52 protein-coding genes (2 of these 52 cut by a window edge) are annotated in these 57,671 nt (G+C 35.3%); 19 read left to right on the forward strand and 33 right to left on the reverse strand.

The genetic code is table 11. From position 1 onward, the window contains the following. Both GR162_RS21235 and GR162_RS21240 read right to left on the reverse strand, forming a co-directional pair. Window positions 1–593: the 5' portion of a glycosyltransferase family 4 protein gene (locus GR162_RS21235; RefSeq protein ID WP_160783764.1), read on the reverse strand. Its footprint begins 484 nt before the window's first position; the window shows 593 of its 1,077 coding nt (coding positions 1–593); the start codon lies at window positions 591–593; its stop codon lies beyond the left edge, outside the window. Between the two features lie 35 nt (window positions 594–628). Beyond that, window positions 629–1,444: a DUF6492 family protein gene (locus tag GR162_RS21240; protein WP_160783765.1), complete on the reverse strand. Its 816-nt coding sequence runs from the start codon at window positions 1,442–1,444 to the stop codon at window positions 629–631. A gap of 134 nt (window positions 1,445–1,578) precedes the next feature. Between GR162_RS21240 and GR162_RS21245 the strand changes: the two genes are divergently transcribed. Next, entirely contained in the window at window positions 1,579–2,751 is a 1,173-nt protein-coding gene (locus GR162_RS21245; RefSeq protein WP_160783766.1) for a lycopene cyclase family protein, read from the forward strand. 129 nt (window positions 2,752–2,880) lie between these two features. Then, window positions 2,881–3,291: a BrxA/BrxB family bacilliredoxin gene (locus tag GR162_RS21250; RefSeq protein WP_111368202.1), complete on the forward strand. Its 411-nt coding sequence runs from the start codon at window positions 2,881–2,883 to the stop codon at window positions 3,289–3,291. Between the two features lie 135 nt (window positions 3,292–3,426). On the opposite strand, the gene GR162_RS21255 is transcribed toward GR162_RS21250, so the two are convergent. From GR162_RS21255 to GR162_RS21265, 3 genes are read right to left on the reverse strand one after another with little or no spacing between them, the layout of a single operon-like run. Then, a complete protein-coding gene (locus GR162_RS21255; RefSeq protein WP_160783767.1) occupies window positions 3,427–4,794 on the reverse strand; it encodes an efflux transporter outer membrane subunit in 1,368 nt (455 codons plus the stop codon). Then, window positions 4,787–7,960, reverse strand: coding sequence for an efflux RND transporter permease subunit (locus GR162_RS21260; RefSeq protein ID WP_160783768.1), 3,174 nt, complete (start codon window positions 7,958–7,960; stop codon window positions 4,787–4,789). The genes GR162_RS21255 and GR162_RS21260 overlap by 8 nt, the downstream gene beginning before the upstream one ends. Before the next feature lie 18 nt (window positions 7,961–7,978). Continuing rightward, the gene (locus tag GR162_RS21265) at window positions 7,979–9,124 is read right to left on the reverse strand and encodes an efflux RND transporter periplasmic adaptor subunit (RefSeq protein WP_160783769.1); all 1,146 of its coding nucleotides are present in this window, start codon (window positions 9,122–9,124) and stop codon (window positions 7,979–7,981) included. Between the two features lie 248 nt (window positions 9,125–9,372). On the opposite strand from GR162_RS21265, the gene GR162_RS21270 reads away from it, so the two are divergent. The 5 genes from GR162_RS21270 (at window position 9,373) to GR162_RS21290 (ending at window position 14,300) form a co-directional block, all read left to right on the forward strand. Then, the gene (locus GR162_RS21270) at window positions 9,373–10,335 is read left to right on the forward strand and encodes a polyphosphate kinase 2 family protein (RefSeq protein WP_202393982.1); all 963 of its coding nucleotides are present in this window, start codon (window positions 9,373–9,375) and stop codon (window positions 10,333–10,335) included. A gap of 192 nt (window positions 10,336–10,527) precedes the next feature. Next, entirely contained in the window at window positions 10,528–11,886 is a 1,359-nt protein-coding gene (locus GR162_RS21275; RefSeq protein WP_008465633.1) for a rhodanese-related sulfurtransferase, read from the forward strand. Window positions 11,887–11,911: 25 nt separating this feature from the next. Beyond that, window positions 11,912–12,346, forward strand: coding sequence for an IS200/IS605 family transposase (tnpA, locus tag GR162_RS21280; RefSeq protein ID WP_160783770.1), 435 nt, complete (start codon window positions 11,912–11,914; stop codon window positions 12,344–12,346). Window positions 12,347–12,828: 482 nt separating this feature from the next. After that, complete coding sequence (locus GR162_RS21285) at window positions 12,829–14,070, forward strand: peptidase U32 family protein (RefSeq protein ID WP_160783771.1); 1,242 nt, start codon at window positions 12,829–12,831, stop codon at window positions 14,068–14,070. Next, a complete protein-coding gene (locus GR162_RS21290; RefSeq protein ID WP_008465601.1) occupies window positions 14,070–14,300 on the forward strand; it encodes a ferredoxin in 231 nt (76 codons plus the stop codon). The genes GR162_RS21285 and GR162_RS21290 overlap by 1 nt, the downstream gene beginning before the upstream one ends. Window positions 14,301–14,352: 52 nt before the next feature. Here GR162_RS21290 and GR162_RS21295 read toward each other — a convergent pair whose 3' ends face one another. The 4 genes from GR162_RS21295 to GR162_RS21310 all read right to left on the reverse strand — a co-directional run bounded on the left by GR162_RS21295 (window position 14,353) and on the right by GR162_RS21310 (window position 18,326). Continuing rightward, on the reverse strand, window positions 14,353–15,105 hold the full coding sequence (locus GR162_RS21295; protein WP_160783772.1) for a hypothetical protein: 753 nt from the start codon (window positions 15,103–15,105) through the stop codon (window positions 14,353–14,355). A 96-nt stretch (window positions 15,106–15,201) separates the two neighbouring features. Beyond that, on the reverse strand, window positions 15,202–15,744 hold the full coding sequence (locus GR162_RS21300) for a hypothetical protein (protein WP_160783773.1): 543 nt from the start codon (window positions 15,742–15,744) through the stop codon (window positions 15,202–15,204). Window positions 15,745–15,762: 18 nt separating this feature from the next. Then, a complete protein-coding gene (locus GR162_RS21305; protein WP_160783774.1) occupies window positions 15,763–17,115 on the reverse strand; it encodes an ankyrin repeat domain-containing protein in 1,353 nt (450 codons plus the stop codon). Window positions 17,116–17,144: 29 nt separating this feature from the next. Then, window positions 17,145–18,326 carry an ankyrin repeat domain-containing protein gene (locus GR162_RS21310; RefSeq protein WP_160783775.1) on the reverse strand — a complete coding sequence of 394 codons (1,182 nt, stop codon included), beginning with the start codon at window positions 18,324–18,326 and terminating at the stop codon, window positions 17,145–17,147. A 350-nt stretch (window positions 18,327–18,676) separates the two neighbouring features. On the opposite strand from GR162_RS21310, the gene GR162_RS21315 reads away from it, so the two are divergent. From GR162_RS21315 to GR162_RS21340, 6 genes are all read left to right on the forward strand, one after another. Beyond that, a complete protein-coding gene (locus GR162_RS21315) occupies window positions 18,677–20,059 on the forward strand; it encodes a regulatory iron-sulfur-containing complex subunit RicT (RefSeq protein ID WP_160783776.1) in 1,383 nt (460 codons plus the stop codon). Further along, a complete protein-coding gene (locus GR162_RS21320) occupies window positions 20,043–20,522 on the forward strand; it encodes a gliding motility lipoprotein GldH (RefSeq protein WP_160783777.1) in 480 nt (159 codons plus the stop codon). The genes GR162_RS21315 and GR162_RS21320 overlap by 17 nt, the downstream gene beginning before the upstream one ends. 9 nt (window positions 20,523–20,531) lie before the next feature. Then, complete coding sequence (locus tag GR162_RS21325) at window positions 20,532–22,832, forward strand: penicillin-binding protein 1A (protein WP_160783778.1); 2,301 nt, start codon at window positions 20,532–20,534, stop codon at window positions 22,830–22,832. A gap of 165 nt (window positions 22,833–22,997) precedes the next feature. Continuing rightward, window positions 22,998–23,699 (forward strand): CoA transferase subunit A, encoded by a 702-nt coding sequence (locus tag GR162_RS21330; protein ID WP_160783779.1) that lies wholly within the window; start codon window positions 22,998–23,000, stop codon window positions 23,697–23,699. 96 nt (window positions 23,700–23,795) lie between these two features. Then, window positions 23,796–24,452, forward strand: coding sequence for a CoA transferase subunit B (locus GR162_RS21335; protein ID WP_160783780.1), 657 nt, complete (start codon window positions 23,796–23,798; stop codon window positions 24,450–24,452). Window positions 24,453–24,822: 370 nt separating this feature from the next. Next, window positions 24,823–27,606: a M4 family metallopeptidase gene (locus GR162_RS21340; RefSeq protein WP_160783781.1), complete on the forward strand. Its 2,784-nt coding sequence runs from the start codon at window positions 24,823–24,825 to the stop codon at window positions 27,604–27,606. A 107-nt stretch (window positions 27,607–27,713) separates the two neighbouring features. Here the strand turns inward: GR162_RS21340 and GR162_RS21345 are convergent, their stop codons facing one another. After that, window positions 27,714–28,241: a DUF6646 family protein gene (locus GR162_RS21345; protein ID WP_008465570.1), complete on the reverse strand. Its 528-nt coding sequence runs from the start codon at window positions 28,239–28,241 to the stop codon at window positions 27,714–27,716. A gap of 49 nt (window positions 28,242–28,290) precedes the next feature. Further along, on the reverse strand, window positions 28,291–29,025 hold the full coding sequence (locus GR162_RS21350) for a metallophosphoesterase family protein (RefSeq protein WP_160783782.1): 735 nt from the start codon (window positions 29,023–29,025) through the stop codon (window positions 28,291–28,293). A 140-nt stretch (window positions 29,026–29,165) separates the two neighbouring features. On the opposite strand from GR162_RS21350, the gene dinB reads away from it, so the two are divergent. Both dinB and GR162_RS21360 read left to right on the forward strand, forming a co-directional pair. Then, window positions 29,166–30,248 carry a DNA polymerase IV gene (gene dinB / locus GR162_RS21355; protein ID WP_160783783.1) on the forward strand — a complete coding sequence of 361 codons (1,083 nt, stop codon included), beginning with the start codon at window positions 29,166–29,168 and terminating at the stop codon, window positions 30,246–30,248. 103 nt (window positions 30,249–30,351) lie between these two features. Beyond that, window positions 30,352–30,852 (forward strand): PAS domain-containing protein, encoded by a 501-nt coding sequence (locus GR162_RS21360; protein WP_160783784.1) that lies wholly within the window; start codon window positions 30,352–30,354, stop codon window positions 30,850–30,852. Window positions 30,853–30,978: 126 nt separating this feature from the next. Here GR162_RS21360 and GR162_RS21365 read toward each other — a convergent pair whose 3' ends face one another. The 10 genes from GR162_RS21365 to GR162_RS21410 all read right to left on the reverse strand — a co-directional run bounded on the left by GR162_RS21365 (window position 30,979) and on the right by GR162_RS21410 (window position 40,937). Beyond that, the gene (locus GR162_RS21365) at window positions 30,979–32,583 is read right to left on the reverse strand and encodes a fumarate hydratase (RefSeq protein ID WP_160783785.1); all 1,605 of its coding nucleotides are present in this window, start codon (window positions 32,581–32,583) and stop codon (window positions 30,979–30,981) included. Between the two features lie 81 nt (window positions 32,584–32,664). After that, on the reverse strand, window positions 32,665–33,408 hold the full coding sequence (locus GR162_RS21370) for a hypothetical protein (RefSeq protein ID WP_160783786.1): 744 nt from the start codon (window positions 33,406–33,408) through the stop codon (window positions 32,665–32,667). A gap of 21 nt (window positions 33,409–33,429) precedes the next feature. Then, window positions 33,430–34,089: a hypothetical protein gene (locus tag GR162_RS21375; RefSeq protein WP_160783787.1), complete on the reverse strand. Its 660-nt coding sequence runs from the start codon at window positions 34,087–34,089 to the stop codon at window positions 33,430–33,432. A 215-nt stretch (window positions 34,090–34,304) separates the two neighbouring features. Beyond that, complete coding sequence (locus GR162_RS21380) at window positions 34,305–35,744, reverse strand: nucleoside recognition domain-containing protein (protein ID WP_008465559.1); 1,440 nt, start codon at window positions 35,742–35,744, stop codon at window positions 34,305–34,307. A gap of 286 nt (window positions 35,745–36,030) precedes the next feature. Further along, complete coding sequence (locus GR162_RS21385; protein ID WP_160783788.1) at window positions 36,031–37,104, reverse strand: winged helix DNA-binding domain-containing protein; 1,074 nt, start codon at window positions 37,102–37,104, stop codon at window positions 36,031–36,033. 90 nt (window positions 37,105–37,194) lie between these two features. Beyond that, the gene (locus GR162_RS21390) at window positions 37,195–37,908 is read right to left on the reverse strand and encodes a 3'-5' exonuclease (RefSeq protein WP_008465557.1); all 714 of its coding nucleotides are present in this window, start codon (window positions 37,906–37,908) and stop codon (window positions 37,195–37,197) included. A 160-nt stretch (window positions 37,909–38,068) separates the two neighbouring features. Continuing rightward, the gene (locus GR162_RS21395; RefSeq protein ID WP_160783789.1) at window positions 38,069–38,545 is read right to left on the reverse strand and encodes a methylated-DNA--[protein]-cysteine S-methyltransferase; all 477 of its coding nucleotides are present in this window, start codon (window positions 38,543–38,545) and stop codon (window positions 38,069–38,071) included. A 127-nt stretch (window positions 38,546–38,672) separates the two neighbouring features. Then, complete coding sequence (locus GR162_RS21400; RefSeq protein WP_160783790.1) at window positions 38,673–39,488, reverse strand: NAD-dependent epimerase/dehydratase family protein; 816 nt, start codon at window positions 39,486–39,488, stop codon at window positions 38,673–38,675. A 112-nt stretch (window positions 39,489–39,600) separates the two neighbouring features. Then, window positions 39,601–40,050 carry a GNAT family N-acetyltransferase gene (locus tag GR162_RS21405; protein WP_160783791.1) on the reverse strand — a complete coding sequence of 150 codons (450 nt, stop codon included), beginning with the start codon at window positions 40,048–40,050 and terminating at the stop codon, window positions 39,601–39,603. Beyond that, window positions 40,035–40,937, reverse strand: coding sequence for a LysR family transcriptional regulator (locus GR162_RS21410; RefSeq protein WP_160783792.1), 903 nt, complete (start codon window positions 40,935–40,937; stop codon window positions 40,035–40,037). The genes GR162_RS21405 and GR162_RS21410 overlap by 16 nt, the downstream gene beginning before the upstream one ends. 147 nt (window positions 40,938–41,084) lie before the next feature. Between GR162_RS21410 and GR162_RS21415 the strand changes: the two genes are divergently transcribed. Next, a complete protein-coding gene (locus GR162_RS21415) occupies window positions 41,085–41,480 on the forward strand; it encodes a rhodanese-like domain-containing protein (RefSeq protein WP_026727436.1) in 396 nt (131 codons plus the stop codon). A 123-nt stretch (window positions 41,481–41,603) separates the two neighbouring features. On the opposite strand, the gene GR162_RS21420 is transcribed toward GR162_RS21415, so the two are convergent. The 4 genes from GR162_RS21420 to GR162_RS21435 are packed head-to-tail and all read right to left on the reverse strand — an operon-like array spanning window position 41,604 to window position 46,326. Further along, complete coding sequence (locus GR162_RS21420; RefSeq protein ID WP_160783793.1) at window positions 41,604–42,023, reverse strand: SRPBCC family protein; 420 nt, start codon at window positions 42,021–42,023, stop codon at window positions 41,604–41,606. Between the two features lie 16 nt (window positions 42,024–42,039). Beyond that, complete coding sequence (locus GR162_RS21425) at window positions 42,040–44,436, reverse strand: M28 family peptidase (protein WP_202393983.1); 2,397 nt, start codon at window positions 44,434–44,436, stop codon at window positions 42,040–42,042. A gap of 16 nt (window positions 44,437–44,452) precedes the next feature. Then, window positions 44,453–44,800 carry a hypothetical protein gene (locus GR162_RS21430; protein WP_008465546.1) on the reverse strand — a complete coding sequence of 116 codons (348 nt, stop codon included), beginning with the start codon at window positions 44,798–44,800 and terminating at the stop codon, window positions 44,453–44,455. Then, window positions 44,797–46,326 (reverse strand): bifunctional GNAT family N-acetyltransferase/carbon-nitrogen hydrolase family protein, encoded by a 1,530-nt coding sequence (locus tag GR162_RS21435; RefSeq protein WP_008465544.1) that lies wholly within the window; start codon window positions 46,324–46,326, stop codon window positions 44,797–44,799. Before GR162_RS21435 ends, GR162_RS21430 begins: the two co-directional genes overlap by 4 nt. A 177-nt stretch (window positions 46,327–46,503) precedes the next feature. Here GR162_RS21435 and GR162_RS21440 point away from each other — a divergent pair, with 177 nt between their 5' ends. Further along, entirely contained in the window at window positions 46,504–46,827 is a 324-nt protein-coding gene (locus GR162_RS21440) for a single-stranded DNA-binding protein (protein WP_008465543.1), read from the forward strand. 73 nt (window positions 46,828–46,900) lie between these two features. Here GR162_RS21440 and GR162_RS21445 read toward each other — a convergent pair whose 3' ends face one another. The 8 genes from GR162_RS21445 to metG all read right to left on the reverse strand — a co-directional run bounded on the left by GR162_RS21445 (window position 46,901) and on the right by metG (window position 56,241). Continuing rightward, on the reverse strand, window positions 46,901–47,593 hold the full coding sequence (locus GR162_RS21445; RefSeq protein ID WP_160783794.1) for a DUF2461 domain-containing protein: 693 nt from the start codon (window positions 47,591–47,593) through the stop codon (window positions 46,901–46,903). 351 nt (window positions 47,594–47,944) lie between these two features. After that, window positions 47,945–48,463, reverse strand: coding sequence for a ferritin (locus GR162_RS21450; protein WP_160783795.1), 519 nt, complete (start codon window positions 48,461–48,463; stop codon window positions 47,945–47,947). A 225-nt stretch (window positions 48,464–48,688) separates the two neighbouring features. Beyond that, window positions 48,689–49,825 carry an OmpA family protein gene (locus tag GR162_RS21455; protein WP_160783796.1) on the reverse strand — a complete coding sequence of 379 codons (1,137 nt, stop codon included), beginning with the start codon at window positions 49,823–49,825 and terminating at the stop codon, window positions 48,689–48,691. A gap of 158 nt (window positions 49,826–49,983) precedes the next feature. Further along, a complete protein-coding gene (locus tag GR162_RS21460; RefSeq protein ID WP_160783797.1) occupies window positions 49,984–51,387 on the reverse strand; it encodes a hypothetical protein in 1,404 nt (467 codons plus the stop codon). Between the two features lie 33 nt (window positions 51,388–51,420). After that, the gene (locus GR162_RS21465) at window positions 51,421–52,050 is read right to left on the reverse strand and encodes a chloramphenicol acetyltransferase (protein WP_160783798.1); all 630 of its coding nucleotides are present in this window, start codon (window positions 52,048–52,050) and stop codon (window positions 51,421–51,423) included. After that, entirely contained in the window at window positions 52,050–52,757 is a 708-nt protein-coding gene (locus GR162_RS21470) for an HAD family hydrolase (RefSeq protein ID WP_111368138.1), read from the reverse strand. The genes GR162_RS21465 and GR162_RS21470 overlap by 1 nt, the downstream gene beginning before the upstream one ends. A 357-nt stretch (window positions 52,758–53,114) precedes the next feature. Further along, window positions 53,115–54,002: a DMT family transporter gene (locus tag GR162_RS21475; protein ID WP_160783799.1), complete on the reverse strand. Its 888-nt coding sequence runs from the start codon at window positions 54,000–54,002 to the stop codon at window positions 53,115–53,117. Between the two features lie 103 nt (window positions 54,003–54,105). Next, window positions 54,106–56,241, reverse strand: a complete 2,136-nt coding sequence (gene metG / locus GR162_RS21480; protein WP_160783800.1) for a methionine--tRNA ligase — start codon at window positions 56,239–56,241, stop codon at window positions 54,106–54,108. A 527-nt stretch (window positions 56,242–56,768) separates the two neighbouring features. Between metG and GR162_RS21485 the strand changes: the two genes are divergently transcribed. Both GR162_RS21485 and GR162_RS21490 read left to right on the forward strand, forming a co-directional pair. Continuing rightward, window positions 56,769–56,996, forward strand: a complete 228-nt coding sequence (locus GR162_RS21485) for a CDGSH iron-sulfur domain-containing protein (RefSeq protein WP_008465523.1) — start codon at window positions 56,769–56,771, stop codon at window positions 56,994–56,996. A 131-nt stretch (window positions 56,997–57,127) separates the two neighbouring features. Next, window positions 57,128–57,671, forward strand: partial view of a DinB family protein gene (locus tag GR162_RS21490; protein WP_160783801.1) — the 5' end (the start) only. The gene runs 587 nt beyond the window's last position; 544 of the gene's 1,131 nt are visible here — the first part of the coding sequence; the start codon lies at window positions 57,128–57,130; its stop codon lies beyond the right edge, outside the window.

The raw sequence follows: 57,671 nt of genomic DNA on the forward strand, positions 1-57,671 counted from the left end.
TGTTCCAGTCTGCCGATATATGCAATTGTTTTAAAGTCGGCAGATTGCTTTTTTATCGGATAAAAATTAGTTTTATCAATACAGTTTGGTACTACACTAATTTTGTCTCCATTAATTCCATAATATTGGATTAGATCTTTTTTGACATTGTCTTCAACAGCTATTATTTTCTTAGCATTTTTGCAGGCTGTCATTTGAAGTTTTGCAATTCTGCTTAGTTTGCGATTTGTTCGGCCATACTCCAATTCCATTTTATGAAAACAGCCGTGAGATATTACACAATCTGTCGGATAATATGCTGTGGGTTCGCCATTGCTGATGACCTTTTTGTTCGAACGATAATGCAACCAAAGAAAAGCTGTAGTAAATCTTGCGATATATTTTGCTCTTCTTTTTTCAAAGTGTCTTATATTGAATAACTTCCAGTATAACTTTCCTATGAAACTGTTTTTTAAACGATCCTCATCAATTATTTCAGTCAGAATCTTTCGGCTTTTAAGATACTCATCCAAATAATGAACCATGCGTTCAGCACCGCCCGCATTAGATTTTCCGTTTAGAAATACCAAATAAACTTTTCTTGCTTTTATCATTGAAGTCTTTCGTCGAATAGATTAGTTTCAGCTCATTAAAAAAATTGATACCATTTCTTTTTCTTCCAATTGCTTTGGTAGATAACGCCCAGATAAATTTTACGCAACTGTTCTATGCTTAATTCTTTTTTCTCGATTGCATGCTGCTCTTTGTAATGATACACTTTAAAAAGACTGCCAATTGGCAGAATATCTATAAGTCTAGTTTTTAATAAATATTCTCCATAGATGACACAATCGCTTGGCGAATAGCTTTTCTGATCTATTTCAATGAAAAACTCATCGAAATTTTGATTTCTTTCTTTTAGAAAAACATCGTTAAAATGTTTCCAAACACCGCAATTCCAGATATACGGATTTGGGCCATAATCCCATTCTTTTCCTTTATTGCCAAAAAAAGGGCGGGTATCTCTCAAAGCTCTTTTAAAAAATAGATTTTCAGAATCCATGTCCAACTGCTCATTGATTTCGAGTAAATCTTTAGACTCTTGCATAACCGTATAAGGCGTATTCTCGTCATACATGAAATCAGAAATATAAAAATCCCGTATAAAAACTGCATCAGAATCTATGGCAACATAGTTTTCGCAGATATTTAGTTTATAAACATTGCATTTTATAATTTGCTGGTATCTCCATCCATTTGTGATGGCCGTTGTGATAATTTCAGAATCGCGGAATACTTTATATTTTTCAAAACAGTCTGTTTTTAAGAGATCAAAGTGCTCATCATTTACAGAAATGATAACGGGAATGTTGTCTTTGTTAAACTCATCAATGGAATCTAAAAGTTTATAAACTCTTTTAAAATCAGGCTCGTAAGTTTTAATGAAAAGAATTAATTTATACATCTGGCAAAAAATGTTTTTAAAACTAAAGATAGAATTAAATCATTTGTAAACAAACGGTAAATGAAATAATAAATTGCGGTCTCTTTTTGAATTTTTTAGAAAAAAAGAAAGAATAAATTTTCTTATTTTTGAAAATGAACTCTTCACAAATTCCACATTTTGATTACATTTTTACAGGAACAGGACTCGCCTCTTTGATGACGGTTTATAAAATGATTTTGTCTGGGAAATTCTCTGATAAATCGATTTTATTATTAGATCAAGATATCAAGAAAGCCAATGACAGAACTTGGTGTTTTTGGCAAAAAGAAGGAAGCATCTGGAATTCGGTGGTTTCAAAAAAATGGGATTTGGCGTTTTTTGCCAATGAGAATTTCAGACGCGATTTAGATCTAAAACCCTATTCTTATAATAAAATCAACGGTTTAGATTTTTATAATTTCGTTTTCGAAGTCATTTCAAAACAATCGAATATTACTTTTTTAAATGAAAAAGTAACCGAAATCAATGAATTGGAAACTCATGTTTTTGTTGGAACTGAAGAAAATAGATTTACCTGTAATTATTTATTTAACAGCATTTACACAAAGGCGTTCGCCGAAAAACAAAATAAGTATCCCGTTTTGCAGCAGCATTTTGTGGGCTGGTTTATAAAAACAGAAGAAGAAGTTTTTAATCCTGAAGAAGTGACTTTCATGGATTTTTCAGTTTATCAAAAAGGGAATACAAGATTTATGTATGTGCTGCCAACTTCAAAAACAAAAGCTTTGGTTGAATATACTTTGTTTTCGGAAAAATTGCTTCCTAAAGAAGAGTACGAAAATGAAATTCAAATTTATCTCAAGAAATTAGGTGCAAGCCAATATCAAATTCTCGAAAAAGAGGAGGGAAGCATTCCTATGACTTGCTATCCGTTTTGGGAAAAAAATACCAAACGGGTTTTGAATATTGGTACGGCTGGCGGTTGGACAAAAGCTAGTACAGGTTATACTTTTAAAAATTCAGATAAAAAATCTTCGAAATTGATTGAATTCCTTGAAGAGAAAAATGCTTCGACTCCGCTCAGCATGACATCGTTTTATAAAAAAAGTAGGTTTTGGTTTTACGATTTATTGCTTTTGGATATACTTTATCGACATAATGAATTGGGAAGTTCTATTTTTTCTTCTTTGTTTAAAAAAGGAAATCCAGAATTGATTTTCAAATTCTTAGATGAAGAAACGAGTTTTATCGAAGATTTTAAAGTAATCATAAAATGCCCGAAAGTACCATTTATAAAGGCTTTATTTCATAGAATATTCCAATAAAAAAGGACTGAATTGACACTTTCGACTTTCTCAATCAAACTATAACAAAACTTTATACTTCATAGTAACTAGTTGCGAGTAAACTTTGTAACTTTGCAGTTCAAAAAGTACAATTTAAAAAACAAGAATATGTATCCACTAGAAATGGTAAAACCAATGGAAGCTGAATTAACAGCTGCTGGTTTTCAAGACTTACATAGTGCTGAAGCTGTTGAGAATGCTATCAAAGCTGAAGGTACCACTTTAGTTGTTGTAAACTCTGTTTGCGGGTGCGCTGCAAGAAATGCACGTCCAGGAGCAAAAATGAGTTTGGATAATGCTAAAAAACCAGATCATTTAATTACTGTTTTTGCAGGTGTTGACAAAGAAGCTGTTGATGCTGCAAGACAACATATGTTTCCATTTCCTCCATCTTCGCCATCTATGGCTTTGTTTAAAAACGGAGAATTGGTTCACATGTTAGAGCGTCATCACATTGAAGGACGCCCAGCTGAATTAATTGCTGAGAATTTACAGGATGCGTTTAACGAGTTCTGCTAATTCGTAAGGTTCAAAGGAGCAAAGGTACAGAGGTACAAAGATTAAAAAACGAGGCTGTCTCAAAAGACAGCCTCGTTTTTGTTTTTAGAATAGTTGAGAAACCTTTGAACCTTTGTTGCTCTGAGCCTTTGCACCTTATAAGTTCCATCCCCCGCCAAGTGCTTTGTACAATTCAACCATTGAACTTAATTGTCTTTCAGATAATTGTGCTAAGCTTAATTGCGCGTTAAAAAGATTGGTTTCTACATCTAAAACTTCTAAGTAAGAAACGTAACCGCTGTCATATCTTTCATGAGATAGTTTGTAGTTTATTAAAGCGGCCTGAACCTGTCTGTTGCGTGCTTTCCATTCTTCTTGATAAGTTCTGACATTTTGTATGGATTGTTCTACTTCTGAAACAGCATCGATATACGTTTTCTGATAAAGGAATTTGTACTGTTCTGCCTGTTGTCTGTTTATCTCAACTCTTCTTTTGTTTTTTCCGAAAGCGAATATTGGTCCAGCAATTCCTCCAGAAGCATTTTGCAAATACGAACTTCCTAGAAACAGATTGCTCAAATCGGCGCTGGCAAATCCGGCAATTGCAGCTAGATTGATAGACGGAAAACGCATTGCTTGAGCTACGCCAATTCTTTCATTGGCAGCCACATATCTTAATTCGGCTGCTTTTACGTCGGGTCTATTTTCCAATAAGGCAGACGGAATCGATAACGGAATTTTGCTGACGATCTGTAACTCGGTATTGCTTTTCCCTCTCGGAATTTCAGTAGGAAGCTGACCTGTAAGCAGTGCAATGGCATTTTCTTGATAGGTTATTTGTCTTTCTATGTTAGGAATTGCTGCTTCGGCAATGGCAACCTGTTGTTCAATCTGTACTTTGTCAACTTCAGAGATATACCCTTTTTCAAATCTCTCGCTTATAATTTCATAATATTTTTGTCTTGTTTCAAGCGTATGCTTTGTTATTTCCAGCTGATCATCAAAGTTTCGCATCTGAAAGTATGCTATGGCAATATTGGCGACGATATCAGACAATATTACTTTACGAGCTTCTTCTGTCGCTAGAAGTTCATTTTTAACAGCATTATTTTCATGGCGAAATTTACCCCAGAAATCAAGTTCCCAAGACATAGTTGCGCCAGCAGTTGATGGAGTAATGTATTTCTCGTTGCTGTTTATAGTAGCTCCATATTGGATGCTAGGAAATAAATCGGCTTTGGTATAACCTAATTGGGCACGAAACTGCTCAATTCTTGAAACTGCAATTTTTAGATCATAGTTATTCTCAAGACCTTTTTGAATAAGACCTTTTAAAACATCATCATTAAACAGGTCGAACCATTTTAAATTGGTTACGGAAGCGAGACTGTCTAAATTTCTTTCGTTTATATAGGAATCTGATTTTAACTGCTCAGGTTTTTTATATTTTGGACCAACCATACATCCTACCGGAAATAAGGAAAGAACCAATACAATAACGATTATTTTATATTTCTTACTCATGGTCTGTAGTATTTGATTCTACATTGTTTTCTCCTGTTGTGATTGTTTCTTCTTTCTTGTGTCCAATTTTTTCAATCATAACAAATAGACCCGGTACAATTAATACACCTAAAACGGTGGCGATCAACATGCCGCTAAATACGGCCATTCCCATTACAATACGAGCTTGAGAACCTGCACCTGTAGCAGTCAATAACGGAACAACCCCGAGAATGAAAGCAAAAGCAGTCATCAGAATCGGTCGAAAACGAAGCCTTGCCGCGTACATTGCCGATTCGTAAAGAGGTTTTCCTCTTTCATATTCTTCTTTGGCAAACTCAACGATCAGAATGGCATTTTTCGCTACCAATCCAATAAGCAAAACGAGTCCGATTTGCGCAAAAACGTTATTGACATAAGCATCACTTCCAAATCTTGCTAGAAGAAGTCCTAAAAATGCTCCGAATACCGCAAAAGGAGCTCCAAGCAGTACGCTAAATGGCAGTTTCCAGCTTTCGTATTGCGCGGCAAGAATTAAGAATACAAAAACCAATGCCATAATAAATACGGATGATCCTCCAGGTGAATGTTTTTCCTGATACGATAAGTTGATGTAATCGTAGCTCATATCTGCAGGCAGAGTTTCTTTGGCCACTTCTTCCAATGCAGTTAAAGCTTGCGCACTACTATAACCGTCGTTCGGACTTCCTCCAATTTCAGCAGATCGGAATAAGTTTAAACGATTCGTGAAATCGGGGCCAGAAACTTTTGTTGCTGTAACCAGTGTCGAAACTGGAAGCATGTCGCCTTTATTGTTTTTCACATAAATCATGTTTAAATCTTCTGGCTTAACACGATTGACAGCTTCTCCCTGTACGTAAACTTTGTATTGACGCCCAAAACGGTTAAAGTCATTTACGTAACTTCCTCCTAAGAATGCTCCAAGCGCTTCGGTGACTTTAGAAACAGGTATTCCTAATTTCATTGCCTTGTCGTTGTCGATATCTAGTTTAATTTGTGGAGTACCAGCATTAAAAGTGGTATAAATTCGTTTTATTTCAGGTCGCTGCTGTGCCGCGGCAATAAATTTTTGTGTCTGTTCAGCTAAGTATTGCGGAGTATTTCCTCCACGATCTTGCAACATTAAGCTAAATCCAGCAGAAGCACCTAAACCTTGAATTGCAGGCGGACCAAATGAAAAACAGGTTGCTGTCGTAATTTGAGTGGCCAGTTTTTTATTGAATCGGTCTACAAACTGTTTAGCCGTTTCAGCTCTTTCTTCCCAAGGTTTTAACGAAATAAAGATGAAAGCATTATTAGGCTGATAGGAGTTTGTAAGCATACTAAATCCGTTTATGGTTGTATAAGACAGAATAGATTTCTCTTCTTTAAGAAAACTGTCTACTTTTCTTGATATTTCATCGGTACGCTGTAATGATGATGCAGGTGGTAAAGCAATATTTACCAAAACATACCCCTGATCTTCTTCAGGAATAAATCCTAACGGAATTTTTTTGCCTAAAAGAACAATCGAAGCAAGTATCACGGCTAGTAAAACAATAATTCGCATTGCTTTTTTAGCAAAAAAGGTTGCTCCGCCAATATATTTTCCTGTAACATTTTCGAAAACTCTATTAAACCAAGAAAAGAATTTAGCAAGCCATCCTTTTTGCTGGTCAAGAGGTTTTGTCGGTTTTAAAAGCATAGCACAAAGTGCGGGACTTAAAGATAAAGCACTAAATGCTGAAAAGGCGACCGAGACGGCAATGGTTATGGCAAATTGCTGATAAAAACGGCCCGTAATTCCAGGCGTCATCGCTACTGGTATAAAAACGGCACACAGAATCAATGCAATGGCAATTACCGGTCCAGAAACCTCTTTCATTGCCTGAACGGTAGCCTCTCGAGGGGTTTTTCCATGTTCGATATGATGAATTACGGCTTCTACAACCACAATCGCATCGTCGACTACGATACCAATTGCCAATACTAATCCTAAAAGAGAAAGCGTGTTGATCGAAAATCCTAACATTGGGAAAACTGCGATAGTACCGATTAGCGAAACAGGAACTGTAATTAACGGAATTAAAGTAGCGCGCCAGTTTTGCAGGAATATAAATACCACTAGAATAACCAATATAATGGCTTCAAAAAGAGTATGGACAATATCATCAACCCCGGCGGTAATGGCCAGTGTAGTATCTAAGGATTCTTGGTATACAACATCTTGCGGAAATCTCTCAGACAATTGCTTCATAGTGGCTTTTGCAGTTTCTGCCACATCAAGAGCATTACTTCCAGGCATTTGGTATAAAGCCACAACGGCACTTGGAGAGCTGTTTCTTCTAGCTGTTGAACTGTAATTTTCAGTTCCTAATTCGATGCGGGCAATATCGCCCAATAAAACTTGCGCTCCATCATCTTTGCTTCGAACTACAATATTTCCAAATTCTTTTTCAGTAACTAATCGGTCTTGAAGTGTTACACCGTATGTAAATTCAGTATTAGGAGGTGCTGGTTCAGCCCCAAATTTTCCTCCTGGACTAATCATGTTTTGTGCATTCAGTGCATTTTTGACATCTTCAACAGTCACGCCGAGCTTACTCATCATATCTGCCTTTAACCAAATACGCATGGAGTAATCGCTTCCTCCAAAGAGAGCAACTTCTCCAACTCCTTTTATACGAGCCAGCTGATCAACGACATTTATACTGGCGTAGTTATTTAAAAACTTGGCGTCATATTTTGGATTGTTAGACGTAATGGTAAATAACATCATCGGAAACGATAGAGATTTTTTTACCACCACACCCTGTTGTTTTACGCTCGAAGGCATAAATGGGGCAGACTGGTTTTGCCTGTTTTGCGTTAGCATGTTGGCATTGTCCAGATTGGTTCCCACATCGAAAGTAACTTCAATGGTACAAGCACCATCAGAAGTGTTGATCGATTTCATGTACAGCATATTTTCAACACCATTTACCTTTTGCTCAATAGGAGTTGCCACTGCTTGTTCCACATTCAGTGCATTTGCTCCAGTAAAAGAAGTGGTAATTTTTACAACAGGTGGATTAATATCCGGATATTGCGAAATAGGTGTTTTTTGTAATGCCAGTAATCCAAGTATCACAATGATAATACTAATTACAATGGCAACAATCGGTCTTCGGACGAAAAATTCTCCCATAATAGTATGTGATTTAGATTACTTTGCAGCTACAGTTTCTGGATCGCCCAATTGCCATTGAACGACTTTAGGAGTAATGACACTTCCATTTTTTAATAAAGAAGTACCTCCCATGGCTATCTTATCTCCTGGTTTTAACCCTTCTTCAATTATATATCCGTTTTTAACAGCTGGACCGGGTTTTACGATCTGCATTTGGACTTTATTATCATTGCCTACTACATAAACTTGATAGATTCCTTGAACTTCGATCACAGCACGCTGCGGAATTACGATTGCTTCTTTACGAATGTCTGTAAGCAGTGCGACTTTTACATATTGTCCAGGACGAAGTAACTTATCTGGATTAGGAAATGTTGCTTCAAATGTGATTGCTCCAGTAGAAGGATCAATCTGTCTGTCGGCAAAACTTACTTTTCCTGTTTCCGGATAAGTAGAACCGTCAGATAATTTTATAGTTACAGTTGCTCCCGAGCCTTTTAAGGCCGAATTAGGTTTGTTGAACTCTCTAAAAAGACGCAGAAATTCTTGTTCGCTAATAGTAAATCGTACCCTTACATCTCCTAAGTCTGAAATAGTATTTAGAATAGACATTGCACCAGGTCTTACATAATCGCCTACACGAACTTTGGAAATGCCGATTAATCCTGAAATTGGAGCTAAAATTTGACAATAGCCTAATTCGATCTTTGCATTTTGTACCGAAGCGTCAGAAGCTTTTATTTGCGCTAATGAAGCATTATACGCCGCTTTTGCCGAGACCAGTTCGCGCTGGCTGACAGCATTCATTTTTGCTAAAGGCGTTATCATATCTAAATCTGATTTGGTTTTAGATAAACGCGCCTGTGATTCTGCTGCTACTCCCTGAGCTTCGTTAAGTTTAGCTTTATACGGTAAAGGGTCAATGGTATAAAGCACTTGTCCTTTTTTAACAAAACTTCCTTCTTTGAAGTTCATGCTTTCGATAATACCATCAACTCGTGGGTTAATTTGTATATCTGATTGACCAAAAGTCTGCCCCGTATATTCAGATTCTAATTTTACATCTTGCTGTAAAACAGAAGTGACTGAAATTTCTAATGGTTTTGGACTTGGAGGAGTCTCTTTTTTGCAAGAAAAAATAAAAAGACTAAGTAAAATTGCTGAGGAGTAGATTTTGTTCATTGTTAAATTCTTTTAGATAAAATTCATTAAATACAACTAATTAAAAACCAGTAAAGTGCATTAGCTAAGTTAGCGTTTTTTTGGTTAAATGGATAAATATTGTTTAAATTTTGTTAATTTTAGTTAAAAAAATAATTATCTGACTTTCAGGTGATAATGTAAAAACGGATAAACGGCAGCATTATATCGATAAACTACATTTTTGTAAGAATATGTATTAGTACAAATAATTCAAAACTTCTGTGATTATGTCAAAAAATAATAAGAAAAAACATAAAAAAATTGATGGAGATGACAATGATTTAAAAAAAATGACAAAAAAGGAATTATTGCATCGAGCTAAAAAATTTTCTGACCAATACTGTGTTGGCGATGATAAAGATTTTACATTAAAAGATAAACCGACATCTTATTCTGGTAACGAAGACAAAGCTTTGATTCAGAAAACACTAAAAATGGGAGTTAAAGCTCTCGCCGCCATGCAAGATATTTTATATGCGCAGGATAAATGGTCGGTTCTTATCATCTTTCAAGCTATGGATGCTGCTGGAAAAGATGGTGCAATCAAACATGTGATGTCGGGTATAAATCCGCAGGGCTGTCAGGTTTCTTCTTTTAAAGGGCCAAGTTCAGAAGAATTAGACCATGATTATTTATGGCGCTGTCAAAAACATTTGCCCGAAAGAGGCCGAATAGGAATCTTTAACCGCTCTTATTATGAAGAAGTTCTTGTAGTTCGCGTTCATGAACAGATATTAAGAGGCCAAAAAATCCCTGAAAAACTGATTACCAAAGATATTTGGGAAAACCGTTTTGAGGATATTCGAAATTTCGAAAAATATCTTACTAGGAACGGAACCATTGTCATTAAATTTTTTCTAAATGTTTCTAAAGAAGAACAAAAAAGAAGATTTATAGAAAGAGTCGACAATCCTGATAAAAATTGGAAATTTAGCGCAGCCGATGCTAAAGAGCGCGGGTATTGGGATGAATACATGCATGCTTATGAAGAATTAATCAGAAATACATCAACCAAGAAATCACCTTGGTATGTAATCCCTGCCGACAATAAATCATATGCCCGAATTGCAATTGCCTCGGCAATCATTCATGCATTAGACGAAATGGATTTAGAATATCCTAAAGTGAGCCCAGAAAAAATAGAAGAACTGAATGAGGTAAAAAAAGCATTGTTAGAAGAAAAAGAGTAACCTTTTTACAGCTATAAGTTTGATTTCTGCGTTTTTGTTACCGAAGATCAGTTTATAAAGCGGCAAATGATGTTAAAAAAATCAGATAATTGGCGCAAGAGCATTTTTAATCTCAAAATAAACTCTAAATTTGCCGCAGATTTTAAAGAAAGTCTAAAAAATATATATTCTTAACTTAAAACTGTTTATAGCATGCAACTGTATAACACTTTAAGCGCAGAAGAAAGAGCCATCATGATCGATGATGCAGGTAAACAACGTCTTACGTTGTCTTTCTATGCGTATGCCAAAATTCAAGATCCACAAAAATTTCGTAACGATTTATTCATTGCCTGGAACGCACTAGATGCTCTGGGGAGAATTTACGTTGCCCATGAAGGAATTAATGCTCAAATGAGTGTTCCTGCCGAAAATTTTGAGGCTTTTAGAGAAACGCTTGAGGCTTACGATTTCATGAAAGGCATACGATTGAATGTTGCCGTAGAACAAGACGATCATTCCTTTTTAAAATTGACTATCAAAGTGCGCCATAAAATCGTTGCCGATGGTTTGAACGATGATACTTTTGATGTTACTAATATTGGCGTTCACTTAAAAGCCAAAGAATTTAACGAAATTCTTGATGATCCAAACACAATTGTGGTTGATTTTAGAAATCACTACGAAAGTGAAGTGGGACATTTTAAAGGTGCTATTACCCCAGATGTGGAAACTTTTAGAGAAAGTTTGCCTATTATCAACGAACAGCTTAAAGACTACAAAGAAGATAAAAATCTTGTAATGTACTGCACTGGAGGTATTCGTTGTGAAAAAGCGAGTGCTTATTTCAAACACCAAGGTTTCAAAAACGTTTATCAGTTAGAAGGTGGCATTATTAATTACGCTAAACAATTGAAAGAAGAAGGTTTAGAAAGCAAATTCATTGGTAAAAACTTCGTGTTTGATAATCGTCTGGGCGAAAGAATCACCGATGATATTATTTCGCAATGCCACCAATGCGGAAAACCTTGCGATAATCACACCAACTGCGAAAATGATGGATGCCATTTATTGTTTATTCAATGTGACGAATGTAAAGCCGCAATGGAAAACTGCTGTTCTACAGAATGTTTAGAGATTATTCACATGCCTTTGGTTGACCAAGTTCGTTTGAGAACTGGAAAACAAGTTGGAAATAAAGTGTTCAGAAAAGGTAAATCTGAAAATCTGAAATTTAAACATTCGGGTGACTTGCCAGAAACTGCTTTGGCAACAGCGCAAAAGCAGGCTGATATTCGTCAGAAAATAAAAGTAAAGAAAGTACTACTTGGAAAAGCAGAGCATTATTATGTAAAAGCTCAAGTTGGACAATTCACAGTAGAAAATCACGAATTAAATAGCGGTGACAAAATCCTTATTTCAGGTCCGACTACAGGCGATCAGGAATTGGTTTTAGATAAAATCATCGTAAACGGTGCAGAAACTCAATCTGCTAAAATTGGTGATAAGGTTACTTTTGAAGTTCCATTTCGTATTCGTTTGTCAGATAAATTGTATAAAATTGTAAATTAGCATAAATTTTTATGCTAATTTATTTATGTCACAATCGTTTACCAAATTATGGATTCATGTAATTTGGGCTACCAAAAACCGTAGGGAATTAATTGATTTTTCAATTGAAAAAACTCTTTACGATTGCATTTGGCAAGAGTTAACAGAACTTGGGTGTCCAGTTAGAATCATAAATGGAATGCCAGATCATGTGCATGTTCTATTTTTACAAAATCCACAAAAAACAATCTCAGATATTGTTAAGCAAATAAAAGGTAGTTCTTCTCATTTTATGAATAGAGGAGAATTTATCCTTGAAAAATTTGCATGGCAAACTGGTTTTGCCGCTTTTTCTGTCAGCGAATCTCAGTTGAATGCTGTTTGCAATTACATTAAAAATCAAAAAGAACATCATCTTAAGAAAAATGGACAGGATGAATTTGATGAATTTGTAAAATTACATGGTTTGGGAGATAAATGATAGCTTGACTTAATGATACGTTTCCCGTGGTTGAAACCACGGGCTATATTTGACAATAGATGCGCAAAGAAAAACATTGCCTGCCTTTTCAACCGCAGGAACACAATGAATTTCCTCAACGATTACGTGATTTCGAAATATCGATTTGAAATGCGCAACGATACGTTTTCCATGATTAAAACCACGGGCAATATTGAAAACCACAACGTAAGAAAAACATAGCCTGCGGTTTCAACCGTAGGAGCGCAAAGAATTTCCTCAACGATACGTTTCCCGTGGTTGAAACCACGGGCTATATTTGACAAAGGACACATAAAAAAAATGTAGACCAAGCTTTCAATCGTGGGCTTTTTTAATAATATCCTGCAAATAAATTTTTAAAATAAAGACTATGATATAAATCATAGAAATCAATTTATACCCACATTATTTTTGTCAATTTTTTAGATAACTAGATTCTAGAAACATATCATAGTAATAAAATGACAACAAATAATAAAATCGAACTCATGTCTCCAGCGGGAGATTTTGAGTCACTTCAGGCTGCTTTAGATAATGGCTGTGATTCCGTATATTTTGGAGTTGAACAGCTTAATATGCGTGCACGTTCGACTGTAAATTTTACGATTGATGATTTAAAAGAAATCGCCAATCGTTGTGAAGCCAAAAACGTTCGAAGCTATCTTACTTTAAATACGATTATTTACGATCACGATTTATCAGTCGTAAAAACATTATTGATGAAAGCTAAAGAAGCAAATATTACAGCCGTTATTGCTTCTGATCAAGCGGTAATTGCGATGGCAAGATCGATTGGAATGGAAGTTCATATTTCAACACAGTTGAATGTTACCAATATTGAAACCATTAAATTTTACAGTTTATTTGCCGATACAATGGTTTTAAGCCGTGAATTGAGTTTGCGTCAAGTAAAGAAAATCACCGATCAAATCGAAAAAGAACAGATTAAAGGACCAAACGGAAATTTAGTTGAAATTGAAATTTTTGGTCACGGAGCTTTGTGTATGGCAGTTTCAGGAAAGTGTTATTTGAGTTTGCACTCGCATAATTCCTCTGCGAATCGCGGTGCCTGCAAGCAAAACTGCCGAAAAAAATATACAGTTATCGATCAAGAAACAGGTTTTGAAATCGAATTGGATAACGAATATATGATGTCACCAAAAGATTTATGTACATTGGATTTCTTAGATAAGGTGATCGATTCTGGAGTGAAGGTTTTAAAAATAGAAGGGCGAGGCCGTGCGCCAGAATATGTGGCAACTGTAACCAAAACCTACCGTGAAGCTATTGATGCCTATTATGAAGGAACTTTTTCAAAAGAAAAAACTGTTGATTGGATGAAAGCTTTAGAAACGGTTTACAATCGAGGATTTTGGTCAGGTTATTATCTAGGTCAGGAATTAGGCGAATGGAGTGATATTCCAGGATCGGCAGCAACACAAAAGAAGATTTATGTGGGTAGGGGAATGCATTATTTCCCGAAAGCAGAGGTTGGACAATTTAAGATTGAAGCGTATGATATTAAAATCGGAGATAAAATCTTAGTCACAGGGCCAAGCACAGGAGCTCAGGAAATGATTATTGATGAAATGTTTGTAAATGATGCTCCGGGAGAAAAAGCCACAAAAGGAGATGACTGCAGTTTCAAACTTCCATTTAGAATCAGAATGTCGGACAAATTATATAAAATTGTTGAGGCGTAATGGTTATTGTAACTTTACAAAGAGATAAATGCATTGGCTGTAACTATTGCGTTGAAATGGATCCAGTTCATTTTCAAATGTCAAAAAAAGACGGGAAATCGGTTCTCATCCATTCGCAAAATGCAAAAGGATTTTTTACTTTAAAATCTCCTAATCATGCTATTGTAGAAAGCTGTGAATTGGCGGCAAAAGCTTGTCCGGTGAAGATTATTACGGTTAAAGAGACTTGAGAAATATGTTTTAAAACATACCCTCTATTTGTAGTAATACAAAAGGGTTTTATTATTCATCGTAAAGATGCAGTTCATCAAAATCTTTGATTTCAGATAGTTTTAGAAGTTTGGTTCGGGCAATTTTTGTTTCCGTTTTTTCAAAAATTTCGTCACCATCATACGTATTTTCGTTGACGTTCTGGTTTACAATCTTTTTTCGGGTCAGGAAATTGATACTAGTTTCAGTAAGAATAACCGGTCCATGATTGCTGCTGGAATCATAACCTATAAGTTCGAAATCTGAGTTTTGATATCTGAAAGTATATTTCCAATAACCATATCTGCCATGAGCATAGTCTACATATAATTTGCCATTTTTTACTTCAATGTAAAGTTCCGGAGCGTAATAAACACCGCCATCTTCATTTTCTGAAGAAAAACAGTCGTAGTTTTTAACGGCTAATTCATAACCGTCATTTTTGTTTAATAATGCTATAATTCCTCTGCGATTTCGGTCTAATTCACCTCGATATTCATCTTGGATTATTTTGCTTTTAACGGTGCCTTTGATAATTAAAATGCAATCTTCCAGGCCGTCCTTATTAAAATCACCCTTAATTGTATCAAAAGAAACATAGTTTTTAGGTATAAAATCTGAGATTTCCTTTTTGACATCGATGGTTGATTCTTCCACTTCTGGAATTTCTTTTAATTCGGTGACTTCCGTATTTGATTCTTTAACCGTAGTTTTAGAATCTTTACAGCTGATAATTATAAACAACAGAAAAACTGTTACAGTAACTGATAAGTAGTTTTTTATCATCTTTAAGTGTTTGGATTTTAGCTTTATAATTCATCAAGAAATAATATCTAATGTTTTCTATTATTTCTTGATGAGATTAAGTTTTACCTGAAAATATTAAATTCCAATTTTAGCATTTATATTGTGTTTGTCAACATATGCTTGCGCCACATTCATCAATTTTGTAAACTTCGCATCTATATCTTTTTGAGTTGAAGCATCAAAATCTGCAATTGCTTTTTCAATTTGTTCTGGCGAAGCCTTTTCGTCTTTCAGCTTTGCAATTGGCAAATAGCCTTCTTTTTGTTTGGCAATTGCATAAGTAAATAAATCTTTAGATGCTTGAAGAAGTTCTTTATTGTCTTCATCTTCCGGTATGTCCTGAATAGTTTTTAATCGCGTTTCTAAATTCGTGATATCATATTTAAAAGAATCGTAATAAGTTGAAGGAACCATCTTTTTTTGATTTTCATCATAAACTTGTGCTTCAGATTGCAGTTTTTCACTGATTTCTTTGCTTCCAAAACGAGATAACAAATTCGAATTTAAAGCGGCAATTTCAAATGTTTTTTCCGGTGAAAGGTTGGTGCACGAGGTAGAAACTAAGCTTCCGGCAATTAATACTAAAAATAGAGTTGTGGCATTTAAGATTTTTTTCATTTTGTGTTTATTTATTATTTATCCTTTTAAAATTTTACTTTTCTCAGCATCAAATTCTTCTGATGTTAAAATTCCGGCATCTAGAAGTTCTTTCAAATCTAATAATGCCTTTTTCTTTGCTTCCATCGAATTTGAGGGGTCAGCTTTTGGTGTTTCGGATTGTTGTGGAGTATTGATTGGATTTACAACAGTTCCTGACGGAGCATATTTCAAAATCAGTTCTGTAATTTCATTAAAGCCTTTTACATTCGAATAATCTATCGCTTTTTGTTCTTTTACGTTTACGATCGAAGCATCTGCTTTATTGTCCAATAAATACTTGACAACATCTTTCTTTCCGTTTGCAGCGCTATAATGTAAAGGCGTATTTCCAGATTCATCTTGAATGTTGATGTTAGCTCCAGCTTCGATAAGGAGTTTCACCATGCTTAAGTTTCCTTTTTTGGTAGCCACATGCAACAGGCTTTCTCCGCCATAATTGTATGAGCTGTTTAAGGTAAAGCTCGATTCGTTTGAAATATTTGTTGCGCTCACAATCCAATCCAAATAATCATTCATTGAAGAAGTATCACCAGCGACTGGTTTGCTATAATTCACATCAACTCCGTTTTCTAAAAACAAGCCTACAATCTCCTTTTGATTATTCGCGCAAGCGTACCAAATAGGAGAATGTCCAGTATTGCTTGAAGTAAACACATCTGCACCTCTTTCAATCAGTAATTTAGCTAACATTCTGTTAGTTTCGTAGCAAGCAATTAAAAGTGCAGTTTCACCAGAATGATTGGCGTGGTTGATATCAGCGCCATTATCTAGAAGCAAAGTCACCATCGGAATTGATTTGGTATAACAAGCATAAATGAGAGGCGTATTGCCCTGTTTATCGGTAACATTAATATCGGCTCCATTGTCTAAAAGCAATTGGATGATTTCTCTATTTAATTTTGCTGAAGCCAATAACAGTGGAGTTTCTCCACTGTTATTCAGTAAGTTAACATCGACACCAGCTTGAAGCAACTTTGTTGCAATTTCGATTTGAGCGGTCTGAACGACTAAATGCAGAAGACTATTTCCGTATTTATCATTCTTCGTGATTTCTGCTCCGTTTTCTAAAAGATGTAGCGCCGTTTGTTTTTGTTTTTGAAGACAGGCAAAATACAAAGGCGTTTCTCCCTGATGATCTTCGTAGTTAATATCGGCAGCTTCCTCGATTAGAATTTTCACGATATCAAGATAACCGCGGTGTGCGGCATAATGAAGAGCTGTTCTACCTTGTTCGTCGGTATATTTTACATCTACTTCTTTATTTTGAAGCAGTAATTCGGCTATTTTTCGGTTCCCGTTTTCGCAGGCAACTATAAATGACATTGACATGTTTGGGTAATTTTAAGTAAATGATCGTTTTATTGTTTCATCAAAAGTTCAACGGTTTTAATCTTCAGGTTGTCTCCAGAAGCAAGCATTAAGGCAGTTTCGTCTTTATCGTTTGTAATCGAAATATCAGCTCCTTGATCTAATAACAGTTTTACTTTTCTATAAGTTTCTTTTGCCATTTCTGCATCGTAATTGACATTAAAGGCGCACACTTTATGCAAAATGGTATTTCCTTGATTGTCTTGTTCGTTAACGTTAACAGATCCGCTGTCAAGTACTGATTTTAAAATACCCGATTTTTTTTCGACAATATAATCTATACCCGATTTTGGATTTCCGTAATATTCAGCACAGTGATTTAAATCTGCTCCATCTGACAATAATCTTTGTAATGAATTCAAATCATATTCAGAATCAGACATCATTCGGATAAACTCTGTGAGTAAAGTTTTTCCATTTTTATTGATATTATTAAAATTGGCTGATGATGATTCTGCCAAAAGTTCGTACATCGGAAAAGAAAACTGTTCAGCTGCAGCATAATAAAAAGCACTGTTTTCCTGATTATCAGTTTCATTAGGATCTGCACCATTTTCTAATAAAAATGGCAGAAGTTCTTTTCTGTTTCTTTTAACGGCGCAGATTAATGGTGTTGTGCCCACAATATTTTTTTCGTTAATGTCAACGCCATTTTCTAAAAGTATAGATATATATTCTTTTACTTTTTCAGGATCTAGACCATAAGTATTCAAAATCGTGTAGATGAAATTTTCTCCTGCATTGTTCTTATACTGAGTGTTAGCCCTAAAATCATCAACTAAAACTTTAACTATTTTGGACGAAGCTCCTTTTTCAAGAAAATAGCCTAGAAGAGTTTTGTCGCTTATTTCGTCATTAATGTTATCCATTTTCGACATTAATTCCTTGAAGAAAGCAATCGAATCTTCGTCATCTTTTAAATATAAAGTCAATGGTTTGAAAATAGATTGATCAAAACTGTCCAATTCGTAAATATCGGTTTCAATAAATCCGGCTTTTATTAATTTTTCAATGAAATCAATTTCTTTGGCATCTATAATTTTGGCTGCAATCTGAGAAAAATTGTTTTTTAGATATTGCTCGTTAAATTTTTCTCCGTTATTTAGACATTCTCTGGCCTCGTCAAATTTTCCCTGAAAAAGGAAATTTTCAATCTGGTTTTGTGTTTGCATTCTGATCGATTTTTAAAAATGAAAATTAAGATTTGAATCTGCCGAAAATAGGGCTCTCTCAAATCGTGCTGTAAGATAAAACATAAAAATGAGAAATATATTTCAGGATAAAAAGTTAAAAATTTGCTTTAAGCCATAAAACGGACAGAAAAGGGTTTTTGAGAAAAATATTTTTAAAAGAGGAAATAGAAAAGCTAATTTGGGAAAAATTTGCGTACAAAAAAATGCGTTTTTTTATTTAACAGCTCTTTAGTTTTTATGCATAAAAAGCAAAATAAAAAAAATACTATCTTTACCGATCAAACGTTTATGAACTTAAGCTGCGTTTTGGCAGCACTACATATATAATTATGGCATGTACAAGTTGTTCAACCTCAGATGGTGGCGCACCAAAAGGTTGTAAAAATAATGGGACTTGCGGCACCGATAGCTGCAATAAATTGACGGTTTTTGACTGGCTTTCTAACATGAGTCCGTCTAATGGAGAGGCGATTTTTGATTGTGTTGAGGTTCGTTTTAAGAACGGACGCAAGGAATTTTTTAGAAATTCGGAGAAATTAACTTTAAGTATTGGCGATATTGTAGCAACTGTTGCTTCGCCAGGACATGATATTGGAATTGTGACTCTTACAGGAGAATTGGTAAAGATTCAAATGAAGAAAAAAGGAGTGAATTACGAAAGTAATGACGTTCCGAAAATTTACAGAAAAGCATCTCAAAAAGATATCGATATCTGGTCTGTTGCCCGCGATCGTGAAGAACCAATGAAAGTTCGTGCGCGTGAATTGGCAATTCAGCATAAATTGGAAATGAAAATTTCGGATATTGAATTTCAAGGAGACGGATCAAAAGCGACTTTTTACTACACAGCAAATGATCGTGTCGATTTTAGAATGCTGATTAAAGATTTTGCTAAAGAATTCAGCACCAGAGTAGAAATGAAACAAGTGGGTTTCCGTCAGGAAGCGGCTCGTTTAGGCGGAGTGGGTTCTTGCGGACGTGAACTTTGCTGTTCTACTTGGTTAACAGATTTCAGAAGCGTGAATACTTCTGCAGCGCGTTATCAGCAATTATCATTAAATCCTCAAAAATTAGCGGGTCAATGCGGAAAGCTAAAATGCTGTCTAAACTATGAGTTAGACACGTACATGGATGCATTAAAAGATTTTCCGGATTACGATACCAAACTGATTACTGAAAAAGGGGATGCGGTTTGCCAAAAACAAGATATTTTTAAAGGGTTAATGTGGTTTGCCTATACCAACAACTTTGCAAACTGGCACGTTTTGAAAATTGATCAGGTTAAAGAAATTATTGCTGAAAACAAGCTGAAGAATAAAGTTTCTTCTTTAGAAGATTTTGCTGTTGAGGTTACTTCAGAACCAGAGAAAGACTTCAATAACGCAATGGGACAAGAGAGCTTGACTCGTTTTGACCAACCGAAAAGAAAGAAAAAACCGAATCGCAAGCGTAAACAAAATGCAGAGGCAGCTGGTGTTGCGACTCCAGCAAAACCACAGCAGGAAAAAAATGCGAATAACGCTAAGCCAGCAGGAAATAATACCAATCCAAACAATGGGAATCCGAATAACGGAAATGCGAATAAGCCCAATAAGCATAAGAAGAAGCATAATTCGAATAAAAACAATCCGAATAAGCAGAACTCAAATGAAAACAAACCTGCTGAACCTAGAAAACCAATAACGAATACTAAAAATGAGAATAAAAAATAGCGGAATTCTTCTATTGGCAGCGATACTTCTTTTTTCTTGCGATAAAAAAAGAGTATTCGATGAGTATAAATCTGTCGGAAGTGCTTGGCACAAAGACAGTATTGTAACTTTTGACCTGCCGGTTTTAGATTCTACAAAAAGATACAATGCTTTTGTAAACATACGAGATAACAATAATTATCCGTTTAATAATTTGTTTTTGATTGTTTCGATGGAAATGCCAAACGGATTTACAAAAGTGGATACCTTAGAATACCAAATGGCTGAGCCAGACGGAACATTATTAGGAAACGGATTTTCAGATATAAAGGAAAGCAAGCTTTATTATAAAGAAGATGTAAAGTTTAGAGGAAAATACAAAGTTCACATCAAACAAGCCGTTAGACAATCAGGTAAAATTCCTGGTGTTGAAGCTTTAGAAGGAATTACAGACGTTGGTTTTAGAATAGAACAAAAAGATTAGAAAATAGTTATGGCTGCTAAAAAAAACAATCAATCTAACAAGGATATTAATTATTACAAAAAGAAATTTTGGCGCATTTTTGCCTACTCTTTATTGGGAGTTTTAGCTTTCTTTTTATTCGCTTCTTGGGGTTTATTTGGGTCTATGCCTTCGTTTGAAGATTTAGAAAATCCAGATTCAAACCTTGCTACTGAAATTATCTCTTCTGATGGAGTAGTAATCGGTAAATATTTCAAAACCAATAGATCTCAGCTTAAATATTCTGATTTGCCCAAAAATTTAGTTGAAGCACTTGTGGCTACCGAAGATGCACGTTTCTACGAGCATTCAGGAATTGACGGACGCGGAACGTTACGAGCTGTTTTTAGTTTAGGAACAAATGGAGGTGCAAGTACATTAACACAACAGCTTGCTAAACAATTGTTTCATGGCGAAGGATCTAAGTTTTTGCCTTTCAGGATTGTACAGAAAATAAAGGAATGGATTATCGCCATTCGTCTGGAAAGACAATATACAAAGAATGAAATTCTGGCCATGTACTGCAACGTTTATGACTTCGGAAATTATTCTGTTGGAGTAAGTTCTGCAGCCCAGACCTATTTCTCTAAAGATCCAAAAGACTTGACCATTGATGAGTCGGCTATTTTGGTTGGAATGTTCAAAAACTCAGGTTTATACAATCCGGTAAGAAATCCGCAGGGAGTAAAAAACCGTCGCAATGTGGTTTTATCTCAGATGGCAAAAGCAAAAATGATTTCAGAAGCTGAAAAAGAAAGACTTCAAGCATTGCCAATTACATTGAAATTTAAATTAGAAAGCCACCGTGAAGGTATAGCAACGTATTTTAGAGAATATCTTCGTGATTACATGAAGAAATGGGTCACAGAAAACAAAAAACCTGACGGATCTGAATATGATATTTACAAAGACGGACTTAAAATCTACACTACAATAGATTCTAGAATGCAGCAATACGCTGAAGAAGCTGTTGCGGCACACATGAAAAATCTGCAGGAACAGTTTTTTATTGACATGAAAAACAATAAGAACGCTCCTTTCGTGAATATCACTCAAGCAGAAACAGACAGAATCATGATGCAGGCAATGAAGAATTCTGTTCGTTGGGCTCAAATGAAAGAGATGGATAAAAGCGAAGACGATATTATCGCTTCTTTCAAAGTAAAAACAAAAATGCGTGTCTTTACTTGGAAAGGAGAACGAGACACTGTAATGACGCCATTAGATTCTATCCGCTATTACAAACACTTTTTGCAATCTGGTTTAATGTCAATGGAACCTCAAACAGGAGCAATTAAAGCTTGGGTTGGAGGAATTAACTACAAATATTTCCAATACGATCACGTAGGGCAGGGAGCTAGACAGGTTGGCTCTACTTTCAAGCCTTTCGTTTATGCAACGGCAATCGAAGAATTGAATATGTCTCCTTGCGATTCTATTCTTGACGGTCCGTTTATGATTCACAAAGGGCGTCACCACGTTACTGAAGACTGGGAGCCAAGAAACTCTGATTACAGATACAGAGGGATGGTAACTTTAAAGCAAGCTTTGGCAGCTTCTATCAATACAGTTTCGGCTAAATTAATTGACAGAACAAGCCCAGAAGCAGTTGTAGAATTGACTAAAAAATTGGGAGTTAAAACAGAAATTCCAGTTCAGCCTTCAATTGCATTAGGTGCAGTTGATATTACAGTTGAAGATATGGTTGCAGCGTATAGCACATTTGCTAACCAAGGAGTGTATGTAAAACCACAGTTTTTAAGCAGAATTGAGAACAAAAGCGGTGAGGTTATCTACGAGCCAATTCCGGAGTCTCATGACGTTTTAAATAAAGATATTGCTTTTGCAGTAATTAAATTGCTTCAAGGGGTAACAGAAAGTGGTTCTGGTGTACGTTTACGTACGCAAGGCGGAGGAAGCGGAGATAACCGTTGGACAGGTTACCCATATATGTTTACAAACCCAATTGCAGGTAAAACAGGGACAACGCAAAATCAATCTGATGGATGGTTTATGGGAATGGTTCCTAACTTAGTAACTGGAGTTTGGGTTGGATGTGAAGATCGTTCAGCGCGTTTCAAAAGCTTGACTTACGGACAAGGAGCTACAGCAGCTTTACCAGTTTGGGGGTATTTTATGAAAAAATGTTATGCCGATAAAAGCCTTCAGGTTTCAAAAGGAGAATTTGAACGCCCAGCAAACCTTTCTATTAAAGTAGATTGCTACCAAAGGCCTGCTGTAGTAAAAGACACTACGCAAACCGAACAAAATACCGATGAATTTGAATTGTAACATTGTTGCAATAAAACGCATCTGATTATATTTCAATCCCTTTACGATTCTTTTAGAAGATTAGTAAAGGGATTTTTATTTCGGTTTTATTTTTACGAAATCGTTATAATTCAATCTAAAAATCTTATTTTTATCAAAAATATTCAGCAATAAAGATAGTTTGTTATGATAACAAAAAAAGTAAATAGCGTTCAGGAAGCTATTGAAGGAATTAAAGACGGCATGACCATCATGTTTGGCGGTTTCGGATTATGCGGTATTCCTGAAAATACAATTGCGGCATTGGTAAATACGCCAATTTCAAATTTAACTTGTATTTCTAATAATGCAGGAGTAGATGATTTTGGTTTGGGATTATTATTGCAAAAAAAGCAGATCAAAAAAATGATTTCTTCGTATGTGGGAGAAAATGCCGAATTCGAGCGTCAGATGCTTTCTGGAGAATTAGAAGTTGAGTTGACTCCACAAGGAACTCTTGCAGAACGATGCCGTGCGGCTCAGGCGGGAATTCCGGCATTCTTTACACCAGCAGGTTACGGAACAGAAGTGGCAGAAGGAAAAGAAGCACGCGAGTTCAATGGAAAAATGCACATCATGGAAGAAGCTTTCAAAGCTGATTTTGCAATCGTAAAAGCTTGGAAAGGCGATGAAGCTGGAAATCTGATTTTTAAAGGAACAGCCAGAAACTTTAATGCTTGTATGGCAGGCGCAGGAAAAATAACAATTGCAGAAGTGGAAGAATTGGTTCCAGTTGGAACTTTAGATCCAAATCAGATTCATATTCCGGGAATTATGGTGCAGCGCATCTTTCAAGGAGAAAAATTCGAAAAGCGAATTGAACAACGCACAGTACGAGCTAGAAATTAGATAATTAGAGAATGTGATAATTAGATAATTGATTTAGATTGTGCAAAATAAGCATTGTCTAATTATCTAATTTCCAAATTGACACATTAGAGAGATATGTTAACAAAAGAAGATATAGCAAAACGAATTGCAAAAGAGGTTAAAGACCGTTATTTTGTAAATCTTGGAATCGGGATTCCAACTTTGGTGGCGAATTACGTTCGAGAAGATATTGCGGTTGAATTTCAAAGCGAAAATGGCGTTCTCGGAATGGGACCTTTTCCTTTTGAAGGAGAAGAAGATGCCGATATTATTAATGCAGGAAAACAAACCATTACCACGCTTCCAGGTGCGAGTTTTTTTGATTCTGCTTTTAGTTTTGGAATGATCCGCAGCCAAAAAGTAGATTTGACGATTCTTGGAGCAATGGAAGTTTCGGAAAACGGAGATATTGCCAATTGGAAAATTCCAGGTAAAATGGTAAAAGGAATGGGAGGTGCAATGGATTTAGTAGCTTCCGCAGAAAATATTATCGTTGCCATGATGCATGTGAACAAAGCTGGGGAGTCAAAAATCTTAAAAAGATGCACTTTGCCATTAACAGGTGTAGGATGCGTTAAAAAGGTTGTAACTGAGCTCGCGGTTCTCGAAGTGACAGAAAAAGGTTTTAAGCTCTTAGAGCGAGCGCCAGGTGTCTCAGTTGAGCACATCATCGCATCAACCGAAGCTGATTTGATTATTGAGGGCGAAATTCCTGAAATGAATATCAGCTAAAAAATATTTTTTTCTTAGAACCGACAAAGGCCAGCTTTTAAAAGAGCTGGCCTTTTTTTTGTAGGAATTTATTAGAGAATTTATAATTATAGGTTTTAGTGGACTATAGATGATTCAAAGCTTATTTTAAAATATAAATATTTATTAGTCAATTGAATAATTATTTTTTAAGCTGTTTTATTACGAGATTATTATGGTTTGTTAAATAAAAATGGAATTAATCTAAAAAGTGTTGCTTTTTATCGATTAAAGGCAAATTTCATCGATAATATAACACAAATAAAATATTTTTACATCAAAATAGAGTATTTACTTACATTAAATATTTTGTTTGTAATCCATTTAACCAAAATTAAAATACCACATTATTATGGAAAGAAAATTACCTAAAATTATGGCGTCAGCCATTATTATTCTTACATTTTCGGCGCCTGTATTTGCTCAAAATACCGACAAGCGGGTAAGTCAGAAAAATTTATCAGAAAATGGACAACCAAGTTTAATCACTTTTAGTGATAAATCTACCTACAAGGGGACAGATTTCAATACTGTTTTTAAAGAGCAACTTGGACTAAAAGAAAACCAGTCTTTTTTGAAAGTTAAAACCGAATCTGATAGAGAGGGTTTTACTCATGAAAAGTTTCAGTTGTATGAACAGGGAATCAAAGTAGAATTTGCCAATTACACATTACATTCTAAAGAAGGCAAATTAGTTTCTATGAATGGTGAGTTTTATGCATTTAACAATGTAAAAACTACTCCAAAATTATCAAATCAGGATGCATTTGCTAAAGCGATTGCCTACACGGGAGCAAAAGAATACTTATGGGAAAGACCTGAAGATGCCGCTGCGATGGATTACGAAAAACCAAAAGGGGAATTGGTCTTATTGCCCGATATGGAAGAACAAGGCCAGGATAGAAAATCAGATAAAGTTCGATTGGCTTATAAGTTTGATATCTATGCTACCAATCCGTTAAGCAGAGGTGATCTTTATATTGATGCTGAAAATGGAAAAGTCCTGTTTTATAATGCTACCATAAAACACCTGGGAGAATATAGTCACGGAGCGAAATTGGAATCTGCCAAAGCAAATCAAAAGGAAACATCTAATGCAAAAGTTGCATTTGTTTCCGCAAATGCAGCGACACGTTATAGTGGAACACAGACCATTCAGACTACTCTAAGCGGCTCTTCTTATATTTTATCTGACGGAACTCGAGGAAATGGAATTCAAACTTATAATTCTGCCAGAACAGCGACATACCCAACAACCAATTTTACAGATGCCGACAATAATTGGACAGCTGCTGAGTATAATAATACGAATAAAGATAATGGAGCTTTAGATGCACATTGGGGGGCTGAAATGACTTATGATTATTGGTCTGCTGTTCATGGTAGAAATAGTTATGACAATGCAGGGGCAAAAATTAAAAGTTATGTTCACTACAATTTGGTAGCTGCGGGATATCCGAATAATAATAATGCATTCTGGAACGGAAGCGTTATGACGTATGGCGACGGAACAGGAACTGGCGGATTTGATATCTTGACTTCAATAGATGTTGCCGGACATGAAATAGGACATGCAGTTTGTACGTATACGGCAAATCTTGCTTATCAAAAAGAATCGGGAGCAATGAACGAAGGTTTCTCGGATATTTGGGGTGCGTGTATAGAATATCGTGCTGCGCCAACAAAATCAACTTGGTTGGTTGGAGAAGATATTGAAAGAAGAAGCGGTCATCTTGCCTTACGTTCTATGAGCGATCCAAATTCAGAAGGACAGCCAGATACGTACGGCGGAACTTATTGGGTAAATGTAAACTGTACGCCTACAAGCAGTAATGACCAATGCGGTGTTCATACTAATTCTGGGGTTTTAAATCATTGGTTTTATATTTTATCCGTTGGCAAATCGGGGACAAATGATATTGGAAGTGTTTACAACGTAACGGGGATTACTATCGATAAAGCTGCAAAAATCGCGTACCGTTTAGAAAGTGTATATCTAACAGCAAATTCAACTTACGCAAATGCAAGAACTTCTGGAATACAATCTGCTATAGATTTATATGGAGCTGGTTCTGCAGAAGTTATTGCAACTACAAATGCATTTTATGCAGTAGGTATAGGTGCTGCTTACGTAGGATCGAATGATACTGTTGCACCAAGTGCTCCAACAAATCTTGCCGCTTCTGGAACTACGGGGTCAACTACAAATTTATCTTGGACAGCATCAACAGATAATGTAGCTGTTACAGGGTATGATATTTATCAAGGAACGACATTAAAAGGTTCGTCTACAACAACAAGTTATACAGTAACTGGCTTAACAGCATTAACAGCTTATAGTTTTACTGTAAAAGCTAAAGATGCTGCAGGAAATGTCTCGGCAGCGAGTAACACAGTAAATGTTACAACTACTTCTGCTGCGTTAACGTATTGTACATCTCAGGGAAATAATACTGCAGACGAAAAAATTGGTAAAGTTGTATTGGGAACAATCAATAATACATCTACAGGAACAGCTGGTTATGAAAATTATACTTCAATTTCGACAAATGCAACAAGAGGAACTGCATATACAATTACAATTACACCGAGCTGGACATCTACAGTTTACAGCGAAGGATATGCTGTTTTTATAGATTATAATCAAGATGGCGATTTTGCAGATTCTGGCGAAACAGTTTGGACAAAAGCTGCGTCAACATCAGCTTCAGCATCAGGAACTATTACAATTCCAGCAACGGCAGCTCTTGGAACAACAAGACTTAGAGTTTCTATGAAATACAATGGAATTCCAACATCTTGCGAAAGCTTTTCTTATGGACAAGTCGAAGATTATTCTATAAACATAACAGCTTCAGGAGCAGTTGTAAATGAAGAAGTAGTTGCTGGTTTGCTTGAAACTACAGAAACATCAAGTTTTGCATTATATCCAAATCCAGTAGAAGACGAACTGAATGTTTCATTATTGGATAGTGCAGGATTTACATTTAGAATCACAAATACATTGGGTCAGCAAATTAGCGCTGGACAAATTTCAGGAAATCCTATTAATGTTAGCGCATTAAGTACTGGTGTTTATATTATAGAATTAAATAACGGTAGTAAAAGAGTTGCTAAGAAATTTATTAAGAAATAAGAAGTTCTTCTTGATCTTTTTATAACAAAAAAACCGCTCAAATGAGCGGTTTTTATTTTTTGAAACTTTGTGACTTTGAGCCTTTGTGGCAAAACACAAAATGTTGATTATAAGTTGAAAGAAGCTCCTAAACTAAAAGTAGCTTGATTATTCAAATGATAAAAAGGATCATTGTTTGAACCGTATTTTGCAATTGGGAATCCGATTTCTGTGAAAACACCAAATCCGTCAGTAAAGAAATAACGACCGCCAACGTGTCCGCCGAAATTATGTAAGCCTAAGCTTAATCCAGGGTAAACGTCCAATTCTTTTACGCCAATTACACTAGATAAGTTAGCATTGATTCTTGCTTTTGCATCAAAACGATCTGAAAAATCTGGTTCAGCATCATAATAAGCATTTGTGTTGCCGTGGTAGTAACCATTGAAGTTGTCAAATCCTAGGATATAGTTAGCAACAAAACCAAAAGAGAAATTTTCTCCTAAACCAAAATCAACAGAACCTTGAATTCCAGAACCACCATCTTGTAAATTAGCTCCTACGTTTACTTTAATATCTCCCTTTCCTTTGAAAGCTTCTTGAGCATTAACAAATCCGAATGTCACTAAAAACAAAAGTGTAATAACCTTTTTCATAAAAATTTAATATTAATTATTTGGGTAGCAAATGTAACTTTTAAACAAATTAATTCCTACCTTTTTCGTTAAAATAGAGTTCGTTTAATGGCTCGCTTTGCCAGTACTCCTTGGTGTCGACATCTAAAATTGTAAGCGGACCTCTAAATGCAGCGCCTGTATCTACGTTCCAGACACAAGCTTTATTTATAGGAACCGTTTCGCCGATTCGGGTAACGGGCGTGTGGCCAATATAAACTTCCTTATAAACGGTAAATCTTTTGGGATAGTGTAAGTCGTCTTCTTTTAATTTTGGGTCTAATGAAAGGGCTGTCTCCCAAAGTGTTCTGTCCCAATAAAATAGCTTCGAAAAATATTCCCATTTTACGCCATTTAAATTGGTGAAGCCAGCGTGAACAAACAAACGATTCTGATCATCAAGATAATAATCCTGAAGATTTTCTAGAAATTCGATATGAGCTCTTTTTTTCTCTTCAGAAATTTTCGCGTATCCTTCAACAGTAGCTTTCCCGCCATGTTTGTACCACATTTCTTCGTCGAAATCATCGTGCCTTTCTTCAAGCCAGTCCAAAGCAAGCTGGTCATGGTTTCCTCTTATGCAGATAATATTTTGTTTGCTTTTTAAATCAATCAAATAGTCAATTACTTCAACAGACTGACTCCAGCCGTCAACATAATCGCCCAAAAAAATTAGAGTATCTTCTGTCGTAACTTTGGCTCTCTCCAGTACTTGTTCAAGAGCAAGTAATCCGCCATGAATGTCACCTATAACAAATGTTCGCATTATTTAATTTTTCGAGTAGAAGAACAAAAATAGAAAGAATAATTGGTTTGAACTCATCGAATTCGCATTCTTTAAAAATTGATATGATTTATAACTACTTACAGCGTTTTTTTATTGTTTTTCCTTTTTAAATTTGCAATATGTCTGAAACACCAACATATCGTAAAATAATTCATATTGATATGGATGCCTTTTATGCATCGGTAGAGCAGATGGACAATCCAGAGTTAAGAGGGAAACCCGTTGCGGTTGGCGGTTCGGAGAATCGCGGCGTGGTTTCGGCGGCAAGTTACGAAGCTAGAAAATTTGGAGTTAGGAGCGCTCTTAGTGGAGCTTTGGCTAAAAAGTATTGTCCGGAAATTATCTTTGTCAGACCAAGATTTGACCGCTACAAAGAGATTTCATCAAAAATTCATAAAATTTTTCATGAATATACCGATTTAGTTGAGCCTCTTTCGCTTGACGAGGCTTATTTGGATGTCACTAAAAACAAAAAAGGCAATCCGAGCGCAAGTCTTCTAGCGCAAGAAATTAGAACGAGAATTTTTAATGAAGTCGGACTAACGGCATCAGCAGGTATTTCGGTCAATAAATTTGTGGCCAAAATTGCCAGTGATTATAACAAACCAAACGGACAAAAAACGGTAAATCCTGATGAAGTCGAAGCTTTTCTGGAAGATCTTCCGATCCGTAAATTTTATGGAGTTGGAAAAGTTACTACGGAAAAAATGTACCAGCTCGGAATTTTTACGGGAACCGACTTAAAAAGCAAGTCTTTGGAGTTTTTAGAGAAACACTTCGGTAAATCGGGGGCGTTTTATTACTATGTTGTAAGAGGAATTCATAATAGTGAAGTAAAGTCTTCTAGAATTGCTAAATCTGTGGCAGCAGAGCATACTTTTGATGTGAATTTGTCTTCTGAAATTTTTATGATGGAACAATTGGAACGAATTGCAAGTTCGTTAGAAAAGCGTCTAAAGAGGCACAATGTTTCAGGGAAAACCATTACACTTAAAATTAAATACAGCGATTTCTCGCAACAGACAAGAAGCAAGACTTTGCCTTATTTTATTTCTGATAAAAGTCTGATTATGGAAAATGTTGAAGAACTATTGTATCAGGAAAAGATGAAGGATTCTGTTAGGCTGCTTGGAATTTCGTTAAGTAATTTGAATACCGAAGTAAAAAAAGCAGTTGCGGTTCAGCTAAAATTTACATTTTGATAATGATTTTTAATCGTATATTAAGATTTCAAGATTCTTATAACAAGATTTTTCCTGTATCTTTGAGAAAAAAGATCTATCAATATCTTGAATTATTTTTGATATGAAAAATAAAAATTCTGATGATACACTTCAACGAAATTCAGTCCCAATTCTCTCTTGGGATTTTCATTATGAATATCTAAATGAGTTAAAGGCATTAAGCACTGATTTAAAAAGAGTAAGCAAAATCTCTGATGAATTTGTGTGGGATGAAAAGAAGCTTAATATTCAAGAGAGAATCAAAAATGAAGTGGTTTTGGTGACCGATTTAGATTTGAAAATTGTTTTCGCGTCAAGCGGCATAAAAAGAATGACGGGCTATAAGGAGGAAGAAATCTTAGGAAAAACGCCAAAGATGTTTCAAGGCCCGGCGACTTCCCAAAAGGATTTAAAAGATATAAGAGAAGCGGTAAAAAAGCAGATTCCTTTTGCCAAAACGCTTGAAAATTATAGAAAAAACGGACAGACTTATAAATGCAAAATTGATGCTTCGCCAGTATATAATTTGAAAGGCGAAATATCACATTTTATAGCTTTTGAGAAACAGGATTTAAGCGCATAATTTGCCACAAAGGCACTAAGACGCAAAGAGATTTTTTAAAGAGAAGAAAAAAATAAAGCTATCCTTAGGATAGCTTTATTTTTATAAAAAAAACTTTGTGCATTAGTGCCTTTGTGGCAAAAAACATTATAAATCTGCAAAGAAATCATTCCCTTTATTATCGGTGATAATAAACGCAGGGAAATCTTTAACCGTGATTTTGCGTACAGCTTCCATTCCTAATTCCTCAAAATCAACAACTTCAACTTTTAAGATGTTGTCTTGAGCCAAAATAGCAGCAGGACCTCCAATAGAACCTAAGTAGAATCCGCCGTATTTGTTGCAGGCATCAGTCACTTGTTTAGTTCGGTTTCCTTTTGCAAGCATAATCATACTTCCGCCATTTTTCTGGAATTCATCCACATAAACGTCCATACGACCCGCAGTTGTTGGTCCGAAGCTTCCTGAAGCCATTCCTTCTGGGGTTTTTGCTGGACCAGCATAATATACTGGGTGATTCTTGAAATAATCAGGCATTGGTTTTCCAGCATCTAGTAATTCTTTGATTTTTGCGTGAGCAATATCTCTAGCAACAATTACAGTTCCGTTTAATTTTAAGCGCGTTTTAACAGGATATTGAGATAGTTTTGCTAAAATATCTGCCATTGGTTGATCTAAATCAATTTCTACAGGAGCTTCTAAATGAGGAGCTGTTTCTGGCAAAAATTGTTTTGGATTTGTTTCTAACTGTTCAACAAAGATTCCGTCTTTAGTGATTTTCCCTTTGATGTTTCTATCTGCAGAGCAAGAAACTCCAAGTCCAACCGGACAAGAAGCGGCGTGACGAGGCAAACGGATTACACGAACGTCATGTGTGAAATATTTTCCTCCAAACTGAGCACCGATAGCACTTTCTTGGCAGATTTTTTGAACTCTTTCTTCCCATTCGTGATCACGAAAAGCCTGACCAGCCATATTTCCAGATGTTGGAAGATTGTCGTAATATCCAGCAGAAGCCTTTTTAACAGCGCTTAAGTTGGCTTCAGCAGAAGTTCCGCCAATAACTAAAGCCAAGTGGTATGGAGGACAAGCAGAAGTTCCTAAATCTTTGATTTTAGTGCGAATGAATTCGTCAAGTGATTTTTCATTCAATAAAGATTTTGTCTGCTGATATAAATACGTTTTGTTTGCAGATCCTCCACCTTTTGCCATAAACAAAAATTCGTAAGAAGCTCCTTTTTTAGCATAAATATCAATTTGTGCAGGAAGATTTGATCCTGAATTCTTTTCTTCAAACATCGAAATCGGAACAATCTGAGAATAACGTAAATTTCTTTTTTGATACGTATTGAAAATACCGCGGCTTAACCATTCTGCATCGTCAACACCTGTAAAGATGCTTTCTCCTTTTTTCGCCATAACGATTGCAGTTCCCGTATCCTGACAGCTTGGTAACTGACCTTCAGCCGCAACAGATGCATTTTGAAGTAAATTGTAAGCTACAAATCGATCGTTGTCAGTAGCTTCTGGATCATCAAGAATTTTTCTTAGTTTTTGCAAATGAGAAGTTCTCAACATAAATGAAACATCTGTCAAAGCTTCTTCTGCCAATAACTCTAAACCTTTTGGGTCAACGGTTAAAACTTCACGTTCTCCAAATTTTTCAACTTTTACATAATCAGAAGTGATTTTGCGGTACTGCGTATCATCTTTTAAGATCGGATAAGGATCTTGGTATATAAAATCAATCATTAGTTTTGTTTTTTTACAAATTTAGAAATTATTTACCTAAGAAAGAATTTGAATAAGAACTCTTGAGCAGTTTTATGATTTTTATTCGTTGCTATTAAATTGATCAAACGTCATCTTTTTTTCGAAGTACGGTTTGTCTTTTGCAGATAACAGAATCTTCTTCCATTTGTTGTCCTTTAATTCGAAAGATATTGAGTCAGAGTGCGAAAGGATTCCCATGTCTAGGTTTTCATCTTCATCTGCAGGCACAAATGCAACAGTTTTGCAATAAAAAGATTTTGGATCAGAGTTTGCTGACGGATTTTCTATTTCGACCCAGCTTCCCCAGCCGCTATCAGACATTGTACTCCATTGGTGAACTAGCTGTAGACCTTTGTTTTTAAGATAATACAGATAGTTGTCATGGGAATAGCCACAAGCGGGATAGCCAACGGTAAGTTGTATAAAAGGAGAATTTTTAGAAGTTTCAGATGTCAATCCATAAGACGCCATCCATTCAGAACCTTTTTCAAAACCTTTGATAGCAATTTTTGAAGATGCGGTTTTGGTTTTATTCTGATAAAAATCTAATCGGTATTTTACAGTAACAATACTGTCCTTATCTGCCTGCTGATCTACTAAATGAGCCAGAATGTAATCTGTAGACGATTCTGTCCCGTCAGAATAAATAGAAACAGTGTCAGTTTTAATGATTTTTTCATCATTTGTAACTTCCAATGTTTCTTGCGGTTCCATGATTTCTGCAATTGGGGCAGCAGCATCTGTTGGTTTTGTTTTTTGGCATCCTATTAAAACAAGCAGGAAGAAAAGAGTGTGGATTTTCATAATTATAATTCAAAAGTGATTTTATTCAACAGATAGAACCAAAAGTTTCTTTTTTTGATAAAGTTCTGCTAGGGAAATTTTTTCGCCGTTAAGATAAAAAAGCTGGTCTTCGTATTTCACTTCGTAAGGATCAATTAAAAAGCAGTAATTGTCTCGGTCGTTTAAAACACTCAGGTTGTCCTGATTTAATTCCACGATTTCAACATAATTGATAATGTTGAGTTTGTGAGCTTCTTCTAAAGTTACAGGCGTAGTTTCATCATATCTGAAAAAGAATTTTTCGCCACCGCCAGGCATTCCAAACCACGGCATCGCTTTTCCTGAAACTAGCGAAATATAATCTGGCACTTCATTGATGACAAATAATTTCTGATCCATAGTTCCAAAAAACTCCGGGAGCGATTTGTTTTCAAAAGCTTCTTTTTCTTTCCAAAAATACAGTCCTTGATTTTGCCAAGAAGGATCTTGAGGATCTGGTGCGGTGTTAGCGTCAGAATAGTGCATAAATAATTCGCGAGGCATAAAAGCTAGAAGCGAGTCATTAATGAGCCAGTCCATTTTGTTTGTGTCGAATTTGTTTTGTGCTGATACAGTCTTTTCTGCAGGTTTTGTCTCTTCAGCGTATTCGATTTTTTCGGAACTCTTAGATTCCTTTTTTTTACTTAAAAACCATTTAAACATATTTGGGGGAATATTTAATTGTTTTATTTATGTTAGTAGGCTAAAGTATAAAATTATAAGAGGTTTTTTATAAAAAATGAAAAAATAATGTAGGATAATGCATCTGATTCAAAGTGTCGACTTATATCAAAACTTTAAAACAACAATCTTTATTTGTTGTTTTAAAGATGTTTATGAAAAACAAGAAGCGTTCAATTTGATGCTTTTGCCGTGTCTTAGAAAAACCAAGTTGCTACAAAAATAGCCGTAATAACACAGATTAAATCAACCAAAAGCATTGTGCCTAATGCATAACGAGTGTTTTTGATATTTACAGAACCAAAGTAAACCGCAATAACATAAAATGTACTCTCGGCACTGCATTGGAAAATACTGCTTAATCTAGCTGTTAAAGAATCGGCTCCAAATGTATTCATCGAATCAATTAAAAAACCTCTTGAACCTGCGGAGCTAAACGGACGCAACATGGCAACAGGAAGCGCATTTGTAATTTCTTTGCTTACGCCAAGATTCGAAAAGATAAATCCGATCGCATCACTGATGATTTCAAATAAACCGCTGTTTCTAAAAAGCGAAATTGCAACTAACATTCCTAAAACATATGGAAAAATTGTAACTCCAGTTTTAACTCCGTTATTGGCGCCAACAACAAAAGTATCGAACACGGTAGTGTCTGCTTCTCTGAATTTTTTCTCATGTTTGAAAGAAAAAATTAGCGTAAACACTATAATCGCCAATAAAATTAATCCAGAAAGGTTAGAAGTGAAATAGTTTTTTCCGATTAAATCTAAATGATTCACATACATCAATAAACCAACAATTGCAGCAATTAATCCCATTAAACCAATTAAAAGTGAAGCACTTTTGAAATTGATTTTCTGTTTGACTCCGACAATTAAAAAAGCGGCAATGGTTCCGATAAACGACGTAATGATACACGGCAGCATCACATCAGCAGGATTACTGGCATTTGCGGCAGCGCGATAACCGATAATTGAAGTTGCGATTAAGGTTAATCCAGAAGCGTGAAGACACATAAACATGATTTGTGCGTCGCTGGCTTTATCTTTTTCAGGGTTTATTTCCTGTAAACTTTCCATTGCTTTTAATCCAAAAGGTGTTGCGGCCGAATCCAATCCCAAGAAATTGGCAGCAAAGTTTAAGGTCATGTAAGATATCGAAGGATGGTTTTTAGGAATGCTTGGAAAAACTTTTACAAATACAGGACTCAAGGCTTTTGCCAAGTTTCCAGAAGCTCCAGAAACGATTAAAAGTTCCATTAATCCGCAGAAAAAAGCCAAATAGGCAATAAGAGGCAAAATTAAATCGACTAAAGTGCTTTTGCAAGTTGGCAGCAATCCGTCAGATTTTTGAAGACCGCTGTAAATTTTTACGGTTTTGTTTTTGTAAACATACGTTGTGTCAGCATTTAGCGTATCACGATTGATGATCATAGTCTGATCTGGAGCTTTTTGAATACTGTCTTTTAAGAAAGCTGGAAGCTCTTCGATGTATTTTTCAGACACTAAAATAGGATCATCTTTTTTTCCATTCAAAACAGAATCAATGGTATAAGTATTGGCAGTAAATAAACTGACTACAATAAAAAGAATCGAAGAAATAAAAATAACTAACCAAAATCTGCTCAATACCATAATTACATTTTTTTGTAAATGTAATTATTTAGCAATAAAATGCATAAATATTTTGTGTAATGAGGTAGGAATTTGAGTTGATATGTCGCCCCGATGGGGCTTTTTGAAATAGGAAAATTTCATTCGCTATAGATATTTCGCTCTTCCAGAGCTATTAAACGTTACAAACAAAATTATATGCAAATGAAAAAGCTCTTGAAGAGCAAAATATTTATAGAAATCATTCAGGCTATAAATTGAAAAGCCCCAGCGGGGCGAAATCTAATTATCTATTTTGAAAAATTAATTATCCAATCACAACTTTGGTTTCCAAATAGGTTTCAAAAGATTTAATTGCTTCAAAGAGAATTTTCTTTTTTGAATTTTCAGTTTCATTAAAAAACTCCGTTTCAATTTTTACATGATCTTTTTTAATGGTTCGTTTCCAAATTCCAATTACTTTTCCGTTTTCTAAAATGATGGGTTTAAAAATGCCATTATTGGTAAAAGTTTTAGATTGATGATCTCCAGAAAATGAAGCTTCGCGCGTTTTGTATGAAATCAAAATTTCGTCAAATGCTGGTAGAAAATGTACGCTTTCGCGAAAATTTTCTTCTATAGAACGGTTTTTAGAAAACCAAAAAGTCTGATTTTCAATGGTAATATGATTTAATTGCAACTCAATTGCGTTAATTGCTTTTTGGCAAATTGTTGGTGCAAAACCAGACCACCACGAGAAATCAAGTAAAGTTGCCGGACCATGACTTTCAAAATATCTCTGAGCAAGTTTTGCTAATCCTTCTTCTTTAGTCAATTTGGTTTTTGGCCGATCAACTCTTTCTTCGAGCAAAGCATACGTAATTTGTTTGCCTTTCATTCTGCCATTACAAACCAAACCATCCAATTCTGCATTCATCATAATGGCTGCACCTAAAAAATCTTCTTTGGATGTTTTTTTGATATTAAGCTCCTGCATAATTTCATCGCGAGTCAAATAATTGTTTCCCGCCAGTAGTTTTTCAATAGTATTATTGATCTGAATGAGCTTTTTTTCATCCACTCCAAATTTTTTAGCACCTGAAATGGCCAGCTTTTTTATTTGCGGAGCAGAAAGATCAAGCATCCAATAAATATCATCTGCAGAAACAAAATGCCAGGTAGGACGAAGAATGTGCGTTCGAATAATTTTTCCCGAATTAACGGCTTCCTCAATTTCTTTTTCAGAGGCATTGCAACGTGAACCAATTGCCCATTTTGCCATGGCATAATCCTGAGCCTGCATAGCGCCAAAATGATGTACTATTTCCTGAGGAGAACATTGATTTTCCTGATAAAGCTTCTGAGAAGCCATGCGATGATGTGAAATTTCGGAATGAATCATTTTAAAACATATAAGTTATTTGAGTTCATTTAAACAGCGTAGCTAAAAAACTTAGCATCTCAGAACCTTAGAATCTTAGCAACTTTAAAGTTACACATGAATAATCTCATCTTCAATCAGTAAATCTTCTCGACGTAAACGCAAGAAAATCTGAGCTACAGCAATCGTGTCTTTTTCGCAATACGTAATAATTCTGTCAATATCTTTTTCGACGTAATAGACATGAGCAACTTGACTTCCGTCAATATCGCCTTTTGGCGAAGGAACACCAAGAATCTTCGTTAGCAATTTTAAAGAAGTAAAATGCTTGTAATCGCCAAACTTCCATAACTCTAAAGTATCTAAATGCGGAATTTCCCAAGGTTTTTTGCCGAATAAATTCAGTTTGTCTGGAATAGGCATTTGGTTGATGATCATTCTTCGGGCAATAAAAGGAATATCAAATTCTTTAGAATTATGTCCGCACAACAAATGCTGAGGCTGATTAAAATGATTGTTAATCAGATTGGAAAAGTCCTTTAGGATTTTCTTCTCTTCACCAAAAAATGAAGTTACTCTAAAATTTCGAACGTCTCCTTTGATGGTAAAGAAACCAACCGAAATGCAGATTATCTTTCCGAACTCGGCCCAGATTCCGGCGCGTTCGTAAAATTCTTCTGGTGTAAACTCATCTTTTCGCTGATATTGCGTTTTCAAATCCCAAAGCGACTGCATTTCCGCGTCAAGCGAACTAAAGTTTTCTTCTTCAGGAACAGTTTCTATATCGAGAAAGAGAATATTGTTGAGATTAATTTTTTCAATCATAATCATTTATAGTGGTTTTGCCACGACCCGACCGATAGCGAACAGGCGAAGCAATTCACGAATCGAACTAATTTTTATTCTGTATAAATGTACACAAATTTAAATTTTTAATCTGTTGCAAAATAATAAATGAATGAATTATCCTTCTTTTTGGTGAGATTTAGAATAAGCTTTGCTGTGCAGACGGGCTTTCATGTTCCAAAAGCCATTTTTTATGTGATAATCCGCCAGCGTAACCGGTCAAAGATCCATTTGTTCCAATGACGCGATGGCAAGGCACAACAATCCAAAGTGGATTTTTGCCATTTGCTGAGGCGACGGCACGAATTGCTTTTACATCGCCCAATTTTTTGGTCTGATCCATGTAGCTTACCGTTTTGCCGTATGGAATTTCTAGAAGTGATTTCCATACTTTCTGCTGAAATTCGGTTCCTTGCGGATTCAGTTTTAAATCAAAATTGGTTCTTTTGCCTTCAAAATATTCATTTAACTGCAAAACGGCGTCTTGTAAAACTTTTGGAATTTCTTTAGAAACTTCATTTGTTCCAACATCAGAAACAGAAATTACCGAAATACCGTTCTCATCTCCAATAATTTTGGTGATTCCGAGAGGCGAATTGATGTAAACTGTTTCCATAATTTTTAACCGCAAAGGCGCAATCCGATAGCTATCGGGATCGCAAAGTTCGCGAATTTTTTTTAACCATTTAAGTTATATAAGTTCATTTGATCAAAACTTAAATTTCTTATATAGCTTATATGTTTTAATATTCGTCCAGTTTAAACTTATAGCTTAAAATAGCTTCAATTTTTTCACTTGAAATAAGCTTTTTGATGTTTGACTTTTCAGAACTGAATTTTGGTTGTGGCAAATTCATTTTAATCGCTTTTTGGGAATAAAACTCCTCTCTTGTTGGATGAAAAGGAGCAACGCCATTAAAAATCTCATTCCATTTAGATTGAATTATAATTTCTTCGATTATTCCAATGCAATCGTTTAGGTGAATCAAATTTATTGGTGCATCTGAATTTTCCAGATTTTCTTTTCCAGCTAAAAACTTAACAGGATGGCGATCTTCGCCAATCAGTCCGCCAAAACGCAGAATAGTGGTTTCGAAGTTTTGATTTTCTTGCAGCAATTTTTCAGCTAAAACCAATTGCTTGCCACTTTCGGTATCTGGATTTGGAGTCGTTTCTTCGGTTACAAGATCGTTATCATCGCCGTAAACCGATGTTGAACTTACAAAAAGTACTTTATTAACGGGCGATTTTTCTATAAAAGGAATTAGATTCTTGATTTTTTCTACAAAAGCTTTCTTCTCTGCATTCGGATCGACTGCTCTCAATTTTGGCGGAATATCAATAATTAAGATTTCGCTTTCCGCTAAAAAAGACTCAATGTTCTCGGAAATTCCATCGCTTTCAATATTTACTAAAAATGGATTTATTCCCGCATCTTGTAGAATTGGAAGTTTGTTCTCCGAAGTCGTCGATCCGTTTACTGAATTTCCTTTTGCAATTAACGTTTTCGCTAAAGGAAGTCCCAGCCAGCCACAACCAAGTATACTTATTTTCTTCATTTCTTTTAAGGTTTCTTTAAGTAAATCTCGCAAAGTCGCAGAGTCGCAAAGAAAATTAAACTTAGCGTCTTGGCGACTTTGCGAGATTAAAAGTCGCAGAGATATTCTTTCGTTACAAAGTTAACGTAAATCGGACTTTGTCTTTTCCTTTTGCGCCCATTCGGTTATAGAATTTAATGGCTCTTGTATTGAATTCAGGTGTTTGCCATTGAATATTGACACAATTATTTTGTTTTCCGATTTCTTTTAGTTTTTCGATTAAAATTTCACCAATCCCAAAACCTCTTGTTTCTTCTTCCAAAAATAAACAGTCCATGTAGAGAAATGTTTGTGCATTCCAAGTAGAAAAATCAAAAGTGTAGGATGCATAACCCACAATAGTTTCATTTGCGGCCACAACCAAGCAGAATAATTTAGGATTCAGGCCAAATAAAGCATTCTTTAATCCTTCTTCTTTTCCTTCGGGAGAAAATTCAGCCTTTTCAAATTCGGCATGTTTTTGAAGCAAAATAAGTAATTTGGGTAAATCTGTTATTTGGCAGTTTCTTATTGAATATTCCATTGTAAGTTGATTTCGTTTTGTAAAAAGCTGATAAAATGATGAAAGTAATCAGGATAATTCTCATGGGCTCGCGTCGCAATAAAGTGTTTTCGTTTCAAGCCACTTTTTCCAACTTTTACTGCTTTAATCGGATTGTTTTTTAAATGCGGCTGCAGTGCCCATTTCGCCATCGACATCACGCCCATATCCGCTTTTACCATTTCGAGAGAAGCTTCAGTTAAAGGCATCGGAGTTATTTTCTTCGGACTTACTTTGGCTGGAGCCAAAAGAAACTGGTGAATAGTAACGGTTTCCAGCGGAAGCGAATGAATAATCAAATGTTCGTTGATAAAATCTTCTGCAACTACATATTTTTTATCTGCCCAAGCGTGATTTTCGGAAACGACCATTACCATTTCGTCTTGAAAAAGCTCGGTGTATTTTATATGATTGTCTTTAATGGTATCGCTTACTATGGCAATATCGATAGTATTTTCTAATAATTTTTGCAGCGGAATGTGCGTTGCTTCGGCTACAATTTTCAATTCGACATTTGGATATAAAAGATGAAATTGCTTTAAAACCGATGGGAGCCAGTGATAACTCGAAAAACATTCGGTACTAATCCTGATTTCGCCAGATTCGCCAAAAACCATTTGTTTGATCTGAGTTTCAGTTTCAGCAAGTTTAGTAAGGATTTCATTGGCCACATCATAGACTTTTTCGCCTGCTTTTGTGAGAACTAATTTTTTGTTGACTCTCAAGAAAATGGCGGTCCCCAATTGATATTCGGCCTCTTTGAGCTGATGGCTTAAAGCCGATTGCGTCAAATGAAGTTTATCGATTGCTTTCGTAATGCTTCCTTCTTCTACGATTGCTTTTATCAATTTTAAGTGGCGTATTTCCATTTTTGAAGAATTAATACACAAAGAAACAAAATTTTAAACTGGCTTTTGCATGAAAAAAAGTAATGCTGTTGATGAAATCTTTTCGTTTTTATGGCATGAAATCATCTTCTACTTTTGGAAAATAAAATCAATAAAAACACAATTAAAATGGAAGCACAAATTAAACATTATGAAAACAAGTTAGCTTTTGAAATGGATCCATCCGATTTATTTGAAGCTTTAAACAACGGCGAAAAAATTATTGTAATCGATGCTAGAAGAGCTTTTGGTTACGATGAAGAACATATTCCGAATGCGATTAATATTCCGCATCGCGAAATGAATTTAGAAACGACACAGCATTTAGATAAAGACGTTTTGTACGTGACATATTGTACAGGAATCGGCTGTAATGCTTCTACAAAAGGCGCTTTGAATATGACAAAACTTGGATTTAAAGTTAAAGAATTGATAGGGGGTCTAGAATGGTGGAAAATAGACGGATACGCAACCGAAGGCACAAAAGGCGAAAAGCAAGGTTTGAAAATTGAATGTGCGTGCTAATTTTTGGTGCAAAGGTTCAAAGTAACAAAGGTTCAAAGGTTCAAAGGTTTCTCAACATATCTAAAAACTAAAAAAGCACTATGCAATAGTGTTTTTTTAGTTTTTGTACCTTTGAACCTTATTTTAAGATTCTACTACAGCTTTTAATGCTTGTAGAATTGGATTTTCTTCTCCCTGCGGTTCTTCCTGAACGGCTCCTGGACGATTATCTTCTTGAATTATTTCGAGTTTTGTTTTCTGATTTTCTTCAGTCAAAACATAATGCATTATAAAATAATTCTCTGGTTTGTCTTCAAATCCTGGTCGAGGGAAAAATAGAGAATATTTGATTTTCTGATTTGGAATAACTTCTAAAACTGTACCCCATTGTTCAAAAACTTGACCTTCCCATTCATTTCGAAATCGTATTTCATGACCAATTTTCCAATCAGTGATTAAATCGCTTCCGTATTGCCATTGTTTAACTAATTCTGGTTTTGTTAATGCGTTCCAGACTTTTTCTGCTGGTGCATTCAAAAATATTGTAGAAACATTTGTTGCCATAGCTTAGTTTTAGCTTTTAAGGTTGTGGTAGTGTAACGGTCTTAATGCTGTCTTTTGGAACAGCCAAACTATCTGTTGGAGTCACGACAGGCTCAATCGGTTTTACCGGCGGTGTGTATCGTTTGATTTTCTGCTGAATCATAACAGCATCATTCAATACAAACGGTGTTGGCATCATCCAATTTTCTCTTGGCTTAACATTTAATAGCGGATTGCTCATTAAATCGAACGAACTTTCAATTAAATCCATATCAAAAACAGACGATTTGTTGATATAGAATTCCATTTCAAGTGGTTCATTGCCTACAACATAGTAACATAATATTTTTGAACCTTCACGTTCAAGTCGATTTGTTTTTTCTCCCGAAGTGGCAACTCCATTTGCCTTAAAGTTGTAAAAAGTCATTTTTGGGTTGGCAAAAATGTCATAACGATTTACTTTTCTGTTTGGAGTAATCTTAATTTTCAAATATCTATTATTTCCAATAACGCTGTCTCTTAAAAACTGAATTGTAGGTTTTGGAACTTCAACAACTGGAGCAATAGCGCTGTATGTAAATGTTGTATTGTATTTGCTGGTTAGCGGAAGCGTATTCAATCCAACTGCTTTTTGGTTTTTCTCGCCTAAATAGGATTTAGTCCATTCGTCCAAATTCGTATCATAAGTTGTCCAAACAGCAGAATTGTTATCGGCGTTGTAAACATATAATAAGCTATTTGACTTGGCTTTGCCATATTCGTAACCTGAATGATATCCTGCATAAACGAAAAATGCAATTGAAGTGATAAAGAAAACCACAATCCAAGCTCCTTTTTTAGCGAAAGCTCCAAATATAGGCAATAACAAACCGAACAGTAAAACGGTTAAAACTGCGCTTCCATATAATATTTTAAGTCCAAGACCAATTGGGAACATTACAATAAAAGGAGCAATAATAGCCAAAGCTGGAATACTAAAAAGCAGATTCATTCCCAGACTGTAATGTTGAGTAAACACAAATATTCCGAATAGCAATATTCCGAAATAAACAGGAATAATTAAGAAGCCAGCACCCGTTAAGCTGTTGGCTAAAAATGCGTTAATGATAATCCAAAGCAGCAAGGGAGCCACAAAATGGTTCATAGTAGTTTTCGCTTCAGAGAAATGATGGTAGAAAGCAAAGCAAATAGCGATGCTTAACGTTACAAAAGCGCCAATGTAAGCATGACCATTATAAGTAAATCCGTTGAGAAGATCAGAGTACTGCGGATAAATTTCGAGAATAAGTTTCCATCCTAAAAAAGTAACCAAGCCAGCAATTATAATGGATCCTAAAAGAGGAACAAAACCTTTGAATATTTCTGTGAAAGTGATGATTCTTTTTACTTTTCCGACAAAAATGAAGAGAACTAATAATCCAAAAGCAATCATCGTCATTGGCATTACCCATGTAAACGGATAACTGATGAAAGTAAAAGGAGCACTGAAATAAACATTATCTTCTGTAGATTCTGTCTGGTTTAAATCAATGTTGGTAAAGTATTTCAGCAAAGGCATGATGTAAGTGCCTTGATGCGCCAATGTAGTTTTATTTAAATGCTGTACATCATCTTGCTGTGTGTGGTAGTTGAAATGCCCATCAATAAATGCAAAATTGAATCCTTGAATATTTCCTTGTTCTCTAAAAACTGTTAAATCAGTATCATTTGGAAGCATTTTGTAAATGCTATACATCAAAGAATTTGAAACAGGATGAGAAGGCTTTGCTTTAGTAAATTCCTCAACCAAAGCCTGATTTCCTTTATTGGTTTCCATCAGCATATAGCTTGGGCCAGAAGTTCCTCTCGCTTCAAAGTTTAAAACTAAACCAACGTCTTTTGCCCAAGGATGTTTGTTTACAAATAAAGCTGCTCCATTTAATCCTAATTCTTCGGCATCAGAAAATAGTATGATTATATCGTTTTTTTGAGGATGTTTTGAGTATAAAAAGGCGCGTACACCTTCTAAAATTGTAGCAACGCCAGAAGCATCGTCGCTTGCACCTTTTGAGAAAGAGTGCGGGGCACTGTCATAATGAGAAAGAAGTAAAAGCGCTTTTGTATTGTTTGTTCCTTTAATGCGAGCCAAAATATTTTTTGACTTTACCAAAAGACCTTTATCATTTAGAGTAAAACCTTCCTGAACACTCGTTTCTAATCCGATTCTGTTTAATTCTAGTTTAAGATAATTTGCAACAAGTTCGTGATTGGTCGATCCGACATAGTGCGGTTTTTGTGCCATAATTTCGACTTGATTTAAGGCTCTCTCGGTTGAAAATTCAGCAAGCGCTTCGTCGTCCTTAGAGATTCCTTGCGGCATCATCGTGGCGTATATAATGCCAAGTAAAGCTAAAACGCAGACTATGGCTAGAATTGAGGTGGGGTTTTTTCTCATGGTAAATTAATACTAACTATATTTCTTTTTTAACAAGCATAAAATAATCGTTGTCCAAGGAACGATAGCCTTGATCGTACAAGAAATAATATGTATTTCCTGTCTTGGTCTGTAAAATGTTTGTAAAGAACTCAAAATCAAATCCTTTTGTTAGTAATTTGTCTCGAGAAGCTTTAGATTTTCCATCCACATTTAACTCTGCCAAAATACGGTAATTTTTGCGTAACTTGTTGTTTATATTTCGCATGAAATTCGTACTATCTTTATTTATTTTGTTATTGTAGGCATTGCGACAACTGTCGGAGCAGAATTTCTTGTCTTCTCGGCCGAAAATTTTGGCTGAGCATTCGAGGCATGTTTTCATGAATTCAATTTTTTAATTTCGTAAAGGTCAGATCTTCTGTCTTTTAATGTTTTTACACTTCCATGTTCATGAAGCTCCTTTAGCAATGTTAAATCAACATCAACAATAAGCGTCATTTCTGTATTTGGTGTTGCTTCTGCTTTGATTCCGTTACTTGGAAAAGCAAAATCGGATGGCGTAAATACAGATGATTGTGCATATTGAATATCCATATTGTTTACTTTCGGAAGATTTCCAACGCAACCTGCTATGGCTACATAACACTCATTTTCGATGGCGCGCGCTTGCGAACAATGTTTTACACGAGTATAGCCATTTTGGGTATCGGTCAAAAACGGCACAAACAAAATATCCATTCCTTCATCTGCCAAAAGTCTAGAAAGTTCTGGAAACTCAACATCATAACAGATTAGAATTCCGATTTTACCGCAATCGGTGTCAAACGTTTTAAATTGAGATCCGCCTTTCATTCCCCAATGTATAACTTCGTTTGGCGTGATATGGATTTTGGTATACATTTCTGAAGTTCCGTCTCTTTTGCACAAAAATCCAACATTATAGAGATTTCCGCCTTCGACATAAGGCATACTTCCTGTAATAATGTTAATGTTGTATGAAATGGCAAATTCTTGGAAACGTTTACGAATGGGATCAGTATGGCGAGCCAATTCGCGAATGGCTTCTGCTTCAGATAAATGATTATAATCGGCCATTAAAGGCGCAGTAAACAATTCTGGAAATAAGGCAAAATCAGAACCATAACCCGAAACCGCATCAATAAAAAATTCGGCTTGCTCAAAAAGTGCTTCGACATTATTCAACGGGCGCATCTGCCACTGAATCAATCCTAAACGGATAATTTCCTTCTTAACGTTAATTAGTTTTGGACTGTCATCATAGTAAATATTGTTCCATTCCAGCAAAACCGCAAACTCTTTCGATTCTTCATCTCCTTCCAAATAATTTTTAAGGATTCTTAAAACGTGGAAATCATTGCTCAGCTGAAAAGAAAGAACCGGATCGTACAGTTCTTTGGTGCGTACTTTTTCTATATATGCTTTTGGAGAGAGTTTTTTGGCGTGTTCTCTATAATTCGGGATTCTTCCCGCAAAAACAATCGCTTTTAAATTCAGCTGTTCGCAAAGTTCTTTTCTGGCATCATATAATCGGCGCCCCAAACGCAAGCCTCTATAATTTGGGTGAATAAATACATCTATTCCGTATAAAATTTCCGCATTCGGATTGTGAGTAGAGAAGGTGTAATTTCCACTAATTTGCTGATAGTTATGTCTTTTTTCTACCAACTTTTCATCAACAATAAGAGATAGGGCAGAGCCGACCACTTTTCCGTCAACCAAAATCACCAGCTGTCCTTCCGGAAAAATAGAAAGAAGTCTTTCTATGTCGTCAGATCCCCAATACGAATCGGCCATTTCTGGATACGATTCAATCATTGATTTCTTTAACTGTCTATAGTCCTCAATTTCAAGGTTTCTTAACTCTACTTTTTTAATTTTTGCCTGCATATCGTAAGATTTATCTCAAATATACAAAAAACAAATTCCATTTACAAACGTTTACAAATAGTTACAGTCGATAGTAAATAGTTAATAACCGACTGTCAATGCTGAGAGTTCGCATCTTTGCCATGTTGAATTTGAAAAACAGTTCACATTAATAATAACACTTAAATAATATACGCCATGAAAAACAGAGTACAATTAATTGGGAATGTAGGAAACGATCCAGAAGTTAAAACATTAGAAAACGGAAGAAAGCTTGCACACATCACAATTGCAACAAAGGATTATTACAAAAATGAAAAAGGAGAAAAAGTAGAACAAACCGAATGGCATAGAATAACAGCTTGGGGGAAAACAGCAGAAATTATCGAAAAGTTTGTTGTGAAAGGGAAAGAAGTTGCTGTTGAAGGAAAATTGACACACAGAAGCTACGATGATAAAAACGGAGAAAAACGCTATATAACCGAAGTGGTTGTAAATGAAATTTTACTGTTGAGTAAATAACGCTTTAAAGAACATTGTTGTTTAAACCCGACAGGTTTTAAAAACCTGTTGGGTTTGTTTCTTATGAATGAGACTAAAGTATCGAAACCCCATTAGCATCAGTCGTAAGGACTTCGCTCATGTAATCGAAAAAGGGTCTCATGTTTTTGAAAGCATCTAAAGCAAGTTCTAAAAATTGCGGACTCAATACTTCTTCGTCAGTAAAACGTTTTATGACCAAAAATTGTTTGAAACGAAGCAAATCAATGGCAGGATGATCCGCATCAAAACCTTTTGGTTTTGTTTTGAGCTGTTCTCCTTGCAAAGTGCCAAAGTTGCTTTTGAAAGATTCAGAATTCAGTATTTCCTGAAAGGTTTCTGGATCTTGAGCAAATTCGGTTCTTATTCGTTTTAAATCGGCAGCATTTGGTCCCCAAAATCCGCCCGCAAAAAAACTATTTCCTTTTTCCAGATGAAAATAATAACCGCCGCGTCTTGCAGCAGTTGCCCGCGTATAACTTCCACCCCAAAATGTCTTAAAAGGAGTTTTATCTTTAGAAAAACGAATATCTCGATAGATTCTGTAAACACTTTTTTTACCAGAAGTATTTTCTAAAACATCCGTTTTGGAAAGTTCTTTTAGTAAAGCGCCTGCAAAATTCTCAATGTGATTAAGTTCTATCAAATATTGCGATTTATGCTCTTCAAACCATGGTTTATTATTGTTTGCTTTTAGCTGAACCAAGAAGTCAAGACTAGATTTGGGAATTGTTATGCTGTTTTTCATAATGGATTTTAAAAGTCAAAAATAGACTGCAATTTAAAACTAAAAAACCCGCCAGAGAAATCTGATGGGTTTTTCTATATCGCGTTAAGCAGTTTTTTTGAATAGATCGAACATAGGACATCGTGAGCAGCGTTTCTTTTCGCTCTTTTTATATTTCTCACAGCAAGAAGATTTACAGTTCTCGATCTTCTTAATTTTATCAAGGATATCTTTGTTTTTCTTTTTCTTTTTATCCTTTTTTTTGTCCTTGTCTTTTTCTTTCTTGCTCACTTTTCCTCTGAATTTTAAAAACAGAGACAAATATAAACCAAAAAAGTTATTTTTAAATATTCTAAATAAACTTTAACTTTTTTATTTAGGATTGATAGCGATTGAACTCGTAACTGTTAACTGCTGGATATCACGATCAAACAAATACAGTCCGCCTTTATCGTCACCAATTAAGTTGATTTTGTCTAAGATAGATTTAGCAGTAGCCTCTTCTTCTATTTGTTCAGAAACGTACCATTGCAAGAAATTGTGTGTTGCATAATCTCTTTCTTCAAAAGTAATGTGCACTAATTCGTTGATAGATTTAGAAACAAAAAGTTCATGATTGTAAAGCTCCTCAAACATTTCTTTAAAAGTAGTATAAGTTGTTTTTGGTGCTTTAAGATCTGTTACTTGAGCATGTCCTCCGCGTTCGTTTACATACTTAACCAATTTAAGCATGTGTGCACGCTCTTCATCTGACTGTGTATACATGAATTGAGCAATTCCCTCTAATCCTTGCACTTCAGCCCAACAAGCCATAGAAAGATAAGTTTGTGAAGATTCTGCTTCTATGCGGATTTGCTTGTTTAAAGCCGATTCAATATTTTTTGATAGCATGATATGTGTCTTTTTTGTAAAATTAAGAAAAAATATTCATTTCATTTTTTCAAAAGCTCGAAAACATTAGACTTTGGATCAACTCTAAGTAGAATTAAATGGGATTTATTTTATGAAAAGGAACTGGATTAAAAAAATGTAATTCATATTATTTTAGAAATAGGCAATAAAAAAAGCCCTTAAGATTTTTTTCTTAAGGGCCATTACAATTAACTTAAAATATAATTATTTTACAATAAAGGTAACTCTTCTTGCCAATCTTCTAGCTTCTTCAGAATCTTTTTGGATTGATGTATCTGCACCTTCAGCAACAACATTTAAACGAGAAGAAGCAATTCCAGCTTTTTCAAAAATAGTTTTAACGTTTGTTGCTCTAGCCTTAGATAGTTTTTCGTTGTACTCAGCTTTTCCAACTTGATCAGCATAACCAACAAGGTCAAGAGATGCAGAAGGGTTTTTTCTTAAGTAATTTAAAACTACATCAATCGCAGCAGTAGAGTTTTCAATTGGAGTTGTTTTGTTGAAATCGAAGTAAACACTGAAATACTTATCATTAATCATCTTTCTGATTAACTCATTGTCATTTGGTTGTGATGAACCTACTTGTTTTTCGATAATCACTTCTTTTTGCGCCGGTTTGTTTTTAATTTGCGTTTCAAGATCTGCTACTTTACTTTCTAAAGCAGAAATATCAGTAGTATTGCCATCATTTGAAATTACAGTCCAGTCAGCATGTTTTGTGTTTTTACCTAAGTAAATGTTTAAACCAACAGTTCCGTTAAAAATCAATCCAGAAAAGCCTCTGTTTTCAGCAACATACACTCCGTCAAAAGTACGATCTTGTGATGCATTTAAAATAGTTGAGAAGTCACCCGTTAAAGCCACTCTGTCTGATAATCTTATTTGTCCAGTAATACCAGCAATAAAGTTACCTACTTCATCTGCTCCTTTAAAATTATCGCTTCTTAACTGACCATAACCAAAACCAGCATGTCCTAATAAACCAATTGTGTTTGTCCAAGTTTCAAAATTCATGATGCGGCCTAAGTTGGCTACAGCTTGTAAATCTACTCTATAGTATTTTGAATCAAAATCGATAGAGCTACCTTTTGCAGTAAAGCTGTTGTATCCAAAATCAGCTTTCAAACCAAATTTGTTGTTTAACATGTAGCGAACCCCTAAATCTCCTGTCCACGGACTTACAGTATTTGTAGAATATCCATCACTAAATGGTCGTTGCGGTTTATTAAAACCTGCGCCTAAATCTATAGACCATTTATTATAAGCATTATTGCTTTCTGTTTGCGCATGTACTCCAGTTAACGCTAGGGCAAATGCAAGAGTCATTACAACTTTTCTCATTATTTTTTAATTTTAAATTTTTGCCCAAAACAACAATAAATTGTAGGTAAAAACTTTCTTTAAAAGCCAAAAAAGTATTAAAATAAGACTATTAGCAAAAAATTAAAGAATAAGGAAAGACCTGTAAATGCAGGGAATTTATGGTAAGTTGTTGATAGTTAATTTGTTTGATCAAATCCGTCGGCAAATTTGCGCAAAACAAGTTGTTTCGCAGCAATGTCGTAATAACTTAAAATAATGTAGTTATTTAACTTAAGTGTGCTAGAAAGTACAGCTTCTTTATGGGAATCTAAAAAATAGTAGACTTTATCAGCAGCAAAAGGTTCATGTGTTGCTTGAGTTAATTCTAATTTTTTGGTCCAGATGCTTTCGAAAAAAACAGAATAGTTCGTCTCCATATTGTAATAACTGTTTGAAGGGAAATCGCCAAAAGGGTCATTAAAGTTAAAACCGTTCATAGAAATCGATTTTAAATCGCTGCCCGAACCTCCCAAAGTGATAAAGAGATTTTTTTGATTTTTATAAACTGAAAGACCTGCATCAAGAGAAGATAATGCTTTTAAAAACTTTGCTGTATTTTTTAATTGTTTCGGTGGACGATCCTCAATCTGCATAAGCAAAGGAGAATTGCCAAAACGAATCGTATCTTTTTTGGTGACGGCAAATGATTTTATAGATTCGCCAGATTCATAATCTTTTATGTCAAACAAGAGTTCATCAGCGTTAACATTGATCTGATATAATTTGTTTTCATGATAATAAGAGTTAGACGTTTTTGGATTTTTCTCTCCAACAGGTTTCATAAACGTCTTCTCTATTATTTGCTGATTTTCTAAATTAATGTCAAACAATTGTGTTTTTCTAAAGCTTTGGTCTAAAGTTAGAATCAAACGGTTGGGAAGTGTGTAAAGTTTGCTTTTTGCACTTACTTTATATAACGGATTGTACTCGCCAGAATCCATTTTCTCAATCGGATTTTCATTCAAAATTTGGTTGAATGTTTTCGGCAGGGTTTTTCGGTCTATGAATTTGAAGGAGCTGAAATCAAGAAATCTTTCTTCAGCCATTCCGTTTTTAAAAACAAAAGCAGTCAAAGCCTGTTTTGTTTTGCTTTGTATCAATAAATAGAAATTGTTGTCTTTTTGATATTGCGTTAAGAGATAATTCTCTTCAAGCGGAATTTGAAATTTTAATGCTCTAGATGTTTTGTTTTCCAGATAATATTTAATCAGAATGATTGTTTTTTCTTCTTCCGAAAACCAGTACAAAGTCGGATTTCCGTCTTCGCTAAAGCTGTATCCCATCAAAGATCTGTTTTCAGTGTACTGACGAGAAGTAACAAATTTGTCTCGTAAGAATAAAGCGCTATTGTATTTTAATATAGAAAGGCTGTCTGCGCTTGCTGCAAAAACAAATACATCGTGAGTAGCGGTATTTTCGCCAGTCATGATTTCGGATTGCTTTATTTTATTTTTTAAATCTATTGTATAAGAAGTCAGCACTGTCTGACTTAGCACAACAGTACTGGAGATTAAAAACAAAAAAAGGAAAATTCGTTTCATATGTTTTTTGGCGCAAAAATCATTCCGCTTATTTTATTGATTCATAAGCTCTTGAAAAAGATCTACAAATTGACCAACGTGCATTCCGTCCATTAAACCATGATGCACATACACCGCCATTGACATAGTTCTTTTTCCCGTTTCAGAAACCATCATTTTTCCAAAAGAAATTTTTGGACAGCTGTCTGGGTATGTAAAACTGCGAGCATGGGTGATCGAACTGAAATTCAGCCACGGAATTGCCGAGAAATGAATCAGATTATCATCATCAAAAGCTCTGGTGAAAAGTCCAGTTGTATTTTGAATGCGCTCGATTTCGGTTAATGCGATTTGCTCGAATGTTTTAAAATCTGGGTGATATTCAATTAATGAAAATCCGAAAGTACCATCTTCACGTCCAATAGTTGCAGAGGCATCTACTCGATCGTTGATGTAAATCTGATCTCCAGAAATTCGGTATCTAAAATTTTCAATGGCATTTACTGCAGCCAAAGTTTTATGCAAATAAAAAATAAAAAAAGAAGCATTGATGCTTTTTGCGCTTTGATACGCTTTTGTACAATCAATTTCTACCGTTACACCAAAAAAAGGTTCATCCATTTGTTTAAAATGGGCAAAATGCTCTTTTCTATTCCAATTTTCTAGGTCAAAAAGTGTTTTCATTATAATAAATTCGGAACCACTTCTGCAATAGTTTCAAATGAACTAAAATGCTCGTGTTCTATAGTGTGATTAATTTTTTCGTGTTCCCAAGTCGTGTGAAACGGAATATGAACGGCATAACCGCCAATTCCTAAAACTGGAAGAACATCTGATTTTAATGAGTTTCCGATCATCAAAAATTCGTGTGGCTCAATATCTAAACGGCCTAAAAGTTTCTGATAATCGATTTCTTGTTTGTCTGACATTACTTCGATATGATGAAAATAATGCCCTAAACCAGAACGATGCAATTTACTGTGCTGATCTTTTAAATCGCCTTTTGTCGCTACGACCAACTTGTATTTGCCTTTTAAAGCTTCAAGAGTTTCTTCGATTCCGTCCAATAATTCGATTGGCTTTTCTAATAATTCTTTTCCGTATTGAATGATTTTTTCAATGACTTCCATCGGAATGGTATTATTCGAAATATTCATCGCAGCTTCAATCATCGAAAGAATATAGCCTTTGATTCCGTAACCGTACAAAGGCAGATTGGCAATTTCTATTTTAAATAATTCTTGCGAAATGCCTTGATGCGAAAGATAATCTTCCATCAAAGCGCAAAATTTATGTTCGGTTTCTTGGAAGTATGGTTCGTTTACAAACAAAGTATCATCGGCATCAAATGCGATAACTTTTAGGTTTGGTATTTTAGTTTTATGTAACATGGTGTTTTTGTTTCAAGTGTTTTTTTGTTTCAGGTTTGTTTTTTGCCACGACCCGAGCGATAGCGAACAGGCGAAGCAATTCACGAATTACACTAATTTTTTTGCCACTCCCGATAGCTATCGGGATATTGGGATTTAAAAAATTATCTACTCAATCTGCGCGAGACTTTTTTAACCACAAATTACGCAAATTGCACAAATTTTTTAGCCACAGATTAAATGATTATTCATGTTTAAAAAAATAAATCTGCTCAATCTGCTGAATCTGCGAGATTTTTTTTGCCATAGATTATTAAGAATTAAAATGATTTTTTAGAATCTGCTTAAATCTGTGTAATCTGCGTGAAACCTTATTATTTAATCTTTAGAAAAAAGCCCTTTCAAAGAAATTGTTTTATCGTAAAAAGTAATTCGGATTCCGAAAAGGAGAATGATTCCGCCGAAAACCATCTGTAAAGTTATTTGTTCTTCCAAAAACAACCAAGCCAAAATGGAGGTAATTACAGCTTGACTCAATAAACTTAATGAAACTCTCGTTGCGCGCATGTGTTGCGTAGCATAACTTATCGAAAGCCAAGCGCACAATTGGCAAATAACAGCTTGAAGCACGAGAACAAACCAGCCTGCATTTGAAAATCCGGTAAAAGGCTCGCCCAATGCATAACATAAAATTCCTAAATAGATGCTCGAAGCGAATAAACTAATGGTCATAAACGAAAGAACATCGACTTCTGAAAGCACATTTTTGCTGACCAAAAGATAAATGGAATACAGAATGCCAGACAAAACGGCAAATAGAAATGCTTTATCAAAGTTTAAATCGATAAAAAATTCAAAACCAACCAAAGTTACCATTCCGAATAAAGCAACCAAGGTTCCAATCCAGAAATTAGTTGCAGGTTTTGCTTTCAAAAAGAAAAAAGAACCCACGCCAACCCAAACTGGAGATAAATTGGTCAGCAGAGAAGCCTGTGTAGCGCTTGATTCCTGAATGGCGATATTCCAAACCGCAACATCAGATGAAAATAAAACACCGCAAAGCGCAGCCAAAAGGGCAAATTTTAGTTTTGGCAATTTAAAGTTTCCGCTAAAAATAACATAAGGCAGTAAAAGTAAAACAGCAAAAAACATTCGGTAAAATGCCGAAATTAATCCTGGTGTTAAACGTAGTTTTACCAATATCGGAAAAATAGATATGCAGAGTATACCGCAGATTAGGGCTAATCTTGGTTTGGTGAGTTTCATTTTTAGTTTATTTTTTCAAGTTTTTTGGTGTATAGTTTAAAAATAAAATGCGTGAATCAATTAAATTTTAATTGACTCACGCAATTTATAAATATATAAATCTTTAGTTTACTGTAGCCCCATTCGGCGCATCAGCATCTGGATTTACAAAAACCAGTTTTCCTTCTGCATTGGTTGTCATCAAGATCATTCCTTGGCTTTCAACACCGCGCAAAGCTCTTGGAGCCAAGTTGGCTAATACAGAAACTCGTTTTCCGATAATTTCTTCTGGAGAAAAACTTTCAGCAATTCCTGAAACAATGGTACGAACATCGATTCCAGTATCTACTTTAAGTACTAAAAGTTTGTTTGCTTTTGGCATTTTTTCAGCTTCTAAAATAGTTCCGATACGAATATCCATTTTTGCAAAATCCTCAAACTGAATTAAATCTTTTTGTGGTTCTGCTTGTTTGTTTTCAGCAATGTTTGCGGTTTTTGTCGCTTCCAATTTATCTATTTGTTTTTGTATTTCTTCGTCTTCGATTTTAGCGAAAAGCAATTCTGCTTCGCCAATTTTATGTCCTGCAGGCAATAAATCTGAGTTTTCAGAAATGTCATTCCATCCTAATGTTTTGTCGATAATGATGTCTTTTGCATCGCGATCTTTCTCTTTCAAGAATTTACTGAAACCTTCAAAATGCTCTTTAAGATCTTTCAAATTCAAGATTTTAGAAAGTTTAGCAGCAGTAAAAGGTAAAAACGGTTCGGCTAAAACGCTTAATGCAGCAGCAATTTGCAATGCTACATACATTTGAGTTTTTACACGTTCTGGATTGTCTTTCATCACTTTCCAAGGCTCTTCGTCTGCTAAGTATTTATTTCCTAAACGAGCTACATTCATCAATTCGCCCAAAGCTTCACGGAATCTATAACGCTCAACCGAACTTGAAATCACAGCTGGATACGCTTTTAATTCTGCTAAAGTTGCTTCGTCAACTTCTGTAAATTCGTTTGGCGCCGGGATAATTCCGTCGTAATATTTGTTGGTTAAAACCACAACACGGTTTACAAAGTTTCCGAAAACGGCAACCAATTCGTTGTTATTTCTAGCTTGGAAATCTTTCCAAGTAAAATCATTGTCTTTTGTTTCAGGAGCATTGGATGTTAAAGCGTAACGCAAAACATCTTGCTTATCTGGAAATTCTTCTAAATATTCGTGCAGCCAAACTGCCCAGTTTTTAGAAGTAGAAAGTTTGTTTCCTTCCAAGTTCAAGAACTCATTTGCAGGAACGTTGTCTGGTAAAATATAGCTTCCTTCGGCTTTTAACATCGCTGGGAAAATGATACAGTGGAAAACAATATTGTCTTTTCCGATAAAGTGAACCAATTTGGTGTCTTGATCTTTCCAATAAGGTTCCCAATCTTTTCCTTCGCGTGCAGCCCATTCTTTTGTAGAAGAAATGTAGCCAATTGGCGCATCAAACCAAACGTAAAGTTTTTTGCCTTCGGCACCTTCAACCGGAACGTCAATTCCCCAATCCAAATCACGTGTTACGGCACGAGGCTCCAATCCTGCATCGATCCAAGATTTTACTTGTCCGTAAACGTTGGTTTTCCAATCATTTTTATGACCTTCTAAAATCCATTCGCGTAAAAAAGCATCATAACGATCCAAAGGTAAAAACCAGTGTTTAGTTGCTTTCAAAACTGGAGTCTCACCTGTAATTGTCGATTTCGGGTTAATCAAATCAGTTGCGTTCAAAGTCGATCCGCAATTTTCGCATTGGTCTCCGTAAGCACCGTCATTGCCGCATCTTGGGCAAGTTCCAACCACAAAACGGTCTGCTAAAAACTGATTGGCTTTTGCATCGTACAATTGTTCTGTAACTTCTTCAATAAAATCTCCTTTATCATACAATGTTCTAAAGAATTCTGAAGCCGTATCATGATGAATTTTTGCCGAAGTTCTAGAATAATTGTTAAATGAAATTCCGAAATCTTCAAACGATTTACGTATGATTCCATCATATTTATCAATAACTTCCTGCGGTGTAATTCCTTCTTTTTTGGCTTTCATCGAAATTGCAACTCCGTGTTCATCGCTTCCGCAGATAAATGCTACATCTTTTCCTTGCAATCTTAAATATCTCGAATATATATCTGCAGGCACGTAGACCCCAGCCAAGTGACCAATATGAATAGGTCCGTTGGTGTAAGGCAATGCCGCTGTAATAGTATATCTTTTTGGATCTTGTATCATAATTCAATTTTATTGAGTGCAAAAATAAGCAATAGAATTGAGATTTTAATATTACGTAGAGATTCGCTTTTATTTTCACAGAGTTGCACGAAGAAAAAACGCAGAGATTCGCTAAGATTTTTTTGAATTTGGTTCTCGCAAAGTCGGAGAGAAGCAAAGTTTTTTTATTGCCAGAGATTAAAGGGATTGTAAAAGATTTTTAATGTGAATTGCCCCCAGCTTTAGCTGGAGGTTCTGAAATATGAACTTTTAGGGCTTTAGCCAAACACACGCCTTAAAGCCATTTTGTAGCATGATTATATTATTACATCCAGCTAAAGCTGGACGCAATTCAAAAAAAACTTTGCGTCTCTGCCTTTGCGAGATTATTTCGCCAAAATAAGTATAAATCTTTGCGAATCTCTGCGTAAAACCTCTGTGTTCCTCTGGGGAATTCCAAATAAAATAGAACCAGTTTAAACTACGATTCGCACTTATAAATGACAATATATTTCGCAATCTTTGCCATCCGAAAAAAAACAAATTTTATGAGCAAGACTAAACTAATCATCAATAAAAACGGGTCAATCAAAATTGAAGGAGATTTTGAAATTATGGATCCAGAAGGAGCACTTTACGGTTTACAAGGAAGAACTGCACTTGGACTTTGCCGTTGTGGACATTCTGCAAATAAACCATTTTGCGATGGAGCGCACCGTAATAGCTTCGAGCATGATTCTAAGGCTTTCGATTTGCCGCCAATGAAAACGAACTAATGTTTCTTAGGAAAAAAAAGTAAAAACCGCATTTTGTCTGAATGCGGTTTTTTTTGTGTAGATTTTTTATAAAAGTAAGGTATTACTTAGAAAACAATCTTACATTTACCCAACTTTATAATTTCCAAAAAATGAAAAAACTAATAATACCACTATTGTCTTTGTTTTTTAGCACAGGTTATGCTCAAACTCAGAAAACAATTTCTACAGACTGGACATCGATATGTCAAACAATTGACATTCAAACTAATGTCAAGAAAAAGTTTAAAGTAACGGCTTATGTAAAAGTAGAAAGTACAGAACCCAAATCTTGGGCAGGAGTATGGGCACGAGTAGATACTAAAAATGATGAAGACGGTTTTTTTGACAATATGAGGGATAGACCGGTAAAATCTAAAGAATGGAATTCATATACGGTTGAAGGAACAATTGACAAAAATAGCAAATCATTAAGCTTTGGTGGTTTATGCCTTTTTGATGGGAAGTTCTACTTTGACAAATTTGAACTTTTTATCGAAAATGATAAAGGTGTCTATGTACCTGTCACTGTTTTAAATTCAAGTTTTGAAGCGCCAATAAATAATGGAGAAGTCCCAAAATGGATTCAAGGTATTTCTAGCGATGCGATTGTTAAGGTAAAAGAGTATAAAATTACATCAGACAAATCGAGTGTTG

Origin of the sequence: Flavobacterium sp. HBTb2-11-1 (genome assembly GCF_009826975.1) — a bacterium.
Taxonomy (GTDB): domain Bacteria; phylum Bacteroidota; class Bacteroidia; order Flavobacteriales; family Flavobacteriaceae; genus Flavobacterium.

What these genes read in the sequence shown, in the direction of transcription:
- tnpA (WP_160783770.1), top strand. Translation starts at nt 11,912, where the DNA reads ATGTCACAATCGTTTACCAAATTATGGATTCATGTAATTTGGGCTACC.
- GR162_RS21475 (WP_160783799.1), bottom strand. Translation starts at nt 54,002, where the DNA reads ATGAAACTCACCAAACCAAGATTAGCCCTAATCTGCGGTATACTCTGC.
- GR162_RS21245 (WP_160783766.1), top strand. Translation starts at nt 1,579, where the DNA reads ATGAACTCTTCACAAATTCCACATTTTGATTACATTTTTACAGGAACA.
- GR162_RS21315 (WP_160783776.1), top strand. Translation starts at nt 18,677, where the DNA reads ATGGCATGTACAAGTTGTTCAACCTCAGATGGTGGCGCACCAAAAGGT.
- GR162_RS21370 (WP_160783786.1), bottom strand. Translation starts at nt 33,408, where the DNA reads ATGAAAATCCACACTCTTTTCTTCCTGCTTGTTTTAATAGGATGCCAA.
- GR162_RS21470 (WP_111368138.1), bottom strand. Translation starts at nt 52,757, where the DNA reads ATGTTACATAAAACTAAAATACCAAACCTAAAAGTTATCGCATTTGAT.
- GR162_RS21275 (WP_008465633.1), top strand. Translation starts at nt 10,528, where the DNA reads ATGCAACTGTATAACACTTTAAGCGCAGAAGAAAGAGCCATCATGATC.
- GR162_RS21390 (WP_008465557.1), bottom strand. Translation starts at nt 37,908, where the DNA reads ATGATTGAAAAAATTAATCTCAACAATATTCTCTTTCTCGATATAGAA.
- GR162_RS21340 (WP_160783781.1), top strand. Translation starts at nt 24,823, where the DNA reads ATGGAAAGAAAATTACCTAAAATTATGGCGTCAGCCATTATTATTCTT.
- GR162_RS21485 (WP_008465523.1), top strand. Translation starts at nt 56,769, where the DNA reads ATGAGCAAGACTAAACTAATCATCAATAAAAACGGGTCAATCAAAATT.
- GR162_RS21260 (WP_160783768.1), bottom strand. Translation starts at nt 7,960, where the DNA reads ATGGGAGAATTTTTCGTCCGAAGACCGATTGTTGCCATTGTAATTAGT.
- GR162_RS21305 (WP_160783774.1), bottom strand. Translation starts at nt 17,115, where the DNA reads ATGTCAATGTCATTTATAGTTGCCTGCGAAAACGGGAACCGAAAAATA.
- GR162_RS21320 (WP_160783777.1), top strand. Translation starts at nt 20,043, where the DNA reads ATGAGAATAAAAAATAGCGGAATTCTTCTATTGGCAGCGATACTTCTT.
- GR162_RS21385 (WP_160783788.1), bottom strand. Translation starts at nt 37,104, where the DNA reads ATGATTCATTCCGAAATTTCACATCATCGCATGGCTTCTCAGAAGCTT.
- GR162_RS21265 (WP_160783769.1), bottom strand. Translation starts at nt 9,124, where the DNA reads ATGAACAAAATCTACTCCTCAGCAATTTTACTTAGTCTTTTTATTTTT.
- GR162_RS21430 (WP_008465546.1), bottom strand. Translation starts at nt 44,800, where the DNA reads ATGAAAACATGCCTCGAATGCTCAGCCAAAATTTTCGGCCGAGAAGAC.
- dinB (WP_160783783.1), top strand. Translation starts at nt 29,166, where the DNA reads ATGTCTGAAACACCAACATATCGTAAAATAATTCATATTGATATGGAT.
- GR162_RS21255 (WP_160783767.1), bottom strand. Translation starts at nt 4,794, where the DNA reads ATGAGTAAGAAATATAAAATAATCGTTATTGTATTGGTTCTTTCCTTA.
- GR162_RS21395 (WP_160783789.1), bottom strand. Translation starts at nt 38,545, where the DNA reads ATGGAAACAGTTTACATCAATTCGCCTCTCGGAATCACCAAAATTATT.
- GR162_RS21405 (WP_160783791.1), bottom strand. Translation starts at nt 40,050, where the DNA reads ATGGAATATTCAATAAGAAACTGCCAAATAACAGATTTACCCAAATTA.
- GR162_RS21415 (WP_026727436.1), top strand. Translation starts at nt 41,085, where the DNA reads ATGGAAGCACAAATTAAACATTATGAAAACAAGTTAGCTTTTGAAATG.
- GR162_RS21450 (WP_160783795.1), bottom strand. Translation starts at nt 48,463, where the DNA reads ATGCTATCAAAAAATATTGAATCGGCTTTAAACAAGCAAATCCGCATA.
- GR162_RS21270 (WP_202393982.1), top strand. Translation starts at nt 9,373, where the DNA reads ATGTCAAAAAATAATAAGAAAAAACATAAAAAAATTGATGGAGATGAC.
- GR162_RS21420 (WP_160783793.1), bottom strand. Translation starts at nt 42,023, where the DNA reads ATGGCAACAAATGTTTCTACAATATTTTTGAATGCACCAGCAGAAAAA.
- GR162_RS21365 (WP_160783785.1), bottom strand. Translation starts at nt 32,583, where the DNA reads ATGATTGATTTTATATACCAAGATCCTTATCCGATCTTAAAAGATGAT.
- GR162_RS21345 (WP_008465570.1), bottom strand. Translation starts at nt 28,241, where the DNA reads ATGAAAAAGGTTATTACACTTTTGTTTTTAGTGACATTCGGATTTGTT.
- GR162_RS21435 (WP_008465544.1), bottom strand. Translation starts at nt 46,326, where the DNA reads ATGCAGGCAAAAATTAAAAAAGTAGAGTTAAGAAACCTTGAAATTGAG.
- GR162_RS21445 (WP_160783794.1), bottom strand. Translation starts at nt 47,593, where the DNA reads ATGAAAAACAGCATAACAATTCCCAAATCTAGTCTTGACTTCTTGGTT.
- GR162_RS21440 (WP_008465543.1), top strand. Translation starts at nt 46,504, where the DNA reads ATGAAAAACAGAGTACAATTAATTGGGAATGTAGGAAACGATCCAGAA.
- GR162_RS21425 (WP_202393983.1), bottom strand. Translation starts at nt 44,436, where the DNA reads ATGAGAAAAAACCCCACCTCAATTCTAGCCATAGTCTGCGTTTTAGCT.
- GR162_RS21285 (WP_160783771.1), top strand. Translation starts at nt 12,829, where the DNA reads ATGACAACAAATAATAAAATCGAACTCATGTCTCCAGCGGGAGATTTT.
- GR162_RS21335 (WP_160783780.1), top strand. Translation starts at nt 23,796, where the DNA reads ATGTTAACAAAAGAAGATATAGCAAAACGAATTGCAAAAGAGGTTAAA.
- GR162_RS21465 (WP_160783798.1), bottom strand. Translation starts at nt 52,050, where the DNA reads ATGAAAACACTTTTTGACCTAGAAAATTGGAATAGAAAAGAGCATTTT.
- metG (WP_160783800.1), bottom strand. Translation starts at nt 56,241, where the DNA reads ATGATACAAGATCCAAAAAGATATACTATTACAGCGGCATTGCCTTAC.
- GR162_RS21295 (WP_160783772.1), bottom strand. Translation starts at nt 15,105, where the DNA reads ATGATAAAAAACTACTTATCAGTTACTGTAACAGTTTTTCTGTTGTTT.
- GR162_RS21240 (WP_160783765.1), bottom strand. Translation starts at nt 1,444, where the DNA reads ATGTATAAATTAATTCTTTTCATTAAAACTTACGAGCCTGATTTTAAA.
- GR162_RS21330 (WP_160783779.1), top strand. Translation starts at nt 22,998, where the DNA reads ATGATAACAAAAAAAGTAAATAGCGTTCAGGAAGCTATTGAAGGAATT.
- GR162_RS21410 (WP_160783792.1), bottom strand. Translation starts at nt 40,937, where the DNA reads ATGGAAATACGCCACTTAAAATTGATAAAAGCAATCGTAGAAGAAGGA.
- GR162_RS21250 (WP_111368202.1), top strand. Translation starts at nt 2,881, where the DNA reads ATGTATCCACTAGAAATGGTAAAACCAATGGAAGCTGAATTAACAGCT.
- GR162_RS21325 (WP_160783778.1), top strand. Translation starts at nt 20,532, where the DNA reads ATGGCTGCTAAAAAAAACAATCAATCTAACAAGGATATTAATTATTAC.
- GR162_RS21455 (WP_160783796.1), bottom strand. Translation starts at nt 49,825, where the DNA reads ATGAGAAAAGTTGTAATGACTCTTGCATTTGCCCTAGCGTTAACTGGA.
- GR162_RS21460 (WP_160783797.1), bottom strand. Translation starts at nt 51,387, where the DNA reads ATGAAACGAATTTTCCTTTTTTTGTTTTTAATCTCCAGTACTGTTGTG.
- GR162_RS21350 (WP_160783782.1), bottom strand. Translation starts at nt 29,025, where the DNA reads ATGCGAACATTTGTTATAGGTGACATTCATGGCGGATTACTTGCTCTT.
- GR162_RS21380 (WP_008465559.1), bottom strand. Translation starts at nt 35,744, where the DNA reads ATGGTATTGAGCAGATTTTGGTTAGTTATTTTTATTTCTTCGATTCTT.
- GR162_RS21400 (WP_160783790.1), bottom strand. Translation starts at nt 39,488, where the DNA reads ATGAAGAAAATAAGTATACTTGGTTGTGGCTGGCTGGGACTTCCTTTA.
- GR162_RS21360 (WP_160783784.1), top strand. Translation starts at nt 30,352, where the DNA reads ATGAAAAATAAAAATTCTGATGATACACTTCAACGAAATTCAGTCCCA.
- GR162_RS21300 (WP_160783773.1), bottom strand. Translation starts at nt 15,744, where the DNA reads ATGAAAAAAATCTTAAATGCCACAACTCTATTTTTAGTATTAATTGCC.
- GR162_RS21310 (WP_160783775.1), bottom strand. Translation starts at nt 18,326, where the DNA reads ATGCAAACACAAAACCAGATTGAAAATTTCCTTTTTCAGGGAAAATTT.
- GR162_RS21375 (WP_160783787.1), bottom strand. Translation starts at nt 34,089, where the DNA reads ATGTTTAAATGGTTTTTAAGTAAAAAAAAGGAATCTAAGAGTTCCGAA.
- GR162_RS21290 (WP_008465601.1), top strand. Translation starts at nt 14,070, where the DNA reads ATGGTTATTGTAACTTTACAAAGAGATAAATGCATTGGCTGTAACTAT.